This is a genomic window from Pseudomonas sp. PK-RTE-24, from assembly GCF_054052265.1.
Map to the genome: position 1 here is coordinate 3,171,720 of NZ_CM133224.1, position 54,732 is coordinate 3,226,451.

The following is a 54,732-nucleotide window of genomic DNA, read 5'->3' on the forward strand; positions in this document are numbered from 1 at the left end:
GTGGCGCTCGGAGCCGAAATCGACAAAGGCAGCCTCAAGGCTTGGTTCGATGCGAGTGATACGGCCTTTATAGATGTTGGCCTTCTTCTGCTCGCGTGCACCGGATTCGATGTCCAGGTCGTAGAGGCGTTGGCCATCTACCAGTGCAACACGCAACTCTTCGGGTTGAGTTGCGTTAATCAGCATTCTTTTCATGTAGTACCGTCGGTTTCCGGGCTGCCGGAAACGGCGTTCGGCACACACGACTTCTCACGGTCGGTGTCAGGTGCGTCGGGAGTGGTTGGCCATTCCCGTGTCCAGCGATGTGCGGCCAATTGGGCCGATACCGCGACGTACGCGTCCTGCTTGCTGTGGCTACTTAAGCACTCAGTCAGGAGGAGGAATCAACCAGCGGCTGTGGACGAGATGAAGCGTCTTGATCAAAGCTTGTTGCTACACAGTCCGGCGGTTGTGCATCTCCACCCTACACGTATCCCTGATAATTCGGGTGCTGCCGCGCGCAGAATCCGCAGCGGGTTGGCATTTACCGTGAGCTCCGAAAGGGGAGGTCACGCATCATGGCTAATTCAGGCGATGTTTCCGAAGCAATCGCTCGGGGTCATTCGCAGTCGACTGCACTTTGTGAACTGGCCTCGAATGTCGCCTGCCTGGCGAGTCAGAACTCTGCCCGGCGGTGTAATTCAGGCCTCATGTCACCTGCGCTCGTTACAACCGCAAACTCCACCGTTACGTAGCGAAAGCCCCGTAGGACGGCCTCGCGCCCTGGTGAATTGCGTTGGTCAGGGCCGGTCTTTGACCGTGGTTCCGCTGTCCAGGCCGCTTTTGGCGGCGTTCGCGACTATAGCAGCAATGATTAAGTGCTTCAATTCCATAAAAATTGTTATCATCCGCGGCATGACAACTACTGCCCCTTCGACTCCAGGCGTTCAACTGCTTGAAGTCTCGCCGGAGTATGCCGGCCAACGAATCGACAACTTTCTCCTCGCCCGGCTCAAAGGCGTGCCCAAGACCTTGATTTACCGCATTTTGCGCAAAGGCGAAGTGCGCGTGAACAAAGGTCGGATCAAGCCCGAATACAAGCTGCAGGCCGGCGATATCGTGCGCGTGCCGCCGGTTCGCGTGCCTGAGCGCGACGAACCGGTGCCGCTGGCCCAGGGGCTGTTGCAGCGCCTGGAAGCCTCGATCGTCTTCGAAGACAAAGCCCTGATCGTGATCAACAAGCCCGCCGGCATTGCGGTGCATGGCGGCAGCGGGCTGAATTTCGGCGTGATCGAAGCCTTTCGTCAGTTGCGTCCCGACGCCAAGGAACTGGAGCTGGTTCACCGTCTCGACCGTGACACCTCCGGCCTGCTGATGATCGCCAAAAAACGCAGCATGTTGCGCCACCTGCACGAGCAGTTGCGCGGCGATGGCGTCGACAAGCGCTACATGGCGCTGGTCCGTGGCAACTGGGCAACCTCGATCAAGCAGGTTCGCGCTCCGCTGCTCAAGAGCAATCTGCGTTCCGGCGAGCGCATGGTCGAAGTCAATGACGAGGGCAAAGAAGCCCTGACGCTGTTCAAGGTGCTGCGCCGCTTCGGTGATTTTGCCACCATGGTCGAAGCTAAACCGGTTACCGGTCGTACCCACCAGATTCGCGTGCACACCTTGCATGCTGGCCATTGCATTGCCGGTGACAGTAAGTATGGCGACGAGGATTTCACCAAGGAAATCCGCGATCTGGGCGGTAAGCGTCTGTTCCTGCACGCTTACATGCTGACGGTGCCGCTGCCCGACGGCGGCAAGCTGAATCTGCAAGCGCCCGTCGATGAAATGTGGGCCAAGACCGTGGAGCGATTGAGTGCGCCCATCTGATTACAAGCTGCTGATTTTCGACTGGGACGGCACCCTCGCCGATTCCATCCATCGGATCGTCGAGGCCATGCACTCGGCGTCCGGGCGTTCCGGTTTCGAGCTGCGCGATGACTTCGCTGTCAAAGGCATCATCGGTCTCGGCTTGCCGGAGGCGATTCGCACGCTGTACCCCGAAATCAGCGACGCAGAAATGCTCGCGTTTCGCGAATATTACGCCGATCACTACATCGCTGCCGAAGCCGTGCCGTCGCCGCTGTTCGAGGGCGTGGTCGAGTCGATGGCATCGTTTCGCGAGCAGGGTTATCACCTGGCGGTAGCGACGGGCAAGAACCGTCGCGGACTGGATCGGGTGCTCAAGGCCAATGGCTGGGAAGATTATTTCGATATCACCCGCGCCGCCGATGAAACTGCCAGCAAGCCACACCCTCTGATGCTTGAGCAGATCGTCAGGCACTGCGGCGTACGTCCGGAGCAGGCGTTGATGGTCGGCGATTCGTCGTTCGATCTGCTGATGGCACGCAACGCGGGGATGGATTCGGTGGCGGTCAGTTACGGCGCGCAATCGATCGAGTCCCTGCAACAGTTCGAGCCGCGCCTGTCGATCGACCGTTTTTCTGAATTGCACGCCTGGCTGGGTCAGCAGGCTTAATACGTTTTTGCTGGGGTAGATGGCATGACCGACGAATGGAAAGCACCGGCCAAGGCAAGTGCCGACGACGGTGACGCGAAAAGCTGGAAGCTGTTGGAAAAGACTTTGCTGGCCGGCGTCCAGGAACAACGCCGTTCGCGGCGCTGGGGGATTTTCTTCAAGCTGCTGACGTTTGTTTATCTGTTTGTTGCGCTGCTGCTGTTCACGCCGCTGATGGACATGGAAAAAACCGCCACCCGCGGCCCGAACTATACGGCGTTGATCGAGATCGACGGCGTAATCGCCGACAAGGAGCCGGCCAGCGCCGACAATATCGTTGGCAGCCTGCGTGCGGCGTTCGAAGACAAGAAGGTCAAGGGCGTGGTCCTGCGCATCAATAGCCCGGGTGGCAGTCCGGTGCAGTCTGGCTATGTCTATGACGAGATCAAGCGTCTGCGTGGGTTGCATCCGGAGATCAAGCTCTACGCAGTGATTTCCGATCTTGGTGCTTCGGGCGCCTATTACATCGCCAGCGCGGCGGATCAGATCTATGCCGACAAGGCCAGTCTGGTCGGCTCGATCGGCGTGACGGCGGCGGGTTACGGTTTCGTTGGCACCATGGAAAAACTCGGGGTTGAGCGCCGCACCTATACCTCGGGCGAGCACAAGGCATTCCTGGATCCGTTCCAGCCGCAAAAGCCTGAAGAAACCGCATTCTGGCAAAGCGTGCTGGACACCACGCACAAGCAGTTCATCAACAGCGTCAAGCAGGGCCGTGGCGATCGTCTGAAGGACAAAGAGCATCCGGAGCTGTTTTCCGGGCTGGTCTGGTCGGGTGAGCAGGCGCTGCCGCTAGGCCTGATCGATGGCTTGGGCAATGCCAGTTCGGTGGCGCGTGATGTGATTGGCGAGAAGGAGCTGGTGGACTTCACCGTGCAGGAATCGCCGTTCGATCGCTTCTCGAAAAAGCTCGGCGCCAGCGTGGCCGAGCAGTTGGCGATGTGGATGGGTTTCCACGGGCCTTCGTTGCGGTAAATCGTTTCAAGGTCAGAAGATCGCAGGTCAACGGCAGCTCTTGCACAATCGGTGTAGGAGCTGCCGAAGGCTGCGATCTTTTGCTTTCAAGGGATTTGCACACCCTCGACCAACAACATATCGATCAGGCGAATCAGCGGCAGGCCGATCAGGCTGGTGGCATCCGGGCCTTCGGTCGATTGAAACAGGCTTACGCCCAGTCCTTCGGCCTTGAAGCTGCCGGCGCAGTCGTACGGTTGCTCGATGCGCAGATAGCGCTCGATGCGTGCCTGATCCAGCTGGCGCATGTGCACGGTAAACGGTACGCAGTCGACCTGGCATTGCCCGGTCTGGCTGTTGAGCAGCGCCAGGCCGGTCAGGAAGGTCACGCTCGCGCCGCTCGCCGCCATCAATTGCTCGCGAGCCTTCTCGAAGGTGTGCGGCTTGCCGATGATCTGTTCGCCGAGGACGGCAACCTGATCCGAGCCAATGATCAGATGAGCAGGGTGGCTGTCCGCCAAGGCCCGGGCCTTTTCTTCGGCGAGACGTTTGACCAGATCGATTGCGGACTCGCCCGGGCGGTGGCTTTCTTCGATGTCCGGCGAGCTGCAGACGAACGGCAGGTGCAGGCGGGCGAGCAATTCGCGGCGATAAGTCGAGCTTGAAGCGAGTAATAAAGGCAGCATGGACGTCTCCTGAGGCAGGTGCGGATTCTAGCGGAGGCGCGCAAGTGACGGACAGGGCACAATTTCCTTTGACATGGGTGGGTGCATCCCTATAATGCTGCGCCTATGTTGAATGACCCGATTCCACCTCACGTTGACCCGCGCAAATTGGCTGACCGTGGCACCACCCTTCAAGGTGAACTGCTGCTGGCCGATTTGAAGAGACTCTGCGACCCGCTTTCCGACGATGTCGGTACGGTGCAGGCCAAATTCGTTTTTGAACGAGATGAACGTAAGTCTGTGGTCATCCACAGCTTTATCGACACCGAAGTCAAAATGGTTTGCCAGCGTTGTCTTGAGCTGGTCACCCTGCCGATCCACAGCGAATGCAGTTACGCGGTGGTGAAGGAGGGTGCGAATACCCAGTCGTTGCCGAAAGGTTATGACGTGCTGGAACTGGGCGAAGATCCATTGGATCTGCAGTCACTGATCGAGGAGGAGCTTCTGCTCGCCTTGCCCATTGTGCCTGCTCATCATCCGGAAGAATGCCAGCAGCCGGCGGGAGCAGATGAGCCCGAACCGAGCGAGGACGAGGTAACGCGGTCCAACCCGTTCAGTGTATTGGCGCAGTTAAAGCGTGACCCAAACGTTTAGGAGTTAATCAATTATGGCTGTTCAGCAGAACAAAAAATCCCGCTCTGCCCGTGACATGCGCCGTTCGCACGACGCTCTCGAGGCTAGCACCCTGTCTGTAGAAAAAACCACTGGTGAAGTTCACCTGCGTCACCACGTATCGCCAGAAGGCGTTTACCGTGGCCGTAAAGTGATCGACAAGGGCGCTGACGAGTAATCACTTGTCTGCTCAAGTCATCGCGATTGACGCAATGGGCGGGGACTTCGGTCCCCGCAGCATTGTTCAGGCCAGTCTCGCTTGCCTGTCTGCTACACCCTCGCTGCACCTGACCCTCGTCGGTCAACCCTCCCTTCTTGAAGAACTGATCCACGGCCAGTCGGCTGCCGATCGCGCGCGCCTGACGATTGTCGCGGCGAGCGAAGTCATCACCATGGACGAAAAACCCGCCCAAGCCCTGCGTGGCAAGCCGGATTCGTCGATGCGTGTAGCCCTTGAACTGCTGCGCGATGGCAAGGTGCAGGCCTGTGTCAGCGCCGGCAATACCGGTGCGTTGATGGCCTTGTCACGATTCGTGCTGAAGACATTGCCCGGCATTGATCGTCCGGCCATGGTCGCGGCGATTCCGACGCAGACCGGTTATTGCCAGCTGCTCGATCTGGGCGCCAACGTCGATTGCAGTGCCGAGCACCTGTTGCAGTTCGCGGTCATGGGTTCGGTGGCCGCGCAGACTTTGGGCATTGCCCGTCCACGTGTTGCGTTGCTGAACATCGGCACCGAAGACATCAAGGGCAATCAGCAGGTCAAACTGGCCGCCACGTTGTTGCAGGCTGCGCGCGGGATCAACTACATCGGTTTTATCGAGGGCGACGGCTTGTATCGCGGCGAGGCCGATGTGGTGGTGTGTGACGGCTTCGTCGGCAACATCCTGCTCAAGTCCAGCGAAGGTCTGGCGACGATGATTGCTGCGCGGATCGAGGCTTTGTTCAAGAAAAACTTCGCTTCGCGCGCTGTCGGCGTTCTCGCGCTGCCGTTGATGAAGCGTCTGCAGGCCGACCTGGCCCCGGCGCGGCATAATGGCGCAAGCTTTCTCGGCTTGCAGGGCATCGTCGTGAAAAGCCACGGATCGGCCGGGGTACAGGGCTTTCAGAGTGCCATTCAACGGGCGCTGATCGAGATTCAAGAGAACCTCCCCGAGCGTCTCCACGGTCGTCTGGAGGAGCTGTTGTCTTAGGCGTTTTCGTCGGACAATGCTTAAATGTGACCGCCCGGTTCAAAGGGCCATCCAAACTGTCAGTTTCTGGCGTCCCCAACGGGGCGTTATTTTCCGACGACAAGATCATTAGGGGCTTGTTACATGTCTGCTTCCCTCGCATTCGTCTTTCCAGGACAGGGTTCGCAGTCCCTCGGCATGCTGGCCGAGCTGGGCGCGCAACATCCGCTGATCCTCGAAACCTTTCAAGAAGCCTCTGCTGCGCTGGGCTACGACCTGTGGGCACTGACCCAACAGGGTCCGGAAGAGCTGCTCAATCAAACCGACAAAACCCAACCAGCCATTCTGACCGCTTCGATCGCCCTGTGGCGTCTGTGGCTGGCCGAAGGCGGCGCGCGTCCGGCGTTTGTCGCCGGCCACAGCCTGGGTGAATACAGCGCGCTGGTTGCCGCCGGCAGCCTGACCCTGGCTGACGCGGTCAGGCTCGTCGAGCGCCGTGGCCAGTTGATGCAGGAAGCGGTGCCGGCCGGGCAAGGCGGCATGGCCGCGATCCTCGGCCTGGAAGATGCCGACGTGCTGGCTGCCTGCGCCGAAGCGGCGCAAGGCGAAGTCGTCAGCGCAGTGAATTTCAACTCGCCGGGCCAAGTGGTGATCGCCGGTGCCAAGGCGGCCGTCGAGCGCGCCATCGAGGGTTGCAAGGCCCGTGGTGCCAAGCGCGCCATGCCATTGCCGGTGAGCGTGCCGTCGCACTGCGAGCTGATGCGTCCGGCTGCCGAGCGTTTCGCCGAATCCATCGCCGCCATCGACTGGCAGGCGCCGCAGATCCCGGTGGTGCAGAACGTCAGCGCACAAGTGCCAGCCGATCTGGAAACCCTCAAGCGCGATCTGCTCGAACAGCTCTACAAGCCAGTGCGCTGGGTTGAATCGGTGCAGACTTTGGCCGCCAAGGGCGCGACCAATCTGGTTGAATGCGGCCCGGGCAAAGTCCTCGCTGGCCTGAACAAACGTTGCGCCGAAGGCGTTTCGACTTCCAATCTCAATACCCCAGACGCCTTCGCTGCCGCTCGCGCAGCGCAGGCCTGAATCAGGAGAAACTTGCATGAGTCTGCAAGGTAAAGTTGCACTGGTTACCGGTGCAAGCCGCGGCATCGGCCAGGCCATCGCGCTGGAACTGGGTCGTCAGGGCGCCATCGTTGTCGGCACCGCGACCTCCGCGTCGGGCGCCGAGCGCATTGCCGCGACCCTGAAGGAAAACGGTATCCAGGGCGCCGGTTTCGAACTCAATGTCACCAGCGACGAATCGGTCAGCGCCGTGCTGGCAGGCATTCAGGAGCAGTTCGGTGCGCCGGTGGCGATTCTGGTCAATAATGCCGGTATCACCCGCGATAACCTGATGATGCGCATGAAAGACGACGAGTGGTACGACGTGATCGATACCAACTTGAACAGTCTGTATCGCCTGTCCAAGGGAGTTTTGCGTGGCATGACCAAGGCGCGCTGGGGTCGAATTATCAGTATTGGCTCGGTAGTGGGTGCCATGGGCAACGCCGGCCAAGTAAACTATGCAGCCGCCAAGGCCGGTCTGGAAGGTTTCAGCCGGGCGATGGCGCGTGAAGTCGGTTCGCGTTCGATTACGGTCAACTCGGTAACCCCAGGGTTCATCGACACCGATATGACCCGCGAGCTGCCTGAAGCACAGCGTGAAGCCTTGCAGACGCAGATTCCGCTGGGTCGTCTGGGGCAAGCTCAAGAGATCGCGTCCGTGGTCGCTTTTCTTGCATCCGACGGTGCGGCATACGTTACCGGGGCTACAATCCCGGTGAACGGTGGGATGTACATGTAAGTAAAATGTGACGGATTGCTTCAAAAAAATGTCATACGAGCTGTCTAAAATCCGTTATAAAGCTGCAATCTATTTATAGGCAGAGGGCCGCAGGGTTTGAGGAGTGAAGCTTTCAGTTGAAAAACTGAAAAGGCTTTCTATACACTTACCCACTGGCCAGCTGCCTGAATTTGTCCATTAGGAGTGAAAACAAGGTATGAGCACCATCGAAGAGCGCGTCAAGAAAATCGTTGCCGAGCAACTGGGTGTTAAAGAAGAAGAAGTGGTCAACACCGCTTCCTTCGTAGAAGACCTGGGTGCCGACTCCCTTGACACCGTTGAGCTGGTGATGGCTCTGGAAGAGGAATTCGAGACCGAAATCCCTGACGAAGAAGCTGAAAAGATCACTACTGTACAAGCTGCAATCGACTACGTTACCAGCCACCAGGCGTAATAGTTTGTAATCGTTGCTTGCTGTCATGGAAAAACCGCACTGCCATCATGGCGTGCGGTTTTTTCTTTAGGCCTGATGCAAAGTCGTCATTTGAAAAAGGAGAGTGCTGTGTCGCGTAGACGCGTCGTAGTCACCGGTATGGGTATGTTGTCGCCACTGGGCACGGATGTGCCGAGCAGTTGGCAGGGCATTCTGGCTGGCCGCAGTGGCATTGGTCTGATCGAACACACCGACCTTTCTGCCTATTCGACCCGCTTCGGCGGTTCGGTCAAGGGCTTCAATGTCGAGGAATACCTGTCGGTCAAGGAAGCGCGCAAGCTCGACCTGTTCATTCAGTACGGCCTCGCCGCAGGCTTTCAAGCCGTGCGCAACGCCGGTCTGGAAGTCACCGATGCCAACCGTGAACGCATTGGCGTGGCCATGGGTTCGGGGATTGGCGGTCTGACCAACATCGAAGAGACCAGCCGCACCCTGCACGAGACCGGTCCGCGACGGATCTCGCCGTTCTTTGTGCCTGGCTCGATCATCAATATGATTTCCGGCTTCCTGTCGATCCATCTGGGCGCACAGGGACCCAACTACGCCATCGCCACCGCGTGCACCACCGGTACGCACTGCATCGGCATGGCGGCGCGCAACATCATGTACGACGAAGCTGACGTGATGATTGCCGGCGGCGCGGAAATGGCCGCTTGCGGTCTGGGCATGGGCGGCTTCGGCGCGTCCCGTGCGCTGTCGACCCGTAACGACGAGCCGACCCGTGCCAGCCGTCCATGGGACAAGGGCCGTGACGGCTTTGTCCTGTCCGACGGCGCCGGTGCGCTGGTCCTTGAAGAGCTGGAGCACGCCAAGGCCCGTGGCGCGACGATCTACGCCGAGCTGATCGGTTTCGGCACCAGTGGCGATGCGTTCCACATGACCTCGCCACCCGCCGATGGCGCCGGTGCCGCGCGCTGCATCACCAATGCCCTGCGTGATGCGAAAATCAACGTCGATCAAGTGCAGTACATCAACGCCCACGGCACCTCGACCCCGGCCGGCGACCTTGCCGAAGCCAATGCGATCAAGTCTGTGTTCGGCGATCACGCCTACAAGCTGGCCGTCAGCTCGACCAAGTCGATGACTGGCCACCTGTTGGGTGCGGCGGGCGCGGTCGAAGCGATTTTCAGCGTGCTGGCGATCAACAGCCAGGTGGCACCGCCGACCATCAACCTTGATGAACCGGACGAAGGCTGCGATCTCGATTTCGTTGCGCACACCGCGCGTAACATGGACATCGATGTCGTGCTGTCCAACTCCTTCGGTTTTGGCGGCACCAACGGCACTCTGGCGTTTCGCCGGTTCGCCAGCTGATGGACAGCTGGGTCGACGGTCAACCGGCTGACGCGCTGTCGCTGAAAGATCGCGGCCTGGCTTACGGCGATGGTCTGTTCGAGACCATTGCCGTGCGCAGCGGTCAGCCGGTCCTGCTGGATCGGCACCTGACGCGCCTGGCCGATGGCTGTGCGCGTCTGGCCATTGCGACCGATCTTGAGCTGGTTCGCCATGAACTGCTCAGCTATGCAGCAGCGATGGGCGAGGGCGTGCTCAAGCTCATCCTCACGCGTGGCGACGGCTTGCGCGGTTATGCGCCCGATCCTGCGGCGCAGGGCCGACGTATTCTGCAAGGCAATCCGCCGGCGGCTTATCCCGCTACCCATGCCGAGCACGGCATCCGCCTGTTTCCCTGCAACACGCGTTTATCTACGCAGCCGTTGTTGGCCGGGCTCAAACATCTGAATCGACTGGAGCAGGTACTCGCCCGCGCCGAATGGCAGGACAGCGAGCATGCCGAAGGCTTGATGCTCGATCAGGCCGGGCGCGTCGTCGAAGGTGTGTACAGCAATATTTTCCTGGTGCGCGACGGTGGTCTGATTACGCCCGACTTGAAGCGCTGCGGGGTCGCTGGGGTGATGCGCGCGGAAATATTGTTTCAGGCCGAGTCGCTGGCCATCCCCACGCAAATCGCCGATATCAGCCTCGAACAGCTGCAATGGGCTGATGAAGTGTTTGTCTGCAACAGCGTTTATGGCGTCTGGCCGGTACGCGCCTGTGCTGCACTGAGCTGGCCGGTTGGCCCGCTCACCCGTAAACTGCAAACCATTGCCCGCGCGCTACTGGATGCTTGATTCGTGAGACGTAAACTTTTGCTGCTGCTGGAAACCGGACTGGTTCTGGCAGGGCTGCTGTTGGGCGCCAGCGCCTGGAAAATTCATTCGGCGCTGGAACAGCCCCTGAACATCCCGCAGGAACAACTGCTGGATGTGCCGAAAGGCTCTACACCGACCCGTACCTTCCTTGAACTCGAAACCGATGGCGTCATCAAGGACGCGTTCTGGCTGCGCGTCTACTGGCGCTTCAATCTCGCCGGCACACCGATTCACAGCGGCGAATACCGCATGCAGCCGGGCATGACCGTCAACGGTCTGATCGACTCGTGGAAGCGTGGCGACGTGGTTCAGTACAGCCTGACCCTGGTCGAAGGCTGGACTTTTCATCAAGTGCGCGCCGCCCTGGCCAAGGACGACAAGCTCGAGCAGACCCTCAATGGCCTGAGCGACAGCGACGTGATGGCGAAGATCGGCCACAAAGGCTTGTTCCCGGAAGGTCGGTTTTTCCCGGATACCTATCGCTTCGTGCGTGGCATGTCCGATGCCGAGCTGCTGAAAAAGGCCTTTGATCGTCTCGATGAAGTGCTCGCCAAAGAATGGGCGCAGCGTTCTGCCGATGTGCCTTACAGCGAACCTTATCAAGCTCTGATCATGGCCTCGCTGGTCGAGAAAGAGACCGGCGTTCCGCAGGAGCGCGGGCAGATTGCCGGAGTGTTCGTACGGCGCATGGCGCTGGGCATGCAGTTGCAGACCGATCCGACAGTGATATATGGCCTCGGCGATCGCTACACCGGCAAGCTGACCCGCGCGCATCTGAAAGAACCGACACCCTATAACACCTACGTGATTCCCGGTTTGCCGCCGACGCCGATTGCGATGGTCGGGCGCGAGGCGATTCATGCTGCGCTCAACCCGGTGGAGGGCAGCAGCCTGTATTTCGTCGCCCGTGGCGATGGCAGCCATGTGTTCTCCGATGATCTGGATGCGCACAACAACGCAGTGCGTGAATACCAGCTCAAGCGCCGTGCCGATTACCGTTCCAGCCCGGCACCAGTAACCGCGCCGGCCACCGATGAGGCCGTTCCGGCGGCCTCGCCGAACACCGCGCCCGAGGCGCTGCCGCAAGTGCCGCCGCAAGAACCTGCGCCAGCCCCGGAACCGGACGCCGCTGCACCGCAGAACGCGCAATGACTTTGATGAAGGACTGCCTGTGACTGGCTTGTTTATTACCCTGGAAGGCCCGGAAGGCGCGGGCAAGAGCACCAATCGCGAATACCTTGCCGAGCGCCTGCGCGCCGCCGGTATCGAAGTGCTGCTCACCCGTGAGCCTGGCGGTACACCGCTGGCCGAACGGATTCGTGATGTCCTGCTGACCCCGGCCGACGAAGTGATGCACCCGGACGCCGAGCTGTTGCTGGTGTTCGCCGCGCGCGCCCAGCATCTGGCAGAGGTGATTCGCCCGGCGCTGGCCCGTGGCGCTGTGGTGCTGTGTGATCGTTTCACCGATTCAACATACGCCTATCAGGGCGGCGGTCGTGGTTTGTCACTCGAGCGCATCGCCACCCTGGAAACTTTCGTGCAGGGCGACTTGCGGCCCGATCTGACCTTGATTTTCGACCTGCCCGTTGAAATCGGTTTGGCCCGCGCCAGTGCCCGTGGTCGACTGGATCGTTTCGAACTCGAAGGCCGGGCGTTTTTCGAGAACGTGCGCAATGCGTTCCTGAAACGCGCCGAAGCCGACCCGTCGCGCTACGTGCGCATCGATGCCGGTCAGCCATTGGCCAAGGTCCAGCAATCGCTGGACACCTTGCTACCGAATTTGCTGGAGCTGGCCCGTGGCTGAGGCCTATCCATGGCAGGACAGCCTCTGGCAGCAACTGGCCGGCCGCAGTCAGCATGCTCACGCGTACCTGCTCCACGGTCCGGCCGGGATCGGCAAGCGTGCGCTGGCCGAGCGCTTGATGGCCAGCCTGCTGTGTCAGCGCCCTACGCCTGAGGCGTGCGGCGAGTGCAAATCCTGCTTGCTGCTCAAGGCCGGCAGTCATCCGGACAATTACATCCTGGAGCCGGAAGAGGCGGACAAGGCGATCAAGGTCGATCAGGTTCGTGATCTGGTCAGTTTCATCGTGCAGACCGCGCAGCTCGGCGGGCGCAAAGTGGTGTTGATCGAGCCGGTCGAGTCGATGAACATCAACGCTGCCAACGCCTTGCTCAAAAGCCTTGAAGAGCCGTCCGGCGATACCGTGCTGCTATTGGTCAGCCATCAGCCGAGCCGTTTGTTGCCAACCATCAAGAGCCGTTGCGTGCAGCAGGCCTGCCCGCTGCCGGGCGAGGCGATGAGCCTGCAATGGCTGGCCCAGGCGCTGCCGGATTGCGCGGAGGAAGAGCGCGTCGAACTGCTGACCCTCGCCGCCGGGTCGCCGCTGATGGCGGTCAGCCTGCAATCGCAAGGTGTGCGTGAACAACGTGCACAAGTGGTCGAAGGCGTGAAGAAGCTGCTCAAGGGACAACAATCGCCGACGCAACTGGCGGAAGAGTGGAAAAGCATTCCGATGCTGCGTCTGTTCGACTGGTTCTGCGACTGGTCGAGCCTGATCCTGCGCTATCAACTGACTCAGGACGAAGCCGGCCTCGGCCTGGCCGATATGCGCAAGGTTGTGCAGTACCTGGCGCAGAAAAGCCCGCAGGGTAAAGTGCTGGATATTCAGGATTGGATTCTCGCCCAACGGCAGAAAGTGTTGAGCAAGGCCAACCTCAATCCGGCCCTGTTGCTGGAAGCATTGTTGGTGCAATGGGTGGGATTGCCTGGTCAAAGATAAGAATGTGTACCTAGACTCTGAAGATCAGCAGTGGAGGTGAACATGATTGAACCTGTCAGCCCGGGGCCGCGTAACGGCATCTTGTCCCTGACCATCAAGGACAAGTCGGTGCTCTACGCCGCCTACATGCCGTTCATCAAGAATGGCGGACTGTTCATCCCGACCAACAAAAGCTACCGGTTGGGCGACGAGGTGTTCATGCTGTTGCACCTAATGGATGAAGCGGAAAAAATTCCGGTCGCCGGCAAAGTCGCCTGGATCACCCCCAAAGGCGCACAAGGCAATCGCGCCGCCGGTGTCGGCGTGCAGTTCAACGACGGCGACGACACCGCGCGCAGTCGCATCGAAACTCATCTGGCCGGAGCACTGAAATCCGACCGTCCCACTCATACGATGTAAGTTGCAGTCCTTTTTATGCTCGTAGATTCCCATTGTCACCTTGACCGTCTCGACCTCGCCGCCCATGACGGCTCGCTGGATGCCGCACTCGCTGCGGCCCGCGAGCGTGGGGTTGGACATTTTCTGTGCATCGGCGTCAGCGCTGACAACGCCGCCGACGTCAAAGCCCTCGCCGAGCGTTATGACGACGTCGATTGCTCGGTCGGCGTGCATCCGCTGGATGTGCAGCCGGGCGCCGCACCGGCGCTGGACTGGCTGCTGCACGAACTCGATCACCCGAAAGTGGTGGCGATCGGCGAAACCGGTCTCGACTATCACTACGAGCCGGAAGCTGCCGAGTTGCAGCAGGAGTCGTTTCGCCTGCATCTGCAAGCGGCGCAGCAGACCGGCAAGCCGGTGATCATCCACACTCGCGGCGCCCGTGCCGACACCCTCCAACTGCTGCGCGAAGCGGCGCTGCCCCAGGCCGGTGTGTTGCATTGCTTCACCGAGGACTGGGAAATGGCCAAAGCGGCGCTGGACATGGGTTATTACATTTCCCTGTCGGGCATCGTCACGTTCCGCAATGCCGACGCTCTGCGCGATGTGGCGAGCAAAGTGCCGGCCGATCGCCTGCTGGTGGAAACCGATTCGCCGTATCTGGCGCCGATTCCGTATCGCGGCAAGCCGAACCTGCCGCAGTACGTGCGCGAAGTCGCGGAGTTTCTGGCGATGCTGCGTGGTGAGAACTACGAGCGCTTTGCCGAGCAGACCACGGAAAACTTCAAGCGCTTGTTCCCGCTGGCGAGTGTTAAATCTGCCGTATGACCGCAGGCCAAATCGCAGGCAAAAAAAACCCGGGTTCTGGGGGGTGAATCCGGGTTAAGACCATTAGGAGTAAAACAAAGGCACGCGGTCCGTTGGTACCTTTACCGGCACGACACTTGGGGGAGATGTCGCCCGACAGTTCAAGTATTGATCAGTCTGGCGTGCAGTCCAGTGAGCGGGTCGGGGTTTTTAAACAAATTTGGAATACGTTTGCTTCAGTTGAGTTCTCATTGCACCCGATTCGTTCTCGAAATGAACAAGAAACACAGATTTGGTCGATGAACCGTGCTTTTTTGCGCAAGTTAGGCATAATACGCGGCTTCGAATTTTGACCCTTCAGACCTTTTTCTTATGCATAAAGAACCTCGTAAGGTCCGTGAATTTCGTCGCCGCGAGCAGGAAATTCTCGATACCGCGCTCAAGCTGTTCCTCGACCAGGGTGAAGACAGTGTCACCGTCGAGATGATTGCTGATGCCGTGGGTATCGGCAAAGGCACGATCTACAAGCACTTCAAATCCAAGGCCGAGATCTACTTGCGCCTGATGCTCGATTACGAGCGCGATCTGAACGAGCTGCTGCATTCGGCCGATGTCGACAAGGACAAGGAAGCGCTGTCCCGCGCCTACTTCGAATTCCGCATGCGCGACCCGCAGCGCTATCGCCTGTTCGACCGTCTCGAAGAGAAAGTGGTCAAGGGCAATCAGGTGCCGGAGATGGTCGAGGAACTGCACAAGATCCGTGCCTCGAACTTCGAACGCCTGACCCTGCTGATCAAGGGGCGCATCAGCGAAGGCAAGCTCGAAGACGTGCCGCCGTACTTCCACTACTGCGCATCCTGGGCGTTGGTGCACGGCGCGGTGGCGCTGTATCACTCGCCGTTCTGGAGCAACGTGCTGGAAGATCAGGAAGGCTTCTTCCAGTTCCTGATGGACATCGGCGTGCGCATGGGCAACAAGCGCAAGCGCGACCCGGAAACCCCGAGCACATAAGTCATTCAGCGGGCTGATTGCGCCGTGTTTTCACAACATGGCGCAATAGCACAGGAATATACTCAGGCATAGGGCTTGCTAAAACCTGATTTCTCAGTCAAGTTTTGCTCGCTCGATTTTCTTTCGCCGGAGTGTTTCATGATCGTTGACCGTCAAGGCAGGCGTTTTCGCAATCTGCGCATCAGCCTGACCTCTGCCTGCAATTACGCCTGTACCTACTGCGTGCCCAACGGCAAGCGGTTGGTCGCTGCGCAGGATGAGCTGTCGGCCGAAGCCATGGCGCGCGGCGTCGAATACCTGATCGAAGCGGCCGGCATCGAGCGCCTGCGCATCACTGGCGGCGAGCCACTGGTCAGCCCCAAACTCGAATCGTTCATGACTGCCGTCGGCCAGATGGGCCTCGACGACATCAGCCTGACCACCAATGGTCAACTCCTCGCGAAAAAACTGCCGCTGCTGGTCGATGCCGGTCTGCGTCGAATCAACGTTTCCCTCGATACTCTTGATGCCGCTGCTTTTCGCAGCATCGCTCGTGGCGGCGATCTGGCCAGCGTGCTCGATGGCATGGATCAGGCTGCCGCCGCCGGGATGAAGATCAAGGTCAACATGGTGCCGTTGCGCGGGCAGAACCTCGATCAGGTCATGCCGCTGCTTGATTACTGTCTGGAGCGCGGCATCGAACTGCGCTTCATCGAGCTGATGCGCATGGGCCACCTGGCCAAGGATTCCAATGCCTTCCTGCAGCAGTTCGTCAGCCTTGAGCAGTTGCTCGGCCTGATCGGCGAACGTTATGAATACGCCCAGACCGACGCACCGGTGGACGCCACGGCCGTTCGCTATGCGATTCCCGGTCGCGGCAATTTCGGGGTGATCGCCAACGAAAGTGTGCCGTTCTGCCGCACTTGTTCGCGGTTGCGCCTTTCGTCGACCGGTTGGCTGCATGGCTGCCTGTCGTCGAGCAACCGCCACTATGTCGGCGATCTGCTCGACAAGCCGCGTCATCAGGCGTTGCCGGCGCTGCAACGTTTGCTGGTCAAGGCGTTGGGTGACAAACAGGAGGTGGCGTTCTCTGGCGGTGCTACTGTCATGAAGATTATTGGCGGTTGAAGAACCGCTTTCGCGAGCAGGCTCGCTCCCACAAGTGGAATGCATTTCCCTGTGGGAGCGAGCCTGCTCGCGAATGCCTCTATCACTGAATTTGTCGAGCTGGCGCAAAAGCTGCATCCAACGGCCATTCGCCGGTTTTCCGACACCGGCTTCTGGAGGAATAGGATGCGTAGCCTGGTTTTGCTGCTGGCCGTTTTGGCGCTTGGCGGCTGCATGAATGTCAGCGATATGGCCGAAGGCACTCGCTATCACATGAGCGATGCGGGGCTTCTGGACCATAGCGACAGCCGCCGGGTGAACAATCTCCGCATTCAGCCGGACTCGTTCATCTTTATCGCCCAGGGCGCGTTCGCGCCACCGGGTGGTTCCTATCCACGGCCGAACGTGGTCGCCGAAGAAGCCTTCAAGGGCTTTGTCGAATACTTCCCGATGGTCCGCCGCGCCCGTGCGCCGGAAGGCCTCGACCAAGCCATGGGCGAAGCCCGTGATGCCGGGGCGCATTACCTGCTCTACACACGTTTCGCCAAGGCTGATGACCGCATCGGCAACTCCGACGAGTGGCTGGACCAGGAAGCCGTGGATCGCCTCGGTATCGATGGCGGCGTGATTCAGATCATGTTGATCGAGACCAGCACCCAGTATTTGATTGATACTGCACGGATCAAGAGTCGTGGCGGTTTACTGACGTTCCATGATTCCAAACCCGAAGACCTCATCGGTCCGCCGCTGGCGCAATACGCACGCAGCCTGCTGGGGATCGGCGACCAGTAATCAAGGAGTACGCCATGAGTGACCCGCAAACAGCCAATGACCTGCTGGGGCAGATCCCCAAGACCAAAGGCCTGCCACCGGTGCATTTGTGGAACCCGGATTTCTGCGGCGACATCGACATGCGCATTGCCCGTGACGGCACCTGGTACTACCTGGGTACGCCGATCGGGCGCAAGCCGATGGTCAAACTGTTCTCCACCATCATCCGCCGCGACGGCGATGATTATTTCCTGATCACCCCGGTCGAGAAGGTCGGGATCAAGGTCGATGACGCGCCGTTCGTGGCGGTTGCCGTTGACGTGCAAGGCGAGGGCGAGGCGCAGGTTTTGCGCTTTACCACCAATGTCGAGGAAACCACCGAAGCGGGGACTGAGCATCCGCTGCGTGTCGAGATCGATCCTGAGACCCAGGAGCCTGCGCCCTATGTGCATGTGCGCAGCAACCTTGAAGCGCTGATTCACCGCAATGTGTTTTACCAGTTGGTGGAACTGGCGGTGAGCCGCGAGATCGATGGTCAGCGCTGGTTGGGCGTGTGGAGCGGCGGCGAGTTCTTTCGCTTCGGCCTGGAACCCTGACACAACATCAAAATGTGGGAGCGAGCCTGCTCGCGAATGCGCTGTATAAGTCGCCAGCAATGTTGACTGACACGACGCTTTCGCGAGCAGGCTCGCTCCCACAATGGTTTGCGCAAGCTGAAAAAATCCGATTGACTGTTATTCGTATGATGATTAGCGTAGGTACCCATCGCGATTCGCCTTGAGGTGTACATGTCCAGCAGCTTTCATGCGTCGACCGTTGACTGGCTGGGCAGCTGGATTGCAGCCGGTCAGGTCAAGCCGGGGCAGACCATCAAGGTCGAGGCGGATCTGGGCGAGCAGCTTGGTGTCAGCCGCACGGTGATTCGCGAAGCCATCAAAACCCTCGTCGCCAAAGGCATGCTCGAAGTCGGACCGAAGGTCGGCACGCGGGTGTTGCCAGTACGGCGCTGGAATCTGTTCGATCCGCAGGTGGTGGGTTGGCTATCGCGCAATGGGTTGCCGGAAAACTTCGTCGATGACCTGCTGGATTTGCGCCGCACCATTGAACCGATGGCGGTGCGCTGGGCCTGTGAGCGGGCGACACCGGAGCAGATCGAAGCGGTGCAACTGGCTTTCAATGCGCTGGAACGTGCAGTCGACAGCGGCATTGATTACAACCGTGCCGACCAGGCTTTCCACGAATGCATTCTTGCCGCCAGCCATAATCAGTTCATCGAACAAATGGTCCCGGCCCTCGGTGCGTTACTGGCGGTGTCGTTCGAAGTCTCCGCCGCCGACCCCGATGAACTGCGCCGCACCTTGCCGATCCATAAAGACATGGCCGATGCCATCGCCGCGCGCGATTCGACCCGTGGCGTGTGGGCGTGCATGACCTTGATCGACAATGCCGATCTGGCGATAAAACGCTTTTACCCGAAAGTCATGGCGGACCGCAAAGCCAGCTAAGACCGAAAATCCCCTGTGGGAGCGAGCCTGCTCGCGAATGCGTCAGGTCAGATACATCATCATTGACTGACACGCCGCCTTCGCGAGCAGGCTCGCTCCCACATTGGAAACAACAAGAACATGAAGGATTCCAGATGACCTGCACCGCCCTGACCCAACACCGCGCGCAACTCGGCGAAGGCCCGTTCTGGGATGCGCCGACCCAAGCGCTTTACTGGGTCGATATCGCCGGTAAACAAGCGTTGCGCCTGATTGGTCAGAACGTGCAGATCTGGCAGATGCCCGAGCACATCTCCGCCTTCATTCCCTGCGCCAGCGGCGATGCGCTGGTGACATTGAGCAGTGGTGTCTACCGCCTCGATCTCGATTCGCCCGGCCTCGAGCCACGTTTGACGCTGTTCTGTGTCGCCGACCCGCAACCGGGCAACCGCCCCAACGAAGCCCGTTGCGATGCCTTGGGCCGGTTGTGGTTGGGCACCATGCAGAACAACATCGGCGAGCACGGCGAGGATCTGCCGCTGGCGCGCCGTTCCGGCGGCCTGTTCCGTATCGATCCCGATCAACGCGTCACACCGCTGCTGCTCGGCCTGGGCATCCCCAACACCCTGCTGTGGAGTGACGACGGCACCACGCTGCTGTTTGGTGAAAGTCTCGACAGCACGCTCAATCGATATTTCATCCGCACCGACGGCAGTCTCGATGCTCCGCAGGTGTTCTACTCGTCCGATCAACACGGTGGTCCCGATGGCTCGGCGATGGACGCCGAAGGCTACGTGTGGAATGCACGCTGGGACGGCAGTTGCCTGTTGCGCCTGACGCCGGACGGGCAGGTCGAGCGCAAAATCGATTTGCCGGTCAGTCGCCCGACCAGTTGCGTTTTCGGTGGCGAAGACTTGAAAACCTTATTCATCACCAGCGCCAAGAGTCCACTGAATCATCCATTGGATGGCGCGGTGCTGAGCATGCGCGTCGACGTTTCAGGAAAACTCTGTACGCGTTTTGCTGGCTAGATCCCAAAATATGGGATGCAAAATTATATATTGAGATTATTTGGCGGTCGGGTTTATAGTCGGCTCCAGCAGTAACACGCACTCACACTTAAAAAGAACAAAACAGGTGAAGTGATGCAGCGAATTCTTGTTGCCCGCGCAAGCGGGATCCGCCTTTCGTCACGGCTCAATGCCGTTGACGACGCTTGCCTGTCTGTTTTCCCCAGCCGTCAAAACCGGACATCGACCGATGGCCGGTTTTTTTGCGCCTGCGTGCAGGAGGCCTGAGCCATGGCTGAAGCGCTGACATTGCCGCAAGTGTCGGCCCCGCCGAAAGGCGAGCGCCTGAAAAACAAGGTCGTGCTGCTGACCGGGGCCGCTCAGGGCATCGGCGAAGCGATTGTCGCCGCCTTCGCCGCGCAGCAAGCCAGATTACTCATCAGCGACATTCAGGCCGACAAGGTCGAGCAGGTCGCCGCTTACTGGCGCGATCAGGGCCATGACGTGCAGGCGCTCAAGGTCGACGTATCGAATCAGCAGGATCTGCATGCCCTGGCCCGACGCGCCGTGGAATTGCATGGCCGCATCGATGTGCTGGTCAACTGCGCCGGGGTCAATGTGTTCCGCGATCCTTTGCAGATGACCGAAGAAGACTGGCGCCGCTGCTTCGCCATCGATCTGGACGGCGCCTGGTATGGCTGCAAAGCGGTGCTGCCGCAGATGCTCGAGCAGGGCGTGGGCAGCATCATCAACATCGCCTCGACCCATTCCAGCCACATCATTCCCGGCTGCTTTCCGTACCCGGTGGCCAAGCACGGCTTGCTCGGCCTGACCCGTGCACTCGGCATCGAATACGCGGCCAAAGGCATTCGCGTCAACGCCATCGCACCGGGCTACATCGAAACGCAGCTGAACGTCGATTACTGGAATGGCTTTGCCGATCCGCACGCCGAGCGGCAGCGCGCCTTTGACCTGCACCCGCCCAAGCGCATCGGCCAGCCGATCGAAGTGGCGATGACGGCGGTGTTTCTGGCCAGCGATGAGGCACCGTTTATCAATGCTTCGTGCATCACCATCGATGGCGGCCGCTCGGTGATGTACCACGACTGAATAAAACGGATTTCCAGCGCTGAACTACGCTTGAAATCCAATCATCATACGATATGACTATTTTCAAACAGCTTCACTGAGAACACGCTTCAACGCTTTTCAAACCTTGCTCAAAAAAAATAACAAGGAGTCATCTGATGAAACGTCGTTTCGGGATTCGTACCCTGTGCAGCACTGCCCTGGCGGTCACTGCGTTCAGCCTGAGCAGTGCGCTGCTCGCCGCCGACGCGGTGAAGATCGGTTTTCTGGTCAAGCAGGCCGAAGAACCGTGGTTCCAGACCGAATGGGCTTTTGCCGAAAAAGCCGCCAAGGACAAAGGCTTTGAACTGATCAAGATCGCGGTGCCGGATGGCGAGAAGACCCTCTCGGCCATCGACAGCCTGGCCGCGAACGGCGCCAAGGGTTTTGTGATCTGCCCGCCTGACGTGTCCCTCGGCCCTGCCATCATGGCCAAAGCCAAGATCAACGACTTGAAAGTGATTGCCGTCGACGACCGTTTTGTCGACGCCAACGGCAAATTCATGGAAGACGTGCCGTACCTGGGCATGGCCGCGTTTGAAGTGGGCCAGAAGCAGGGCGCCGCGATGGCCGCCGAAGCGAAAAAGCGTAACTGGGACTGGAAAGACACCTACGCGGTGGTCAACACCTACAACGAACTCGACACCGGCAAGAAGCGCACCGACGGTTCGGTCGATGCCCTGAAGAAGGCCGGCATGCCGGAGGACCACATCCTCTTCGCCGCGCTGAAAACCCTCGACGTACCGGGCAGCATGGACGCCACCAACTCGGCGCTGGTGAAACTGCCGAGCGCGGCGAAAAACCTGATCATCGGCGGCATGAACGACAACACCGTGCTCGGCGGCGTGCGCGCCACCGAAGCGGCCGGGTTTGCCGCGAGCAACGTGATCGGCATCGGCATCAACGGCACCGACGCCATCGGCGAGTTGAAAAAGCCTAACAGCGGCTTCTTCGGTTCGATGCTGCCAAGCCCGCACATCGAAGGCTACAAGACTGCCGAGATGATGTACGAGTGGATCACCGCCGGCAAAGAGCCGCCGAAGTACACCGCCATGGATGACGTCACCCTGATCACCCGCGAAAACTTCAAGCAAGAGCTGGAAAAAATCGGCTTGTGGAACTGAGGCAGCGACGGCCCGGGCAGCCGGGCCGTTTTTCGGTGTGAAGAGGTGGCTTTATGCACGCGCAAGTACAGACACAAGAACAACACGGCGCCAACGGCAGCCTGCGCTTCAACGGGATCGGCAAGACCTTTCCCGGCGTGAAAGCGCTCGACGGCATCAGCTTCGTCGCCCACCCCGGCCAGGTTCATGCCCTGATGGGCGAGAACGGCGCGGGCAAATCGACCCTGCTGAAGATTCTCGGTGGTGCTTACATTCCGAGCAGCGGCGAGCTGCAGATCGGCGAGCAGGCGATGGCGTTCAAGTCCACCGCTGACAGCATCGGCAGCGGCGTCGCGGTGATTCACCAGGAACTGCATCTGGTCCCGGAAATGACCGTGGCCGAAAACCTGTTTCTTGGCCATCTGCCGGCCAGTTTCGGCCTGATCAATCGCAGTGAGCTGCGCCAGAAAGCCTTGAATTGCCTGAAGGGGCTGGCGGACGAAATCGATCCGCAAACCAAGGTCGGACGCTTGTCGCTGGGTCAGCGGCAACTGGTGGAAATCGCCAAAGCGCTGTCGCGCGGCGCTCACGTCATCGCTTTCGACGAACCGACCAGCAGCCTCTCGGCGCGCGAGATCGATCGCTTGATGGCGATCATCGGGCGCCTGCGCGACGAAGGCAAAGTGGTGCTCTACGTTTCCCATCGCATGGAAGAAGTCTTCCGCATTTGCGACGCCGTCACTGTGTTCAAGGACGGCCGCTACGTACGTACATTCGACGACATGAGCCAGTTGACCCACGATCAACTGGTGACCTGCATGGTCGGTCGCGACATTCAGGACATCTACGATTACCGTCATCGCCCGCGTGGCGCCGTGGCGTTGAAGGTCGATGGTTTGCTCGGCCCGGGCCTGCGTGAGCCGATCAGTTTCGAAGCGCACAAGGGCGAAATCCTTGGCTTGTTCGGGCTGGTCGGGGCAGGGCGCACCGAGCTGTTTCGCCTGCTCAGCGGCCTGGAGCGCAACACCGCTGGCCGTCTCGAACTGCGCGGCCATGAGCTGAAACTGCGCTCGCCCCGTGACGCGATCGCCGCCGGCATTTTGCTCTGCCCGGAAGACCGCAAGAAGGAAGGCATCATCCCGTTGGCCAGCGTTGCCGAGAACATCAACATCAGTGCCCGCGGTGCGCATTCCGGGCTCGGCTGCCTGATTCGCGGCCTGTGGGAAAAGGGCAACGCTGACAAGCAGATCAAGGCCCTGAAAGTGAAAACCCCGCACGCCGGCCAGCAGATCAAGTTCCTTTCCGGCGGCAATCAGCAGAAGGCCATTCTCGGCCGCTGGCTATCGATGCCGATGAAAGTCCTGCTGCTCGACGAACCGACCCGTGGCATCGACATCGGCGCCAAGGCCGAAATCTACCAGATCATTCATAACCTCGCTGCCGACGGTATTTCGGTGATCGTGGTGTCCAGCGATCTGATGGAAGTGATGGGCATTTCCGACCGCATCCTGGTGCTGTGCGAAGGCGCTCTGCGCGGCGAAGTCAGCCGCGACCAGGCCAATGAATCCAACCTGCTGCAACTGGCTTTGCCGCGCCACCGCGCTGACGGCGTGGCGAACTGAGAGGTGACTATGATGACTACGCAAAACGAAACTCTGCCGACCGAGCGCAAACCGCTGGACATGCGGCGCTTCCTCGATGACTGGGTCATGCTGCTGGCGGCGATCGGCATCTTTGTCGCCTGCACACTGCTGATCGACAACTTCCTCTCGCCGCTGAACATGCGTGGCCTGGGTCTGGCGATTTCCACCACCGGCATCGCCGCGTGCACCATGCTTTATTGCCTGGCATCCGGACACTTCGACCTCTCGGTCGGCTCAGTGATCGCCTGTGCAGGCGTGGTCGCGGCAGTGGTAATGCGTGACACCAACAGTGTATTTCTCGGGGTCAGCGCGGCGTTGGCGATGGGCCTGATCGTCGGGCTGATCAACGGCATCGTGATTGCCAAGTTGCGCGTCAATGCCTTGATCACGACGCTGGCGACCATGCAGATCGTTCGCGGTCTGGCCTATATCTTTGCCAACGGCAAAGCGGTCGGTGTGTCGCAGGAATCGTTCTTCGTCTTCGGTAACGGCCAGCTGTTCGGTGTGCCGGTGCCGATCCTGATCACCATTGTCTGCTTCCTGTTTTTCGGCTGGCTGCTGAACTACACCACCTACGGGCGCAACACCATGGCCATCGGTGGCAACCAGGAAGCGGCGCTGCTGGCGGGCGTCAACGTCGACCGCACCAAGATCATCATCTTCGCCGTGCACGGTGTGATCGGTGCGCTGGCGGGTGTGATTCTGGCCTCGCGGATGACTTCCGGGCAGCCGATGATTGGTCAGGGTTTTGAACTGACAGTGATCTCGGCTTGCGTGCTGGGCGGAGTTTCGTTGAGTGGCGGCATCGGCATGATTCGCCACGTGATTGCCGGGGTGTTGATTCTGGCGATCATCGAGAATGCGATGAACCTGAAGAACATCGATACGTTTTATCAGTATGTGATTCGTGGTTCGATTCTGTTGCTGGCCGTGGTCATTGACCGCTTGAAACAACGGTAACGTCAAAAGCTACCCCTCACCCCAGCCCTCTCCCAAAGGGAGAGGGGGTCGACCGAGGTGTCTTGCGTTCTACATCGACCTGAAATATCGGGTCGATTGTGGATTCTCTAAAGCAACATCATTTCGGCGCATTTCCTGAGCACTCCCCAATCAGTTCCCTCTCCCAAAGGGAGTGGGGGCCGACCGAGGTGTCTTGCGTTCTACATCGACCTGAAATATCGGGTCGATTGTGGATTCGCTAAAGCAACATCATTTCGGCGCATTTCCTGAGCACTCCCCAATCAGTTCCCTCTCCCTCCGGGAGAGGGCTAGGGTGAGGGGCTCTTGATTTTGCTCTCTCCACCGGTCACCTCCCTCAAATTTTTGTTGCCCGCCACGCCCCGTTTCGGTTATCAATTTGTACATGATTAGACAGGTACGATTCGACAAGAAACAACGGGTGGTCGACGAGCTCGTCCGACGCATCGAAAGCGGCCTCATGGAGGACGGCTTTCTGTTGCCTGGCGAACATCAGTTGGCTCAAGAATTCCAGGTCAGCCGTGGCACCTTGCGTGAGGCGCTGGCCGAATTGAAGCGGCGTAATTACATCGCCACGCAGAGCGGTGTCGGCTCCATCGTCACTTTCGACGGTGTAGCGCTGGATCAGCGCAGCGGCTGGGCGCAGGCGCTGGCCGACAGCGGGGCGCTGATCAATACCGAAGTGTTGCGCCTCGAGGCGGTGACTCGCCCGGATCTGCTGGTGCGTTTCGGCACCGATCAATTCATCACCCTCGACCGTCGCCGGCGCGCCACCGACGGTACACTGGTGTCTCTCGAACGATCCTTGATGCCGGCCAACGGCGGCCTGGAAAGCCTGCCCCGCGTCGGCCTGATCGACAATTCCCTGACCATCACCCTGGCCGCCTACGGCTATATCGGCGAGCGCGGCGATCAGTGGATCGGCGCCGAGCCGCTGAATGCCGAAGACGCCGAGCTGCTCGGTCGCCCGGTCGGCACGGTGTTTCTCAAAGCCCTGCGCACCACCTACGACCGGCAGAACCGTTTCATGGAGCAGGTCGAAAGCCTGCTCGACCCGGTGCACTTTCGTCTGCACCTGCAATTCGGAGAATCGAAATGACCGCGCTCAACCGTGCGCTTGGCGCTTTCTATGGTCTGGCCCTGGGTGACGCGCTGGGCATGCCGACACAGTCGCTCGATCGTGAAACGATCAAGGCGCGCTTCGGCCAGATCACTGATTTGCAGGACGCAGGTCCCTTGCAACCGATCGCCGCGAACATGCCCAAAGGCTCGATCACCGATGACACCGAGCAGGCGATCCTGGTCGGCGAATTATTGGTCGAAGGTCACGGCCGTATCGAGCCGGCGGTTCTCGCCCAGCGCTTGATCGAATGGGAAGCCGAGATGCAGGCCAAAGGCTCGCAGGACTTGCTCGGCCCCTCGACCAAACGCGCTATTGAAATGATCCTCGCCGGGCATTCCCCGGAAGAAGCCGGGCGCTACGGCACCACCAATGGCGCGGCGATGCGCATCACCCCGGTGGGCATTGCCGCGAACGTGGCCGATCCGCAGCGCTTCATTGCGGCGGTCGTGCAGGCTTGCCAGGTGACGCATAACACCACGCTGGGGATTTCCAGTGCAGCAGCGGTGGCGGCGGTGGTCTCGGCCGGGATCAACGGCGTCGATCTGGGCGAGGCGCTGAATCTTGGCCAGCAGATTGCCCAGCAAGCCGAAGCCCACGGGCATTGGGTCGCCGGTGGGCGCATGGCCTCGCGCATCAGTTGGGCGCGCAGTATCAGCGTCGACAGTGACAAAGCACTGCTCGCCGATCTGCTCTACGACGTGATCGGTACATCGGTGGCGTCGCAGGAGTCGGTGGTGGTCTCATTCGCCCTGGCCCAGCAAGTGGCCATCGGCGAGATGACGGCATTCGAGGCGTTGTGCATGGCCGCCAGTCTCGGCGGCGACACGGATACCATCGCGGCGATTCTCGGCGCCATGCTCGGCGCTTGCCTGGGTCTTGAGTGCTGGCCGCAGCCGATGATCGAAACGGTGAAAGTCGTTAATCAACTTGAGCTGGAACCGTTGGTGCAGGGGCTGTTGGCCTTGCGTTGACTGGCTGGCCTCTTCGCGAGCAGGCTCGCTCCCACAATTGGAATGTATTCCCTTGTGGGAGCGAGCCTGCTCGCGAAAGGGGCGGCGCATTTCTAAAGAATTCACACAGCAATGGATCGCACAGACAGGCCTCGGAAGGCCGGTTGTCTTGTCGTTTTGCATCATTGCCACAACCACAAAAAAGGCAAACAGGAGCATCTTCATGAGTTCATCAACCGCCGGGCAAAGCGTCGGGCAACTGGAAACCCGGGGCATCGAGCCGGTGCCGGAAGCCGAGTGCAACGGCCATCCGCTGCAACTGTTCTGGGTCTGGTTTGCGGCCAATATTTCCATCCTTGGCCTGCCGCTGGGAGCCACGCTGGTGGCGTTTCGCGGGCTGGCGATCTGGCAGGCGATCATCGTCGCCATCCTCGGTGCCGCCGGTTCGTTTGCCGTGGTCGGGATCATCTCGATTGCCGGGCGCCGTGGCCGCGCGCCGAGCCTGACGCTGTCCCGGGCAATTTTCGGCGTGCGCGGCAACATCGGCCCGACGCTGGTTTCGCTGATGTCGCGTCTGGGTTGGGAAACCGTCAACACCACCACTGCGGCGTTTGTCCTGCTGTCGCTGTGCTCGATCCTGTTCGGCTCGCCGGTCGAGGCGAAAAGTGCGCCGGTACTGACGCTGATCTTTATCGCCATCTTCGTCCTGCTGACCTTGTCAGTGTCCGGCCTCGGCCACGCGACTTTGCTGGTGATCCAGAAGTGGGCGACCTATGTGTTCGGTGCGCTGAACATTCTCGTCGGTGGCTTCCTCTGCGCGACGATCGACTGGAGTGCGGTGTTCAACGCCACGCCAGCACCGCTGAGCGCAATGATCATCGGCATCGGCACCATGGCCGCCGGCACTGGTATCGGTTGGGCCAACGCTGGTGCCGACATGTCGCGCTATCAGCATCGCAGCGTCAAGGCAGTGCGCCTGGTGGCGTCGGCGGCGTTCGGCGCAGGGATTCCGCTGGTGCTGCTGATCACCCTCGGCGGCTTGTTGTCGGTGGGCAACAATGACCTGGCGTCGGCGACTGACCCGATCGTGGCGATTCGCGACATGCTGCCGACCTGGATGGCCGTGCCGTACTTGATCACCGCGTTCGGCGGCCTGCTGCTGTCGAACAACCTGTCGGTATATTCCGCCGGCCTGACCACGCTGACCCTGGGCCTCAAGGTCAAACGCGTCTACGCGGTAGTGGTCGACATCGTCGCGATCTTCGCCGGCTCGATCTACTTCATGCTGATCGCCGACAGTTTCTACGGCCCGTTCATTACCTTCATTTCCCTGCTGGCAGTGCCGATCACCGCATGGGTGGGGATTTTCGTCGTCGATCTGATTCACCGTCACTACTACAGCCCCAAAGACCTGCTCGATGTCAGCCCGAGCAGCGCCTACTGGTATCGCGGCGGCATCGAGTGGCGCGCGTTTGGTGCCTGGGCGATCGCCATCGTCCTTGGTTTCAGCTTCACCACCATCGGCACCACGGCAGAAAACGTCTGGTTCAAGGGCTTTCTGTCCGACTCCTGGCTGGGCCACAACGGCCTCGGCTGGATCGTGACCTTCGTCGTCGCCGGTGGCATTTACCTGATACTTGGCGGTGCGAAAGATCGCCGCGCCGCGCAAACCGAGAATGCTCATGCCTAAGATGTTGCACACCGGCCAGGTCATCATCGACCTGGTCATGGCCGTGGATAAACTGCCGCAGATTGGCGGTGATGTGCTGGCGCAGTCGGCCGGTTTCGAAGCGGGCGGCGGTTTCAACGTGATGGCCGCTGCGGTGCGTAACGGTCTGCCGGTGGTTTACCTCGGTCGCCATGGCACGGGGCGTTTCGGTGACCTGGCGCGCCAAGCGATGCAGGCGGAAGGTATCTGCATCGGCATCCGCGAACCGGCCGAGCGCGATACCGGTCTGTGCGTGGCGCTGACCGATGCGTCGGCTGAACGCAGTTTCATTTCCTACATCGGCGCTGAAGGTGAGGTGACCGAAGACGATTTGAACAGTGTGGCTGCCGAGCCCGGCGATTACGTTTATCTCAGCGGTTACAGTCTGCTGCACGAGGGCAAGGCGCAGGCGTTGCTCGACTGGACGCTGGCGCTGCCGGCGTCGGTCAATGTGGTGTTCGACCCGGGACCGTTGGTGGAGTCACCTGACGCGCCTATGATGCAGACGTTGCTGCCGCGCATCGATGTGTGGACCAGCAACAGTGTTGAGGCGCTGCGATTTACCGTGGCTGATGAAATTGGCGCGGCAATGGATCGGCTCGCGAAGCTCCTGCCGGAAAATGTGCTGATGGTGGTGCGCGACGGGCCGCAGGGTTGCTGGATTCAGCAGCGGGGCGAGCGTCGACAAGTGCCGGGGTTTGTTGTCAAAGCGGTGGACAGCAATGGCGCCGGTGATGCGCATGCCGGGGTGTTTGTTGCTGGATTGGCGCAGGGGTTGGATGCACCGGAAGCGGCGCGGCGGGCGAATGCTGCGGCGGCGCTGGCGGTGACTCGCTGGGGGCCGGCGACTTCACCTGGGGCGACTGAGGTAGATGCGTTTATCTATCAGTCCTGCGGCGATTGAGCCGAAGCCTTCGCGAGCAGGCTCGCTCCCACATTGGATCTACGTCGTACACAAATCTTCTGTAGGAGCTGCCGAAGGCTGCGATCTTTTGATCTTGAAAAGCAAAAGATCGCAGCCTTCGGCAGCTCCTACAGTGGGCGTCGTTCTAGCTCGCCTTGCGCAACGCCTCGATCAGCTCCTGCTTGCGCATCGAAGAGCGCCCCGAAATATTCTTCGCTCGGGCTTCCTTCATCAGGCTATCGACGGTCTGCGCATTCTTCGAAGTCTCGCTATTACGCGAATGGCCCTTGCGGCTAGCCACCGCACGGCGCGATGACTCTTTGCGCTCTTTCGACTTGGCACTTGCAGGCTTCTTGCGCCCTGAGCCGCCGGACTTTTCGCCCCCGCCGGATTGTTTGTTCACCGTCGCCCAGGCACGCGCCTCAGCCTCATCTTTCGACACGCCCTTTTTCTCGTAGCTGTCTTCGATGTGCTCGGCTTTGCGCTTCTGTTCGCTGGTGTATTTGTCTTTGCTTCCACGAGGCATGGGATTTCTCCTTGCGTCAGGATGTGCTGCGTTACGCCGAAGGCTGCGAATCACTCGAGACGAATCACCCGTTCGAAGTCGAAGATCCGCAGCCCCAACCAGCGTCAGCTATCGAGTTTCTTCGCCGCTTCAACGCCGGCTGAACTGAGCTTGATCGGCAGGTTCAGCGAGTGCTCACCGGCTTCGCTGCAGGTCACATGACCATGGTGAATCAGCCCGCGATCCTGCAGGGCGGCGAGGGCGCTGGCCACGACTTTCTCGCCCCGGTAATTGTCCAGCACCTCCTTGCCCAAGCCGTTGGGATGCGCGTGCAGCAGGCGGGTGAGAACTTCTTTTTCCAGGTCTTTGTCGACGTTCATGGTTACCTCTTCATGGGAGTGAATAGGGCGCTCGCGTCGGCGAACTACTGACCGGCACCTTCGGAACCGGAGCCACCGGTGGTGGTTTTCGAGCCGACACCGGGGCCGGCATTGTCAGGCGGAGTGGCAGGAGAGTCAGGCGTGTTCATGCCACCCTGACGGCCCGGATCGCTGCCTTGTGTGCGCGGGTCGGTGCCGGTGGCGGGTGGCTGATTGATCAGCGGCACGCCGGAACCATCGGTATTCATTCCGGGGGCACTGTTGATAGCAGGCGCGCGTGGCGGGGTCGGATCGGTAGGGCCAGTGCCCGCTGCCGTGGACGAGGCGGCGAATACCGCAGGGCAGAGCAGGGCGCTGAAGACTAAAGCGGTCAACCTTGACGGGATCATAGGGCTTCTCCAGTGATTGGAATCCTTACACTGGGTTGGTCAGCCCTGGTGACGGATTGGTGCCTGATGATCGACGAACGGTCTTCACCGGGGTCGCATGTCTGCCGTTCAGACGATGCCGAACTTTAGTGTTTCCATCGGTGCAAAACAGTTAACGGTCATAAGCATCCTTTCAGAGTGTGCGGTATCAACTGTGGGAGCGAGCCTGCTCGCGAAGGCATTCTGTCAGTTGACTCGAGGCTGACTGGAAGGACGCATTCGCGAGCAGGCTCGCTCCCACAGGGGCAACGGCGTTCGCCCGATCGGGCAGGTCAGTATGTTTGCCATGTGACGAGCGCCGCTGCGCGCCTTAGTATGGCGCTTTAATTTGCAGACAAGGCCCGTCCATGACGATCGAAATCCGCCCGGCGACCCCCAGCGATGCGCCGCAAATCCTCGCCTTCATCACCGAACTGGCAGATTTCGAAAAGGCCCGTCACGAAGTCATCGCCAGCGTCGCCGACATCGAACGCAGCCTGTTCGGCGAAGGCGCGACCGCCCATGGCCTGATCTGCCTGCGCGACGGCTTGCCGATCGGCTTCGCGGTGTTCTTCTTCAGTTATTCAACGTGGCTGGGCAGCAATTGCCTGTACCTCGAAGACCTCTACATCACCCCCGAACAACGCGGTGGCGGCGCCGGCAAAACCCTGCTGCGCCACTTGGCAAAAATCGCCTGCGCCAACGACTGCGGCCGCTTCGAATGGAGCGTGCTGGAATGGAACACCCCGGCCATCGAATTCTACAAATCCCTCGGTGCACAACCGCAGGAGGAATGGGTGCGGTATCGCATGGATGGCAAGGTGTTGCGAGAGTTTGCCGAGGGCTGAGCACAATGATGGCAATCTACTGCTGATTCAGTTGTCGCCACCGCTCTAGTCCGGCATTCTGTGCGCCATTTTTGCGCGCTCACGGACGACACCTGCAATGCATCTGGCAAAATTTCTCCGCGCCTGTGGAGCCCTCGCTGCGTCAATGAGTGACCAGCTATGAGCGGACTGCAGGCGTCTATGCGTCTGTATGGTCTGGTGAAAACTACCGGCTCTTCTGACGACCCGAATCGACAGGCTGTCGAAATTCTCTGCATGGCCCAGCGCCCCGGCGGCCTGGCTATTCGGGCTTTCGTGTCGCGGCTCGACGCCGAGTTGATGTCGCGCAGCGCCGGCCTCGGCGAATACCGTGTGGTAGCGCTGAGAACCTTTGATCCAACTGCGATTATCGACGCTCATTAAGGCTGGCTGATGCTGCACATCTGTTGCGGCTTCGTCGCTCTCGCCGGCCATTCTCTGTTGAAAAACGGTGCGTTGATCCCGATGGGCTGGCACGTCTACTCCGAAGTAGGGCGTTGGACCAATGGGCATCATCTGGATTTCGGCGTGCAAATGGGCGACTTGCTGCAATCGACTTTCGAGCGCAATCACCTGCGCAACTACAACGCCTGGCTCAACGAACTTGATGATGCAACGCCTGCCGAGTTGAGTTGGCAAGCCAACGAAGCCTGGCGTGCCATACAAACCGCGACATCACCTGAAAGCCGTGAGCATTGTCATGCTCTGTTCGACCCGGTCGATAATCGCTGGCGCTTTGCCGCGACCGACATCGACATCTATCAGCCATCCCCGGCACCCCTTAAGCAAGGAGCTTTGAATTGAGTGGTAAACCCGCAGCTCGCGTCACCGACCCAACCGCCTGCCCACTGCCAGGTCACGGCACCAACCCGATTGTCTCCGGCTCGCCGGACGTATTCTTCGACGGCCTCGCTGCTGCACGCATGACCGATAAATCAGCGTGTGGCAGCCCTATCACCGGAGCGGTCTCCGGCACTGTTTTCATTAACGGCCTGAACGCCGCGATGCTCGATAGCACTGGTGGGCATGGCAATGTCGTGATCGGTGGCTCGGGCACGGTGATCATCGGCCAAGGTGGGGGAGGGGCCGCATTTAGTGGGCTGTTGCCGATGCCGGTGCATTTCACTGACAGGTTGCAAGTGACGAATGAAGCGACTGGACAGCCAGTGCCTTATCACGCCTACACCATTCAACGAGGCGACGGAAGTGAGGAACACGGTGTTACTGATGCGAACGGATTCACTCATATGGTCAGTTCGCACGTGGCAGAAACCATCAAACTATTCGTGGAATGATTGCTTATGTCCGAAGTCAATGCACCTACTGAAGTACCTCATGCGAAAAGGGAAGTCAAAGCACATACACTTACATGCAAGACCGATCAGACCAATAAGCAGGTGGCCATATCTCTGCGGAATTTTGTGGTTTTTTTTATTGGTGGTGCTGGAGACCAGGAAAGTTATTACTTCAGCGGGCCAAATAATAATGTCGACGCGGTGCGCGAAATCTTTATCAGAGATGCCAAGGCGTTGAAATTTCCTGTGGGAAAATTTGAGTCGTGGCCTCTTGGCTATAATGATTTCATTAGCGATAAAGACCTATCTGAAAAGGTACTGGCGAAGATCCCTGACTGCTCAACCGCTGTGTACATTGTGGGTCATAGTCTGGGAGGCTGGAATGGCGCCCACCTTTCAGCCACTCTCACGGAGAAGGGCTATACAGTGAGAATGTTATTGACCATCGATCCGGTTGGCGAAGGTGTAATGGTCTGGGGTATTTCCAATATCTACCGGTTGCCACCCAAGCCCAAGGCTCAGTACTGGGTTAATATTCGCGCTGCGCCGAAGATAACGAACGTATCAGATACGGTTGCTAGTTTTGGTGAACAATGGGAGGTTTCTACCGGGCCTAATGTAATGGGGCGCGTAGATGTGAATCATGCGGATGCAAATATTATGTATTTGCGGCCGTTGGATAACGGCAAGACTGCTCGTCAGATTTTTAACGAGTCGGTCTTGAGTTTTTTCAAGGAATGAACATCGTGTCTCGATTTTTTTTGATGGGTTTATTGGTCATATGTTCTGGATGTTCAATGAATCACGAAAAGCCGGCTGCGAAGCTGTTTTATTCCGGTGTTGATGAGTTGGAAGACACCGGAATCTATCAGGTTCACTTTCTCGCCGATGTGGAATTACTCGAGTTGTTCACATCACATATAAGCCAAGGGTTGGTATGTACTGTGGATGATGATGTGGACTTTTCTGTTGGGCACCAGATAAAACGCTCCGGTTTTGGCCTTGTTGAGCGCGATGAGAGTGGCGCTGCAAACGAGTACAAAGCCGACGTGATTTTCAGAGAGTCGACTGGCGAAAAGGGCGCGGAAATCTTTCCGGAGGGGCCGGTGCTCAATCGTTGGTTTACGAACAGACGTTTTATTTCCTGCGTGTTCCGCGTTCATACGACTCCTTACAAAACGTATTTTTCCCAAATCATGCGTGTGCCAACTGCCGACCTGGCGCGAGCTATCAACAGGGAGTGAATCCTTCATTCATCCAGGCTCCTTTTCTGGCGGGAGGGAGCCTGATCTCGATTGCTCCTCTGCCGCCTTTCAATGTCCGCTGAGCAGATGCATGCAGCGCCTTTCGCAGAGAATCCTTAATACCTTGGCTTTTTCTCCGTGGATCCTTACGGAGCACGATTTGTACCCGCGACAAGACAAGCTCGCCACTTGCGCTAATCCCAAAATATGGGATTGATATTTATATATTGAGATTTTAGTCCGCCCGGGTTTATAGTCCATCGCACTCACTGCCAAAAACAAAACAGGTGAAGCGATGCAGGCGCAATTGATCGCGCTCGATTGGGGGACGACCTCATTACGTGCTTACAAACTCGCGGCCGACGGTGTGGTGCTGGAGCAGCGTGCGCTGTCGTCCGGGATCATGCAGTTGCCCAAGACCCCGCGAATCATCCACGGCCGTGAATGCGCCGATGGTTTTGAACTGGCCTTCGACGAGGCCTGTGGTGACTGGCTCGATGCGCAGCCGGATCTGCCGGTGATCGCTTGCGGCATGGTCGGCAGTGCGCAGGGCTGGCGCGAAGCGCCTTACTGCGAAACGCCAGCCGACGTCGCCCATCTCGGAAATTCCCTACAAACCGTTGTCAGTCTGCGCGGTACGCCGGTGCATATCGTCCCGGGCGTGATCCAGCGTTCGCGTCTGCCGAATGTAATGCGCGGCGAAGAAACCCAAGTCCTCGGCGTGCTGCAAAGTCTGCCGGTCGAGGCGGGTGATGATCTGCTGATCGGCCTGCCTGGCAGCCACTCGAAGTGGGTGGAGGTGGTCGATGGCCGCATCACCCATTTCGACACGTTCATGACCGGCGAAGTGTTTGCCGTGCTCAGCGAGCACAGCATTCTCGGCCGTACCCAACAACCGAGCGCGACCTTCGATGCGCAGGCGTTCGATCGCGGCGTGCAAATCGCGCTGTCGACAGATGCCGAGCTCGGTGTGCTCTCGACCTTGTTCAGCGCCCGCACCCTCGGCCTGACCGGTGAACTGAGCCCGACTGCTCAGGCGGATTATCTCTCCGGTCTGATGATCGGCCATGAGCTGGCCGCGCTCGCCAATGTGCAGCGGCGCCGGCGCAATCAAGCGAATCTTCCAGCAATCGTGCTCATCGGCAATGCGCAACTGTGCACGCGATATCGCCGTGCTCTCGATGCCTGCGGCTTTGCTCAGGTAACGCTGGCCGAGCAGGCGACCGAGCGTGGCCTGTGGCAACTGGCGCGCGCCGCCGGACTGATCGATTCCTCATCCCGTTAACCCTGACTGGAGGCCTGACATGCTCAAGCAAGCACTGGCGCAAAACGGTCTGATCGCGATTCTGCGTGGCCTGCAACCGCAGGAAGCGGCGGCTGTCGGAGAAGTCCTGTATTCCGCCGGATTTCGTGTTATCGAAGTACCGCTCAATTCCCCATCGCCGTACGAAAGCATCCGCATTCTGCGTGATGCGCTGCCCGCCGATTGCCTGATCGGTGCCGGCACGGTGCTCAGCCCCGAGCAGGTCGAGCAGGTCAAAGCGGCTGGCGGCCAAGTGATCGTCATGCCGCACAGCGATGCCAAGGTGTTGCGCGCGGCGAAAGCGGCGGGGCTGTACCTGTCGCCTGGCGTGGCTACGCCGACCGAAGCCTTCGCCGCACTGGCTGAGGGCGCGGACATTCTCAAGCTGTTTCCGGCCGAACAAATGAACCCGACGGTCGTCAAGGCCTGGCTGGCGGTGTTGCCAGCCGGCACGGTGCTGGCGCCGGTCGGCGGGATCACACCGGACAACATGCAGGCCTTTATCGATGCCGGTGTGAAAGGTTTCGGCCTCGGTTCCGGTCTGTTCAAACCGGGCATGACGCCCGAGCAGGTGGCGGTCAATGCCAAGGCCTACGTGGCTGCCTGGAAAGCCCTGCGTTAAGACTTTTTGGCGCTGTGTGCGCTGCATCTAATAAAAGCTGCATTTACAAAAGAGAGCAGAGATGAAAATCACCAAACTCACGACCTTCATCGTTCCGCCGCGCTGGTGCTTCCTCAAGGTCGAAACCGACGAGGGCGTGACCGGTTGGGGCGAGCCTGTGGTCGAAGGGCGCGCGCATACCGTAGCTGCTGCGGTGGAAGAATTGTCCGACTACCTGATCGGCAAAGACCCACGCAATATCGAAGACATCTGGACCGTGCTCTATCGCGGTGGCTTCTACCGTGGCGGCGCGATTCACATGAGCGCGCTGGCCGGTATCGACCAAGCGCTGTGGGACATCAAGGGCAAGGCCCTCGGCGTGTCGGTCAGCGATCTGCTCGGTGGCCAGGTGCGCGACAAGATTCGTGTGTATTCGTGGATCGGCGGCGACCGTCCGGCCGACACCGCGCGTGCGGCGAAAGAAGCAGTGAGCCGTGGTTTCACTGCGGTAAAAATGAACGGCACCGAAGAACTGCAGTTCCTCGACACCTTCGAGAAAGTCGACCTCGCCCTGGCCAACGTTGCCGCCGTGCGTGATGCGGTGGGGCCGAACGTCGGTATCGGCGTCGACTTCCACGGCCGCGTGCACAAGCCGATGGCCAAGGTGCTGATGAAGGAGCTCGACCCGTACAAACTGATGTTCATCGAAGAACCGGTGCTCAGCGAAAACTACGAAGCATTGAAAGAACTGGCGCCGCTGACCAGCACGCCGATTGCCCTCGGCGAGCGTCTGTTCTCGCGCTGGGACTTTAAACGGGTGTTGAGCGAAGGCTACGTCGACATTATCCAGCCGGATGCCTCCCACGCTGGCGGCATCACCGAAACCCGCAAGATCGCCAACATGGCCGAAGCTTACGACGTCGCGCTGGCGCTGCATTGCCCGCTGGGACCGATCGCCCTGGCTGCCTGTTTGCAACTCGACGCGGCTTGTTACAACGCGTTTATCCAGGAGCAGAGCCTGGGCATCCATTACAACGAGAGCAACGACTTGCTCGACTATGTGAAGGATCCGCGCGTGTTCGACTACGACCAAGGCTTCGTGAAGATTCCGAACGGCCCGGGGCTGGGCATCGAGATCAACGAGGAGTACGTGATCGAGCGTGCCGCCGTCGGCCATCGCTGGCGCAACCCGATCTGGCGTCATGCCGATGGCAGCTTTGCCGAGTGGTGAGTCTCTGACTCGCTAGCATCAGATCGTTCCCACGCTCTGCGTGGGAATGCCTCAATGGACGCTCTGCGTCCGCTGCTGGGACGCGGAGCGTCCCGGGCTGCATTCCCACGCCGAGCGTGGGAACGATCAGTTCTCCGAGGGAGAGGAGATCTGCGTCATGACCTCAACAAACATAAAAAGAGGCATCTCTCATGCAAACGCATACCCTCTCCGGGCAGGCGTCTTTAGTCACGCCTAGCCGCAAGCGGTTTTTCATCATGGTGTTGCTGTTCATCACCGTGGTCATCAACTACCTGGACCGCAGCAACCTGTCGATTGCCGCGCCGGCGCTGACCAGTGAGCTGGGCATCGATCCGGTTCATGTCGGTCTGATCTTCTCCGCGTTCGGCTGGACCTACGCTGCCATGCAGATCCCCGGCGGCTGGCTGGTCGATCGCGTGCCGCCGCGCATCCTTTACAGTGTCGCGCTGCTGCTGTGGTCGCTGGCCACGGTGATGCTCGGTTTCGTCAGCAGCTTCATCGCCCTGTTCGTGCTGCGCATGGCCGTCGGTGCGCTGGAAGCGCCGGCCTATCCGATCAACAGTCGCGTGGTTACGACCTGGTTTCCCGAGCGCGAGCGCGCCACGGCGATCGGTTTCTACACTTCCGGACAGTTTGTCGGTCTGGCTTTCCTGACCCCGGTGCTGGCGTGGCTGCAACATGAATTCGGCTGGCACATGGTGTTCGTCGCCACCGGCGCGGTGGGCATTCTCTGGGCGCTGATCTGGTACGCGGTGTATCGCGAGCCGCGCGATTTCAAAGGCACCAATCAGGCGGAAATCGACCTGATCCGCGAAGGCGGCGGGCTGGTGGATATTCAGGCCGAGGCGGCCAAGGTCAAAGCCAAATTCAGCTGGACCGATCTCGGCATCGTCCTCAGCAAACGCAAGTTGTGGGGTATCTACCTCGGCCAGTTCTGTCTGAACTCGACGCTGTGGTTTTTCCTCACCTGGTTTCCGACCTATCTGGTGAAATATCGCGGCATGGACTTCATCAAGTCTGGCCTGCTTGCATCGCTGCCGTTTCTCGCTGCGTTCGTCGGTGTTCTGTGCTCGGGATTCTTTTCCGACTTCCTGATCCGTCGTGGCTACACCGTGGGCTTCGCGCGCAAGTTGCCGATCATTGGCGGGCTGCTGATTTCGACTTCGATCATCGGCGCCAACTTTGTCGAGTCGACGCCGCTGGTGATTGCCTTCCTCGCCCTGGCATTTTTCGGCAACGGTCTGGCGTCGATCACCTGGTCGCTGGTCTCGACGCTGGCGCCGGCGCGTTTGCTCGGCCTGACCGGTGGCGTGTTCAACTTCATCGGCAACCTGTCGGCGATTGCTACGCCGATCGTGATCGGCTTCCTCGCCAGCGGCGATTCGTTCGCTCCGGCGATCACCTACATCGCCGTGCTCGCACTGGTCGGTGCCTTGTCCTACGTGCTGCTGGTGGGCAAGGTCGAGCGTATCGAGTTGTAGTGCTCAGTCTCGGGCGACCATAATGCCGCCCGTTCCTTCGCTCAACGGTAAAAGGCTGGATATGCAGGAAGACGCCCCGGAAAAAACCAAGGACGCCGCGCCCACCGGCACCCAGACGCTGCTGCGCGGCCTCGGTGTGGTGCAGGCAGTGGCCAGTGGCGCGCGCGATCTCAAGGAGATCGCCCGGCTGATCGGCACCACGCGCAGCACTACCCATCGTCTGGCCAGCTGTCTGGTCGACGAGCGTTATCTTCGCGTGGTGCCGCAAATCGGTTATCTGCTCGGGCCGAAACTGATCGAACTGGGCTTCCAGGCCCGCGAAGAGTTGCCACTGGTGACCCTGGCCGGGCCGTATCTGGACGAGCTTTCGGCGCTGACCGGCGACACGGTGCATTTGGGGATCAGGGAAGGCGACGAAGTGCTGTACCTGCTGAAGAATCCAGGGCGCAACGGGCCGGAAATGCGCTCGCGGGTTGGCCATCGCATGCCGCTGGTACGCACCGGGATCGGCAAGGCCTTGATGCTCGATGATTCGCCGCAGGACTGGCGGCGGCTGTACGACATCAGCCTGCCGGCGGGTGGGAAAAGTCAGTTCTGGCCGCAGCATCCCCAGCAGTCTTGGGAACAGCTTGAGCAGCGCATGGGCGAATACGTTGCCGGTGGCTACGCGTTCGATCTGGAAGACAACGAACCGTCGATCCGCTGTGTGGCGGCGCCAATTCGTGATGCGAGCAAGGGCATAGTCGCGGCGATCAGTATCGCCAGCACCGTGCCGTACATGCCGCTGGAAAAAATGGCCGAGTTGATCCCCCTGCTCAAAGGGGTCACAACCCGGCTGTCGGCGGAGCTTGGTTTGAAGGTATAGCCCTAAGGTTTAGGCCTTCAGCGTCGCCATGTCGATGACGAAGCGGTACTTCACATCACCGGCAATCATCCGCGCATAGGCTTCATTGATATTGCGGATGTCGAGCATTTCGATGTCGCAGGTGATGTTGTGTTCGGCGCAGAAATCCAGCACTTCCTGGGTCTCGGCGATACCGCCGATCAGGGAGCCGGCCAGAACGCGGCGGCTCATCACCAGTTTGCCGGCGTGCACGGGCGGGTTCACCGGCTCGATCAGGCCGACCAGAATGTGCACACCGTCGAAACGCAAGGTGTCGAGGTACGGGTTCAAATCGTGTTGCACCGGAATGGTATCGAGCAGGAAGTCGAAGTAGCCGGCCGCGGCCTTCATCTGCTCGGCATCGGTGGAGACGATGACGTGATCAGCGCCCTGACGGCGACCTTCTTCAGCCTTGCTCGCCGAGCGGGTGAACAGCGTGACTTCCGCGCCCATGGCCTTGGCGAACTTGATGCCCATGTGGCCGAGGCCACCCATGCCGAGAATGCCGACCTTGTCACCGGCCTTGACGCCGTAGTGCTTGAGCGGCGAGTAAGTGGTGATGCCGGCGCAGAGAATCGGTGCGGCGCTGGCCAGTGCCAGTTTCTCAGGGATGCGCACAACGAAGTGTTCGCTGACCACGATGCTGTCGGAGTAACCGCCCATGGTGTTGCTGCCATCGACCCGGTCCGGGGTGGCGTAAGTCATGGTCGGGCCTTCGAGGCAATATTGCTCGAGGTTCGCCTGGCAGGCTTCGCAGCTGCGGCAGGAATCGACCATGCAGCCGACGCCAACCAGGTCGCCTACCTTGTGACGGGTGACATTCGCACCGACTGCGGTGACTTTTCCGACAATCTCATGGCCAGGCATCAGCGGATAAACGGCGATGCCCCATTCGTTGCGTGCCTGATGGATGTCGGAATGGCAGACGCCGCAGTAGAGAATTTCGATCGCCACGTCGTCGGCGCGCGGGCTGCGGCGTTCGAATTTCATCGGGGCGAGGGGCGTGGTGGCCGATTGGGCGGCATAGCCGATGGCGGTGTACATGGAGGACCTCGCAAAAACAGTGACAAGTGAGGCGGTGAATTCTGGCCGTCAGACGCGGGTGCGGCCATGACGATTTCTCCGGGTCTCATGCCTAATCCTCCGGCATGCGGGTCGCAGCGGTCGCATTGGCCGGCGGATCTGCGATGATGTTTTCATCCCCTTTTCCGTGAATTTTACGAAGACCTATTCGATGCAGTTGACCCGTCATCTTGATGCCAATGCCCGGCTGGTTTCGCTGATCGAACCGCTGGCGCTGCGCGATGGCTACAGCCAGACCGGCCTGCCCGGTGTGCAGATCCTGCGCGCCAGTTGCGACGTCGCCCGTGGCCCGCACATTTACGAGCCGAGCCTGATGATCATCGCCCAGGGCAGCAAACTGGCGTTCCTCGGCCCACGGACCATGGAATATGGCGCCGGGCATTACCTGATCCAGGCGCTGCCGGTGCCGTTCGAATGTGAAACTTTTGCCTTGCCCGATGCGCCATTGCTCGGTGTGTCGGTGGCGATTGATCGCGTCCTGCTCGGCGAATTGGTGCTGGCCATGGGGCTGGCGCCGGGTCGGCATATTCCGGCGCAGACGCCGGAGTCGATGACCTCGGTGGTGCTTGACGATGGCATGCGCGGTTGTGTCGAACGGCTGCTCAGCTGTCTGCACGATCCGCTGGAATGCCAGATTCTCGGCCCGGCGCGGGTCCGCGAGTTGTTGTTCGTTGCGTTGCGCGGGCCGCAGGCGGATGTATTGCGTGCGTTGGTCGAGCAACAAGGGCAATTCGCCCGGGTGGCGGCGTCGATCAGCCATCTGCATGCGCATTACACCGAGCCGCTGAATGTCGAGACCCTGGCTGGTTGCGCGAACATGAGCGTGTCGACGTTTCATGAGCATTTCAAACGCAGCACACTGTTGTCGCCAGTGCAGTATCTCAAGCGTTTGCGCTTGTTGAAGGCGCAGACGCTGCTGGTGGCGGAGGGGCTGGGTGTCGCGCAGGTGGCGCATCGGGTGGGGTATCAGAGCACGTCGCAGTTCAGTCGCGAGTACAAGCGTTACTTCGAACGCAGCCCGGGGGATGAGCGCGCTGCCTGATCCGCCGATATTCCCTGTGGGAGCGAGCCTGCTCGCGAAGGCGCTGGATCAGTCGACATCATCTTCATATGACACACCGCTTTCGCAAGCAGGCTCGCTCCCACAGTTGTTTTGTGGTGTCAGGGGAATTTTGGGCAACAAAAAGGCCCCCATTTCGGGAGCCTTGTTGTTCAGCGTTTCGACTTACATGTTCGGGTAAGTCGGGCCGCCGGCACCTTCCGGTGCCACCCATGTGATGTTCTGCGCAGGGTCCTTGATGTCACAGGTCTTGCAGTGCACGCAGTTCTGGGCGTTGATCTGGAAGCGCTTCTCGCCGTCTTCCTTGGTGATCACTTCGTATACGCCGGCCGGGCAGTAACGCTGTGCCGGTTCGTCGTACAACGGCAGGTTTTTGCTGATCGGGATGCTCGGATCAGTCAGCTTCAAGTGGCATGGCTGCTCTTCTTCGTGGTTGGTACCGGAGATGAACACCGAGCTGAGTTTGTCGAAACTCAGTTTGCCGTCGGGTTTCGGATAGTCGATCTTCTTGCAGTCGGCCGCGAGCTTGAGGCAGGCGTAATCCGGCTTGGTGTCGCGCAGGGTGAACGGCAGTTTGCCGCCGAAGATGTTCTGGTCCAGCCAGTTGAAACCACCGCCGATGATCGCGCCGTACTTGTGGATCGCCGGGCCGAAGTTACGGCTGGCGAACAGTTCTTCATGCAGCCAGCTGTTCTTGAATGCGTCGACGTAAGTGGTCAGTTCGACGGTGCAATCCTGCTCGGCGAACAACGCATCGGCCACCGATTCCGCCGCGAGCATGCCGGACTTCATCGCGGTGTGGCTGCCTTTGATCTTGGCGAAGTTCAGGGTGCCGAGGTCGCAACCGATCAGCGCGCCGCCCTTGAAGACCATTTTCGGCAGCGAGTTCAGGCCGCCCTTGGCGATGGCGCGGGCGCCGTAGCTGACGCGCTTGCCGCCTTCCAGATATTGCTTGAGCACCGGGTGATGCTTGAGGCGCTGGAACTCATCGAACGGCGACAGGTAAGTGTTGCTGTAGGACAGGTCGACGATCAGACCGACCACCACCTGATTGTTTTCCAGGTGATAGAGGAACGAGCCGCCGGTGTTCTCGGTGCCCATGATGTCCAGCGGCCAACCGGCGGTGTGCACCACGAGGCCCGGCTGATGCTTGGCCGGGTCGATTTCCCAGATCTCTTTCAGACCAATGCCGTAATGCTGCACGTCGGCATCGCTGTCGAGGTTGTAGCGCTTGATCAGTTGCTTGCCGATGTGGCCACGGCAGCCTTCGGCGAACAGCGTGTATTTGCCACGCAGTTCCATGCCAGGGGTGTACAGGCCTTCTTTCGGGTTGCCTTCACGGTCGACGCCCAGATCACCGGTGATGATCCCGCGCACTACGCCGTTTTCATCGATCAGCGCTTCCTGAGCGGCGAAGCCCGGGTAGATTTCCACACCCAGATTCTCGGCCTGCTGAGCCAGCCAGCGGCACAGGTTGCCCAGGGAGATAATGTAGTTGCCTTCGTTGTGCATGGTCTTGGGCACAAAGAAGTCGGGAATCTTCTGCGCGCTGTCGGCGTTTTTCAGTACGAAAATGTCATCGCGCGTGACTGGCGTGTTCAGCGGTGCGCCGAGTTCTTTCCAGTCCGGGAACAGTTCGTTCAGGGCGCGGGGTTCGAACACCGCACCGGAGAGGATGTGTGCGCCGACTTCGGAGCCTTTTTCGACCACGCAGACGCTGATTTCCTTACCGGCGTCAGCGGCCTTCTGCTTCAAGCGGCAGGCGGCGGACAGACCAGCGGGGCCGGCACCGACGATGACGACGTCGAATTCCATGTATTCGCGTTCCACAGGCTATCTCCTACTCAAGGCTCAACAGTTTTTTTTCTAATATGGAGGTTTGATCTCGCATCCGTATTGCCTTTACGTTAACGTCAAAGGGAATATTGGCGAATCCACCTTTCTCTCTAGGCGGCGCATTATATCTACACCACTCCTAGCGTCCAATACAAACGTTTGTTTGAATCGCCTCCAGCCCTGATAAATCAAAGAAGCGCGGCTTATGACAGGGCATTTTGGCGTATTGACCAGAATGGGCGTTCCGGTCAAGATACGGGCGGTTTTGCGCTCGCCGTAGGCAGACTGGCGGTTTCAAGAGCACCTCTAAAGACAGGGCACAGGCAGTAGACGGTGATGCGCAGCGCAAGTCCGGCGCGCAGTTTACACAGCGTGAGAATGAATGACCCGACAGTCACCCCTGACGAACGGTCACCGCTCTTCGCGAAGTGAATCACCTCACATTCAAGCCGGCGTTTTTAGAGGTGCCCTTGTCGCCCGATGAGCATCATCCGCCAGGTTCGCCTAGGCGACTTTCTTTTCACCGGAGAGTAACGAGGAATCCATGAAGGTTCTTGTAGCTGTCAAACGCGTTGTGGATTACAACGTCAAGGTCCGCGTCAAGGCGGACAATTCCGGCGTCGACCTCGCCAACGTCAAGATGTCGATGAACCCGTTCTGCGAAATCGCCGTGGAAGAAGCCGTACGCCTGAAAGAGAAGGGCGTTGCGACTGAAATCGTCGTCGTCTCGATCGGCCCGACCACCGCTCAGGAGCAGCTGCGTACCGCACTGGCTCTGGGTGCCGACCGCGCCATCCTCGTCGAATCCGCTGAAGACCTGACCTCGCTGGCCGTGGCCAAGCTGCTCAAGGCCGTTGTCGACAAGGAACAGCCGCAGCTGGTGATCCTTGGCAAACAGGCGATCGACAGCGACAACAACCAGACCGGCCAGATGCTCGCGGCACTGAGCGGCTACGGTCAGGGCACCTTCGCTTCGAAAGTCGAAGTCTCCGGCGACAGCGTTGCCGTGACTCGCGAAATCGACGGCGGCGCGCAGACCGTTTCGCTGAAACTGCCGGCCATCGTCACCACCGACCTGCGTTTGAACGAGCCGCGCTATGCGTCCCTGCCAAACATCATGAAAGCCAAGAAGAAGCCTCTCGAAGTGCTGACTCCGGACGCTTTGGGCGTTTCCACCGCCTCCACCAACAAGACCCTGAAAGTCGAAGCGCCGGCTGCACGCAGCGCGGGCATCAAGGTCAAGTCGGTGGCTGAACTGGTTGAAAAACTCAAGAACGAAGCGAAGGTAATCTAAATGACTATCTTGGTTATTGCTGAACACGACAACAAAGTGTTGGCCCCGGCCACACTGAACACCGTGGCTGCTGCGGCCAAAATCGGCGGCGACATCCACGTTCTGGTAGCAGGTCAGGGCGCAGGCCCGGTGGCCGAAGCCGCAGCGAAAATTGCTGGCGTGAGCAAAGTCCTGAATGCTGACAACCCCGCTTACGCGCATCAGCTGCCAGAGAACGTAGCTCCGCTGGTTGCTGCTCTTGCCCATGAAGGCGGGGGCGCTGGCTACAGCCACATCCTCGCTGCCGCGACCTCCAACGGCAAAAACATCCTGCCGCGCGTTGCTGCTGCGCTGGACGTTGACCAGATCTCCGAGATCATCTCGGTAGAAAGCGCTGACACTTTCAAGCGTCCGATCTACGCCGGTAACGCCATCGCCACCGTGCAATCGACCGCCGCGATCAAAGTGATCACCGTGCGTGCCACCGGTTTCGATCCGGTTGCTGCTGAAGGTGGTTCGGCTGCCGTTGAAGCCGTTGGCGCTGCCCACGACGCCGGTACCTCGAGCTTCGTCAGCGAAGAGCTGGCCAAGTCCGATCGTCCTGAGCTGACCGCTGCCAAGATCGTCGTCTCTGGCGGCCGCGGCATGCAGAACGGTGACAACTTCAAACACCTGTACGCGCTGGCCGACAAGCTCGGCGCTGCTGTTGGCGCTTCGCGCGCTGCGGTCGACGCAGGTTTCGTACCGAACGACATGCAGGTCGGTCAGACCGGCAAGATCGTTGCGCCACAGCTGTACATCGCCGTCGGTATCTCCGGCGCGATCCAGCATCTGGCCGGTATGAAAGACTCCAAAGTGATCGTTGCGATCAACAAGGACGAAGAAGCGCCGATCTTCCAGGTGGCCGATTACGGCCTCGTGGCGGATCTGTTCGAAGCAGTACCTGAGCTGGAGAAGCTGGTCTAATCCGGCGGCTTCACTTATAAAGAGCCCGGCCTGTTGGTCGGGCTTTTTTTTGTCTCGAATTTCAAGCGGGAGCGTTTTGCCATGGATCTGCGCTGCGGATGGTTGTTGGGATGGGTGCTGTTGCCAGGTCTGGCCACGGCCGCTGGCAAGTGCGAACGCCTGGTTGTCACCGGCAGCCCGGATGCGCCGCCCTATCTGTGGCAGGACCCGCAAAACCCCAAGCGCCTGATCGGCGCCAGTGCCGATCTGTTGCAGCAAGTGGCCAAGGATCTGGGCATCAAAGTCGACCTGCTCTACGCCGGCAAACGCTCGCAGGCCCTCGATGAAGTGCGCAGCGGGCGCATGGACATGCTGGCCGACGCGCCGTTGACCGTGAATGAGCTGGAAAACCTCGACTACATCCATCCGCCACTGCTGGAAAACGACTACCTGGTGTGGACGCGCAAAGGCTCGACGCTGACCTATGCCGAGGCCAGCGACCTGAAAGGCCATGCCGGGGCGGTGTCGGAAAAGTCGCGGATGACCCAGGCATTCGGCACTTTCGCCGAACAGAATCTGACCCTGACCCGCACAGCAAACCTTACCGAGGCATTACAGAAACTGCTGTTGGGCGAGGTGGAATATGTCCTCGCCGGACGTTACTCAGGCCTGGCCGCCGCGCAGACATTGGGCATGACCAGCGATCTGTTGGCGTTCGAACAACCCATCGACCGGCCGGGTCTGTTCCTCGCGGTTTCGCATAACTCGGCCTGCAACGATCCGTGGTTGCGCGGACAGCTCGCCAAAAAGATGACAGAATTGCCCGCGTCCGGACTGACGGAAGCCGCGCTGCAACGCAACATCGAGCGCTGGAAGGCGCAACAGCAACAGTCGCCACAACCTGTCAGTGCCCCAAAACAGTAGGGATTCTTAGTGAGTATTCGACCTCTTTTCGCGGCTGTGGCCGTTCTGGCCCTGGCCGGGTGCGCATCCGATCCGGCACCCAGTGAACAAATGCGTTTGACCGAACAAGCCATCGTGCAGGCCAAGGCAGTCGGCGCCACCGCTGACGAAGTGCCGGAAATGCAACTGGCCGAAACAAAATACAACCGCGCCAAAGGCAGCATGGCCGACGAGTCCTATCGCAACGCGCGCATGCGTGCCGAGCAGGCCGAGCTGGATGCACGTCTGGCCGAGGCCAAGGTGCTGACGAAAAAAAGTGAAGAGCAACTCAATGTGCTCAATACCCGCATTGTCCGCCTGCGCAAGCAGCTGCAACTGGGGGAAGCGCAATGAGCCTCAAGTCCAACGCTTTGGGCATTCTGCTCCTCGCCGGTTGCGCCAGCCTGTACGGCTGCGCTGGCCAGCACAGCGAGGCGGCGCTGCAACAGGCCGGCGCTGATTTCCAGAAGGTCAAGGAAGATTCCAACGTCCTGCGCATTGCGCCGAAAGACGTGATCCGCGCCGGCGAATCCCTGGCCCGTGCCGATCGGCTGTCGACCTATTGGGGCAGCGGTGCGGACGTGGTGCATTACGCCTACTTGAGCCAGCGCTACAGCGAAATCGCCCGCGAGCACACCAACCAGGCGCTCAACGAGGAACGCGCAGCCAAGCTCGAGCTTGAGCGTCAGCGTCTGCAACTGGCTCTGCGCGAGTCGAAGCTGCTCAGTGTGCAGCAGCAGGGCAAGTGGCTGGAGGAACAGATCGAGGCGCTGGCCACCACACAGACCGACCGGGGGCTGGTCATGACCCTCGGCGACGTGTTGTTCGACACCGGCCAGGCGGAACTGAAAAACTCGGCCAACCGTGTCGTGCTGAAGATCGTCCAGTTCCTGCAACTCAACCCCAAGCGCGTGGTGCGCATCGAGGGCTACACCGACAGCACCGGTGGCAAACAGGAAAACCTCAAACTGTCCCGCGATCGTGCGCAGTCGGTAGCTGACGTGCTGGTCGATCTGGGCATCGATGAAAAACGCATTCAGGTCGAAGGTTATGGCGACCAGTTCCCGGTTGACGCCAACGCCTCCGAGCGCGGCAGGGCGCAGAACCGCCGGGTGGAAATCGTGTTCTCCGACGAAAAAGGCCAGCTCGGCGCCGCCCGCTGAGGGCTGCGTCTCTGGAAAGCCCGGACTGTCATGCAGTGCCGGGCTTTTTTATGTCTGTCGATTGCTGCGCAAAACCGTACAGATGGGGCAGACACCCCACTGTACGGTCGAGTAATCTGGCAACTGTCCCAGTACACTTCTAAACTGTTCCGGTATTGTTTCACACAAGAATAAAACGCCCGTGAAATCGAGTGCTGCGTCATGACCAATCTCTTGCTCTACCAACGTATTGCTCAGCAACTGGCCGAAGACATCCGCCGTGGTGTCTATCAACCGGGGGAGCGTGTGCCTTCGGTGCGCAAGATGAGTTCGCAGCTCAACGTCAGCCATGCGACGGTGTTGCAGGCTTACGCCAACCTTGAAGATCAGGGCCTGATCCGCGCCCGACCGCAGTCGGGTTACTACGTACACCAGACCCCAGCGCTGACCGCGCCGACGCCGGATATTGCCCGGGTCGAACGGCCGGGGCTGGTGACGCGCAGCAGCATCATTCAGCAGGTATTGGTCGAATCCCGCCGCGAAGGCGTGTTTCCGCTGGGCGCTGCGGTGCCGAGCGTCGATTATCTGCCGGTGCGCGCGCTGCATCAGCAACTGGCCAAAGTCACCCGGTTTCACAGCCCACGGGCGTTCAGCTACATGTTCAGCCCCGGCTTCGAACCGCTGCGTCGGCAAGTGGCGATCCGCATGCGTGACGCCGGCGTGGTGGTCGATCCATCGGAAGTGGTGATTACCCACGGCTGTGTCGACGCCTTGCAGATGTCGTTGCGCGTGCTGACCCGGCCGGGCGATCTGATCGCTGCCGAATCACCGACCTATTATGGCCTGCTGCAACTGGCCGATCTGCTCGGCCTGAAAGTCATCGAAATCCCCAGCGACCCCGCCACCGGCATGAGCCTGGAAGCCTTGCAACTGGCCGCCAACCAGTGGTCGATCAAGGCGCTGGTGCTGACCACGCGCCTGAGCAATCCCCTCGGCGGAACCATGCCGGAAGAGCGGCAGAAACAGTTGTTGCGTCTGGCCTCGGATTTCGACATTCAGATTGTCGAAGACGATATCTACGGCGAACTGATGTTCGAGCAGGGCCGTACCAAGGCGCTGAAGGCTTACGACAGGCTGGGTCGGGTGATCTACTGCTCGAGCTTCTCCAAAACCTTGTCGCCAGGTGTGCGTATCGGCTGGATGATCGCCGGCAAATACCAACAGGAAATCCAGCGCCTGCAAACCTTCAGCACCCATTCGGCGTGCAGCGTCACGCAGATGGCGATTGCCGCCTATCTGGAAAACGGCGGTTATGACCGGCATTTACGCTACATCCGCCAGGAGTACCGGAAAAACCTCAGCGCGTTCCAGCTGGCGGTTCAACAGCATTTCCCTGAAGGCACGCAGATGTCCCGGCCAACGGGCGGTTTCATCCTTTGGGTGAGCTTGCCGGGGCGGGTCAACACCCAGGAATTGCATGTCCGCGCACTGCAACAAGGCATCAGCATCGCGCCGGGTCTGATCTTCAGCAACACCGAGCAGTTCAACCACTGTATCCGCCTCAACTGCGGCATTCCGTGGAACCGCGAAGCGGAGCGCGCGCTGATGACGCTGGGTCTGTTGGCGACCCAACTGTGTCAGGAAATGGCTGGCGGATTCTGAACGAGGAGGGCGGTGGTGCTTGTCATGTGACGCACAACAAGCGAGCATGTGGCCCTCTGCCGTTAGTTCGTTGGGTCCATGAAAGCCATTGTTCCTGCCGCGTGGGTATTGCTGGGTTTGTTGATGATCGGTCAGGCACCGGGTGTCATGGCGGCCGCAGCCCAGGAAAAACCGGCAGCGACCAGTACGACGAAGAAAGCCGTCAAAACCGTGGCTCCGGCAAAAAAAGCCCAGGCCAAAAAAAACGCCACGGTGAAGAAGCGTCGCCCGGTTGCCTCGAAGTCGAAATCCGCGAGCGAAGTGGCCAAGACCAAATTGCCGCCGGCAAAACTCGATCTCAGCCTGCCCAAGGATATGGTTGAAGACCTGAAGCCACAGGGCACCGTAGAACTGCCCAAACGCGAGGCGATCCTGCCGCAGATGTTTGGCGAAAAAGATAACGGCTTCCAGCTCAACGGCCGCTTGCTCAGCAATGAAATGGAGTTGCAATTGCGCAACGAAGCGCGACGCGATGTGGAAGGCGCGGCGCTGGATTTCGAATTCAAGCAATAGATGCAGGCCTCTGCGACGCGCAGAGCAGACGCTTCGTCGGAGACTGCCCGGTCACTTTTACTTATCGTTGAAAAGCCGCTTGTAGCAATTTGAAACAGCTGTTTTAGCGGTTACTATGTTCCCCGTCTCTTTACACATCGCCCGTCGCGAGGATCTGTTCGTCATGAAATGCCGTGAAGGCTGTGGCGCTTGCTGCATTGCCCCCTCCATCAGTTCGCCGATCCCCGGCATGCCCGATGGCAAACCCGCCGGCGAACGTTGCGTGCAACTGTCGGTCGATAACCTGTGCAGCATTTTCGGCCGTCCGGAACGTCCGGCTGTGTGCTCGGGTTTCGCTGCGGATGTCGAGGTTTGCGGCAGCAGTTCGCAAGAAGCGATCAGATTGATCGGCTGGTGGGAGCAGATGACGGCGGCGTGATGTGTTCACCAACGGAACTTCAACAATAAGGAATAAAACTATGGGTTCGCTGCACCGTATCGCTGTGTTGTGTGGTCTGACTGCCGTACTTGCCACCTCGGTCGTCCACGCGGAAGACTGGAAAGTTGCCAAGAACGAAGACGGCATCAAGGTTTCCCTGAGCGAAATACCCGGTTCGGATTACAAGTCCTACCAAGGCGTTGCGCTGATGAAAACAACCGTTGCCAAACTGCGCGCCTTGCAGGAAGACGTCTCCGGCGCCTGCGCGTGGATTCACGAATGCAAGAGCCAGAAACTGCTCAAGCACGAAGGCGATCTGAGCTGGACCTATTCGCAATTCAATACGCCGTGGCCGGTGACCCCGCGTGATTCGGTGTTGAAAATCACCACTGTTGAGGGCGCCGATGGCAGCCTGACCCGTAATCTTGAGGGCGTGCCGACCTATCTGCCGGAAGAAAAAGGCTTCGTGCGGGTCCAGCAAGTCAAAGGCTTCTGGAAGTTCGTGCCTAAAGGCGATCAGGTTGAAGTGACTTACCAGGTGCACACCGAGCCGGGCGGTAGCGTGCCGGCCATGGTCGCCAACAAGTTTGTGGTGGATGCGCCATTCAATACCCTGAAAGCGCTGAAAGAACGCGCCGAGAAATAATCAATTGGCTGTAAGCAAAACGCCCCGATCGCTTCGGGGCGTTTTGTTTTGTCTCTAAATTGTATTTCCAGATATGCGTTGCACGAAATTTTCACAAAGTCTCCAAGACAATTCGCCCGCACTTGTTGACTGCCATTGCGTTGCCAGCCTTCGAATGAAAGTCTCGAAGGGCTGGGCAGTAATCAATGGCAATGGTGTGAACGATCGTGCAACATTTGCGCACCGCGCACGCCCCGGGGTCTGGATTGACCAATAGAGGGCATGGCGCCGCTGTATTTTTGCAACTTCAACTTCCAATGGGTCCTAAAACGACATGGCAAACCCGGACGCCCTGAGTCAGCAGCGATCTTCTGCTCGTCTGCTGCAACCGACCGTCAAATCGCATCTGGCCTACACGCTGCTGTGCGCGCTGATCATGATGGTGATGTTTTCCGCGCTGCGCCTCGCGCTGCTGGTCTACAACCGCGAGATGATCCTCGACACCCCGGCCGCGACCTTCCTTGAAGCGTTCGTCAACGGTCTGCGTTTCGACCTGCGCCTGGTGGTCTACCTGTGCATTCCGCTGGTGCTGGCGCTGTTCAGTGCCAGGGCCATGGCCGCGCGCGGTTTCTTCCGTCTGTGGCTGACCGTCGCCTCGAGCATCGCGCTGTTCCTCGGCCTGATGGAAATGGACTTCTACCGCGAGTTTCACCAGCGCCTCAATGGTCTGGTGTTCCAGTACGTGAAGGAAGACCCGAAAACCGTAATGAGCATGCTCTGGTACGGTTTCCCGGTGGTGCGCTACGTGCTGGCGTGGGTAATCGGCACGGTCATTCTGACCCTGGCGTTCAAAGGTGCCGACCGCGCCACCCGCCCGCGCGGACCGTTCAGCGGCGGCAGCGTCAGCTCCCGTCAGGTTGCGCCGTGGTACACCCGCCTGGCGGTGTTCGTGGTCTGCCTGCTGATCTGCGTAGTCGCCGCTCGCGGCACCTTGCGTCAAGGCCCGCCGATGCGCTGGGGTGACGTCTACACCACCGATTCCAACTTCGCCAACCAGCTCGGCCTCAATGGCACGCTGTCGCTGGTCGCCGCAGCCAAGGCGCGCATGGGCGAAGACCGCGACAATATCTGGAAAGCCACGCTGCCTCAGGAACAGGCGCAGCAAGTGGTGCGCGACATGCTGCTGATGCCGGACGACAAACTGGTCGATGCCGACATCGCCGCTGTTCGCCGCGACTACATGCCGCCGGCTGACAAGACCCTGCCGATCAAGAACGTTGTGGTGATCCTGATGGAAAGCATGGCCGGTCACTCGGTCGGTGCTTTGGGCGCGCCGGGCAATATCACCCCGTACCTGGACAAGCTGTCGAAGGAAGGTCTGCTGTTCGACCGTTTCTTCTCCAACGGCACCCACACCCATCAGGGCATGTTCGCGACCATGGCCTGCTTCCCCAACCTGCCAGGTTTCGAATACCTGATGCAGACCCCGGAAGGCAGCCACAAACTGTCCGGCCTGCCGCAGCTGCTCAGCGCCCGCGACTATGACGACGTCTACGTCTATAACGGCGACTTCGCCTGGGACAACCAGTCGGGCTTCTTCAGCAACCAGGGCATGACCAACTTCGTTGGCCGCAATGACTTCGTCAACCCGGTGTTCTCCGATCCGACCTGGGGCGTGTCCGACCAGGACATGTTCGATCGTGGCCTGCAAGAACTGAAGGCGCGGGAAAACGGCAAGCCGTTCTACGCGCTGCTGCAAACCCTGTCCAACCACACACCGTACGCCTTGCCGACGCCATTGCCGGTCGAGCGCGTGACTGACCGTGGCAGCCTCAACGAACACCTGACCGCCATGCGCTACTCCGATTGGGCGCTCGGCCAGTTCTTCGAGAAGGCGCGCAAAGAGAAGTACTTCAACGAAACCCTGTTCGTCATTGTCGGCGACCATGGCTTCGGCAACGAGCGCCAGATCACTGAAATGGACCTGGGCCGCTTCAACGTGCCGATGCTGATGATTGCCCCGGGCATTCAGCAGAAGTTCGGTACCCGCGACCACACCGTGGGCACGCAGATCGACATCGTGCCGACCATCATGGGCCGTCTCGGTGGCGAAGTGCGTCACCAGTGCTGGGGCCGTGACCTGCTCAACCTGCCGCAGGGCGATACCGGTTTCGGTGTGATCAAGCCATCGGGCAGCGAACAGACCACCGCCATCGTCACCGCCGACCAGATTCTGGTGCTGCCGCGTGACAAGGACATGGGCCCGAAAATCTGGCAATACCAGCTCGGCGCCAACCCGCACGCCGAAGTAGTGCCGGACGCGCCGCGCACTGCCGAACTCAAACTCAAACTTGAGGCGTTCCTGCAAACCGCGACCAAGAGCCTGCTCGATAACACCGCCGGTGTTATTCATGGCAAGCCGGACTGATCACTTCTTAAAGTCCACGCAATAAAAAAGAGGCCCTGAACAAGGGCCTCTTTTTTTACCGCTTCAAATCGTCATATCTTGCCGAGTAACAACAGCACCAGCAGCACGACCAACACCACGCCGATAATGCCCGACGGGCCATAACCCCAACTTCTTGAGTGCGGGAAGACCGGCAGACCACCGATCAGCAACAGGATCAGGATGATGATTAGAATTGTGCCCATGGGTGATTTCCTTGTTCAGAGTCTGGAAGAGTCTTGATGCTCAGTGGGCAGCTGGAGAGCAACTAAATTCCAGCCGGCTTACATGTTCCGACTTGCGCCGATGAAAAAAAATTCAATGTTTTTTTAATGTATTTGGATTGCTCGGTTATTTCCTTTCCAGCAAAAAGATCGCAGCCTCGTTGCACTCGTCAGCTCCTGCATGAGACCAACCGGAAAACAATGACGGCTGGAATCTTTTGATCCTCCATTCAGCAACTGGATGGAGCGTGGGCGAACGAAGTTCCTTCGCTACACTCGGCGCATCTCTCCCGGAACAACAAGGCTGTCCGCTATGCAAAATCGCATGATGATCACTGGTGCAGGCTCAGGCCTGGGTCGCGAAATCGCGCTGCGCTGGGCCCGTGAAGGCTGGCGGCTGGCCTTGTCCGATGTCAGTGAGCCCGGCCTGCAGGAAACCCTGAAGCTGGTGCGCGAGGCGGGCGGTGACGGTTTCATCCAGCGCTGCGACGTGCGCGATTACAGCCAGCTCACCGCCTTCGCCCAGGCCTGCGAAGAGAAGCTCGGCGGCATCGACATCATCGTCAACAATGCCGGCGTCGCCTCGGGCGGGTTTTTCAGCGAGTTGTCGCTGGAAGACTGGGACTGGCAGATCGCGATCAACCTGATGGGCGTGGTCAAAGGCTGCAAGGCGTTCCTGCCGCTGCTGGAACAGAGCAAGGGCAAGATCATCAACATCGCCTCCATGGCCGCGTTGATGCAAGGCCCGGCAATGAGTAACTACAACGTGGCCAAGGCCGGCGTAGTGGCGTTGTCGGAAAGTCTGCTGATCGAACTGGCGCAGCAGGAGGTGGCGGTGCATGTGGTTTGCCCGTCGTTCTTCCAGACCAACTTGCTCGATTCTTTCCGTGGCCCGACCCCGGCGATGAAAGCCCAGGTCGGCAAGTTGCTGGAAAGTTCGCCGATCAGTGCCGCCGACATCGCTGACTACATC

Annotated in this window: 61 protein-coding genes (2 of these 61 running past the window's edge); 53 read left to right on the forward strand and 8 right to left on the reverse strand. The window is 59.7% G+C overall.

Translation table 11 applies throughout. The features are described 5' to 3' along the window. Nucleotides 1-195, reverse strand: the beginning of a protein-coding gene (rne, locus tag ACV8MC_RS14245; protein ID WP_457262346.1) for a ribonuclease E. The gene continues 3,072 nt to the left of window position 1, outside the view; only the first 195 of its 3,267 coding nucleotides appear in the window; its start codon is at nt 193-195; its stop codon lies off the left edge, out of view. Nucleotides 196-894: 699 nt separating this feature from the next. On the opposite strand from rne, the gene rluC reads away from it, so the two are divergent. The 3 genes from rluC to sppA are packed head-to-tail and all read left to right on the forward strand — an operon-like array spanning nt 895 to nt 3,517. Beyond that, nucleotides 895-1,854, forward strand: coding sequence for a 23S rRNA pseudouridine(955/2504/2580) synthase RluC (rluC, locus tag ACV8MC_RS14250; RefSeq protein WP_016770994.1), 960 nt, complete (start codon nt 895-897; stop codon nt 1,852-1,854). Then, entirely contained in the window at nt 1,841-2,503 is a 663-nt protein-coding gene (locus ACV8MC_RS14255; RefSeq protein WP_095181622.1) for an HAD-IA family hydrolase, read from the forward strand. The genes rluC and ACV8MC_RS14255 overlap by 14 nt, the downstream gene beginning before the upstream one ends. 24 nt (nt 2,504-2,527) lie before the next feature. Further along, nucleotides 2,528-3,517, forward strand: coding sequence for a signal peptide peptidase SppA (gene sppA / locus ACV8MC_RS14260; protein WP_056788236.1), 990 nt, complete (start codon nt 2,528-2,530; stop codon nt 3,515-3,517). An 86-nt stretch (nt 3,518-3,603) separates the two neighbouring features. On the opposite strand, the gene ACV8MC_RS14265 is transcribed toward sppA, so the two are convergent. Then, entirely contained in the window at nt 3,604-4,182 is a 579-nt protein-coding gene (locus ACV8MC_RS14265; protein ID WP_457262348.1) for a Maf family protein, read from the reverse strand. A 105-nt stretch (nt 4,183-4,287) separates the two neighbouring features. Here ACV8MC_RS14265 and ACV8MC_RS14270 point away from each other — a divergent pair, with 105 nt between their 5' ends. The 27 genes from ACV8MC_RS14270 to ACV8MC_RS14400 all read left to right on the forward strand — a co-directional run bounded on the left by ACV8MC_RS14270 (nt 4,288) and on the right by ACV8MC_RS14400 (nt 29,334). Beyond that, entirely contained in the window at nt 4,288-4,815 is a 528-nt protein-coding gene (locus tag ACV8MC_RS14270) for a YceD family protein (protein WP_003204262.1), read from the forward strand. Nucleotides 4,816-4,828: 13 nt separating this feature from the next. Next, nucleotides 4,829-5,011: a 50S ribosomal protein L32 gene (gene rpmF, locus ACV8MC_RS14275; protein WP_003179396.1), complete on the forward strand. Its 183-nt coding sequence runs from the start codon at nt 4,829-4,831 to the stop codon at nt 5,009-5,011. Between the two features lie 4 nt (nt 5,012-5,015). Further along, entirely contained in the window at nt 5,016-6,026 is a 1,011-nt protein-coding gene (plsX, locus tag ACV8MC_RS14280; protein WP_082530305.1) for a phosphate acyltransferase PlsX, read from the forward strand. A gap of 123 nt (nt 6,027-6,149) precedes the next feature. Further along, nucleotides 6,150-7,088 (forward strand): ACP S-malonyltransferase, encoded by a 939-nt coding sequence (fabD, locus tag ACV8MC_RS14285; protein ID WP_457262351.1) that lies wholly within the window; start codon nt 6,150-6,152, stop codon nt 7,086-7,088. Between the two features lie 16 nt (nt 7,089-7,104). After that, nucleotides 7,105-7,848, forward strand: coding sequence for a 3-oxoacyl-ACP reductase FabG (gene fabG, locus ACV8MC_RS14290; protein ID WP_016770989.1), 744 nt, complete (start codon nt 7,105-7,107; stop codon nt 7,846-7,848). 196 nt (nt 7,849-8,044) lie between these two features. Further along, entirely contained in the window at nt 8,045-8,281 is a 237-nt protein-coding gene (gene acpP, locus ACV8MC_RS14295) for an acyl carrier protein (RefSeq protein ID WP_003175607.1), read from the forward strand. Between the two features lie 108 nt (nt 8,282-8,389). Continuing rightward, on the forward strand, nt 8,390-9,634 hold the full coding sequence (gene fabF / locus ACV8MC_RS14300) for a beta-ketoacyl-ACP synthase II (RefSeq protein ID WP_252868088.1): 1,245 nt from the start codon (nt 8,390-8,392) through the stop codon (nt 9,632-9,634). Then, nucleotides 9,634-10,449, forward strand: coding sequence for an aminodeoxychorismate lyase (pabC, locus tag ACV8MC_RS14305; RefSeq protein WP_457262353.1), 816 nt, complete (start codon nt 9,634-9,636; stop codon nt 10,447-10,449). Before fabF ends, pabC begins: the two co-directional genes overlap by 1 nt. A 3-nt stretch (nt 10,450-10,452) precedes the next feature. Then, complete coding sequence (gene mltG, locus ACV8MC_RS14310) at nt 10,453-11,622, forward strand: endolytic transglycosylase MltG (protein WP_457262354.1); 1,170 nt, start codon at nt 10,453-10,455, stop codon at nt 11,620-11,622. Nucleotides 11,623-11,641: 19 nt separating this feature from the next. Next, nucleotides 11,642-12,274 (forward strand): dTMP kinase, encoded by a 633-nt coding sequence (gene tmk, locus ACV8MC_RS14315; protein ID WP_016770985.1) that lies wholly within the window; start codon nt 11,642-11,644, stop codon nt 12,272-12,274. Beyond that, entirely contained in the window at nt 12,267-13,250 is a 984-nt protein-coding gene (locus ACV8MC_RS14320; RefSeq protein ID WP_236168403.1) for a DNA polymerase III subunit delta', read from the forward strand. Before tmk ends, ACV8MC_RS14320 begins: the two co-directional genes overlap by 8 nt. A gap of 42 nt (nt 13,251-13,292) precedes the next feature. Continuing rightward, entirely contained in the window at nt 13,293-13,649 is a 357-nt protein-coding gene (locus ACV8MC_RS14325; protein WP_016770983.1) for a PilZ domain-containing protein, read from the forward strand. Between the two features lie 15 nt (nt 13,650-13,664). After that, nucleotides 13,665-14,456, forward strand: a complete 792-nt coding sequence (locus tag ACV8MC_RS14330; RefSeq protein ID WP_258707061.1) for a TatD family hydrolase — start codon at nt 13,665-13,667, stop codon at nt 14,454-14,456. 351 nt (nt 14,457-14,807) lie between these two features. Continuing rightward, nucleotides 14,808-15,446 carry a TetR/AcrR family transcriptional regulator gene (locus ACV8MC_RS14335; RefSeq protein WP_016770981.1) on the forward strand — a complete coding sequence of 213 codons (639 nt, stop codon included), beginning with the start codon at nt 14,808-14,810 and terminating at the stop codon, nt 15,444-15,446. Between the two features lie 138 nt (nt 15,447-15,584). Then, nucleotides 15,585-16,553, forward strand: a complete 969-nt coding sequence (locus ACV8MC_RS14340; RefSeq protein ID WP_457262356.1) for a GTP 3',8-cyclase MoaA — start codon at nt 15,585-15,587, stop codon at nt 16,551-16,553. Between the two features lie 165 nt (nt 16,554-16,718). Then, on the forward strand, nt 16,719-17,324 hold the full coding sequence (locus ACV8MC_RS14345) for a DUF4823 domain-containing protein (protein ID WP_016770979.1): 606 nt from the start codon (nt 16,719-16,721) through the stop codon (nt 17,322-17,324). A gap of 14 nt (nt 17,325-17,338) precedes the next feature. Next, nucleotides 17,339-17,899, forward strand: a complete 561-nt coding sequence (locus ACV8MC_RS14350; protein ID WP_375122519.1) for a DUF1285 domain-containing protein — start codon at nt 17,339-17,341, stop codon at nt 17,897-17,899. Between the two features lie 192 nt (nt 17,900-18,091). Further along, on the forward strand, nt 18,092-18,808 hold the full coding sequence (locus ACV8MC_RS14355; RefSeq protein ID WP_039760144.1) for a FadR/GntR family transcriptional regulator: 717 nt from the start codon (nt 18,092-18,094) through the stop codon (nt 18,806-18,808). 134 nt (nt 18,809-18,942) lie between these two features. Then, complete coding sequence (locus ACV8MC_RS14360) at nt 18,943-19,818, forward strand: SMP-30/gluconolactonase/LRE family protein (protein WP_457262359.1); 876 nt, start codon at nt 18,943-18,945, stop codon at nt 19,816-19,818. A gap of 270 nt (nt 19,819-20,088) precedes the next feature. Beyond that, nucleotides 20,089-20,907, forward strand: a complete 819-nt coding sequence (locus ACV8MC_RS14365; RefSeq protein ID WP_457262361.1) for an SDR family oxidoreductase — start codon at nt 20,089-20,091, stop codon at nt 20,905-20,907. 137 nt (nt 20,908-21,044) lie between these two features. Further along, on the forward strand, nt 21,045-22,049 hold the full coding sequence (locus ACV8MC_RS14370) for a substrate-binding domain-containing protein (RefSeq protein ID WP_016770973.1): 1,005 nt from the start codon (nt 21,045-21,047) through the stop codon (nt 22,047-22,049). A gap of 53 nt (nt 22,050-22,102) precedes the next feature. Next, nucleotides 22,103-23,650: an L-arabinose ABC transporter ATP-binding protein AraG gene (araG, locus tag ACV8MC_RS14375; protein WP_310217675.1), complete on the forward strand. Its 1,548-nt coding sequence runs from the start codon at nt 22,103-22,105 to the stop codon at nt 23,648-23,650. A 12-nt stretch (nt 23,651-23,662) separates the two neighbouring features. After that, nucleotides 23,663-24,631, forward strand: a complete 969-nt coding sequence (gene araH / locus ACV8MC_RS14380; RefSeq protein WP_056788625.1) for an L-arabinose ABC transporter permease AraH — start codon at nt 23,663-23,665, stop codon at nt 24,629-24,631. A 403-nt stretch (nt 24,632-25,034) separates the two neighbouring features. Beyond that, nucleotides 25,035-25,748, forward strand: coding sequence for a GntR family transcriptional regulator (locus ACV8MC_RS14385; RefSeq protein ID WP_016770970.1), 714 nt, complete (start codon nt 25,035-25,037; stop codon nt 25,746-25,748). Then, nucleotides 25,745-26,743 carry an ADP-ribosylglycohydrolase family protein gene (locus ACV8MC_RS14390; protein WP_056788274.1) on the forward strand — a complete coding sequence of 333 codons (999 nt, stop codon included), beginning with the start codon at nt 25,745-25,747 and terminating at the stop codon, nt 26,741-26,743. Before ACV8MC_RS14385 ends, ACV8MC_RS14390 begins: the two co-directional genes overlap by 4 nt. A gap of 202 nt (nt 26,744-26,945) precedes the next feature. Beyond that, a complete protein-coding gene (locus ACV8MC_RS14395) occupies nt 26,946-28,412 on the forward strand; it encodes a purine-cytosine permease family protein (protein ID WP_457262363.1) in 1,467 nt (488 codons plus the stop codon). Further along, a complete protein-coding gene (locus ACV8MC_RS14400; protein ID WP_457262365.1) occupies nt 28,405-29,334 on the forward strand; it encodes a PfkB family carbohydrate kinase in 930 nt (309 codons plus the stop codon). The genes ACV8MC_RS14395 and ACV8MC_RS14400 overlap by 8 nt, the downstream gene beginning before the upstream one ends. A gap of 145 nt (nt 29,335-29,479) precedes the next feature. On the opposite strand, the gene ACV8MC_RS14405 is transcribed toward ACV8MC_RS14400, so the two are convergent. The 3 genes from ACV8MC_RS14405 to ACV8MC_RS14415 form a co-directional block, all read right to left on the reverse strand. Continuing rightward, entirely contained in the window at nt 29,480-29,860 is a 381-nt protein-coding gene (locus tag ACV8MC_RS14405; protein WP_457262367.1) for a Rho termination factor N-terminal domain-containing protein, read from the reverse strand. 104 nt (nt 29,861-29,964) lie between these two features. Next, nucleotides 29,965-30,219, reverse strand: a complete 255-nt coding sequence (locus ACV8MC_RS14410; RefSeq protein ID WP_041479421.1) for a hypothetical protein — start codon at nt 30,217-30,219, stop codon at nt 29,965-29,967. 44 nt (nt 30,220-30,263) lie between these two features. Then, entirely contained in the window at nt 30,264-30,608 is a 345-nt protein-coding gene (locus ACV8MC_RS14415; RefSeq protein WP_076563793.1) for a hypothetical protein, read from the reverse strand. A 386-nt stretch (nt 30,609-30,994) separates the two neighbouring features. Between ACV8MC_RS14415 and ACV8MC_RS14420 the strand changes: the two genes are divergently transcribed. From ACV8MC_RS14420 to ACV8MC_RS14470, 11 genes are all read left to right on the forward strand, one after another. Next, nucleotides 30,995-31,474 (forward strand): GNAT family N-acetyltransferase, encoded by a 480-nt coding sequence (locus tag ACV8MC_RS14420; protein ID WP_041479417.1) that lies wholly within the window; start codon nt 30,995-30,997, stop codon nt 31,472-31,474. Between the two features lie 159 nt (nt 31,475-31,633). After that, a complete protein-coding gene (locus ACV8MC_RS14425; RefSeq protein WP_457262369.1) occupies nt 31,634-31,876 on the forward strand; it encodes a hypothetical protein in 243 nt (80 codons plus the stop codon). Between the two features lie 9 nt (nt 31,877-31,885). Beyond that, a complete protein-coding gene (locus tag ACV8MC_RS14430; RefSeq protein WP_457262371.1) occupies nt 31,886-32,296 on the forward strand; it encodes a hypothetical protein in 411 nt (136 codons plus the stop codon). Further along, nucleotides 32,293-32,787, forward strand: coding sequence for a PAAR domain-containing protein (locus tag ACV8MC_RS14435; RefSeq protein WP_457262372.1), 495 nt, complete (start codon nt 32,293-32,295; stop codon nt 32,785-32,787). Before ACV8MC_RS14430 ends, ACV8MC_RS14435 begins: the two co-directional genes overlap by 4 nt. A gap of 6 nt (nt 32,788-32,793) precedes the next feature. After that, the gene (locus ACV8MC_RS14440) at nt 32,794-33,528 is read left to right on the forward strand and encodes an alpha/beta hydrolase (protein WP_252868078.1); all 735 of its coding nucleotides are present in this window, start codon (nt 32,794-32,796) and stop codon (nt 33,526-33,528) included. A gap of 56 nt (nt 33,529-33,584) precedes the next feature. Then, nucleotides 33,585-34,031, forward strand: a complete 447-nt coding sequence (locus ACV8MC_RS14445) for a hypothetical protein (RefSeq protein ID WP_236168413.1) — start codon at nt 33,585-33,587, stop codon at nt 34,029-34,031. A gap of 295 nt (nt 34,032-34,326) precedes the next feature. Continuing rightward, on the forward strand, nt 34,327-35,316 hold the full coding sequence (locus ACV8MC_RS14450) for a 2-dehydro-3-deoxygalactonokinase (RefSeq protein ID WP_457262374.1): 990 nt from the start codon (nt 34,327-34,329) through the stop codon (nt 35,314-35,316). A 19-nt stretch (nt 35,317-35,335) separates the two neighbouring features. Next, nucleotides 35,336-35,956: a 2-dehydro-3-deoxy-6-phosphogalactonate aldolase gene (locus ACV8MC_RS14455; protein ID WP_457262375.1), complete on the forward strand. Its 621-nt coding sequence runs from the start codon at nt 35,336-35,338 to the stop codon at nt 35,954-35,956. Nucleotides 35,957-36,017: 61 nt separating this feature from the next. Continuing rightward, nucleotides 36,018-37,166, forward strand: a complete 1,149-nt coding sequence (gene dgoD, locus ACV8MC_RS14460) for a galactonate dehydratase (RefSeq protein WP_016770960.1) — start codon at nt 36,018-36,020, stop codon at nt 37,164-37,166. A 191-nt stretch (nt 37,167-37,357) separates the two neighbouring features. After that, complete coding sequence (locus ACV8MC_RS14465; RefSeq protein ID WP_056788291.1) at nt 37,358-38,668, forward strand: MFS transporter; 1,311 nt, start codon at nt 37,358-37,360, stop codon at nt 38,666-38,668. 61 nt (nt 38,669-38,729) lie between these two features. After that, nucleotides 38,730-39,533 (forward strand): IclR family transcriptional regulator, encoded by an 804-nt coding sequence (locus tag ACV8MC_RS14470; protein WP_016770958.1) that lies wholly within the window; start codon nt 38,730-38,732, stop codon nt 39,531-39,533. Nucleotides 39,534-39,542: 9 nt separating this feature from the next. On the opposite strand, the gene ACV8MC_RS14475 is transcribed toward ACV8MC_RS14470, so the two are convergent. After that, a complete protein-coding gene (locus ACV8MC_RS14475; RefSeq protein WP_071173192.1) occupies nt 39,543-40,595 on the reverse strand; it encodes an NAD(P)-dependent alcohol dehydrogenase in 1,053 nt (350 codons plus the stop codon). Nucleotides 40,596-40,785: 190 nt separating this feature from the next. On the opposite strand from ACV8MC_RS14475, the gene ACV8MC_RS14480 reads away from it, so the two are divergent. Further along, complete coding sequence (locus ACV8MC_RS14480; RefSeq protein WP_016770956.1) at nt 40,786-41,676, forward strand: AraC family transcriptional regulator; 891 nt, start codon at nt 40,786-40,788, stop codon at nt 41,674-41,676. 183 nt (nt 41,677-41,859) lie between these two features. On the opposite strand, the gene ACV8MC_RS14485 is transcribed toward ACV8MC_RS14480, so the two are convergent. Beyond that, nucleotides 41,860-43,524, reverse strand: a complete 1,665-nt coding sequence (locus ACV8MC_RS14485) for an electron transfer flavoprotein-ubiquinone oxidoreductase (protein ID WP_016770955.1) — start codon at nt 43,522-43,524, stop codon at nt 41,860-41,862. Between the two features lie 550 nt (nt 43,525-44,074). Here ACV8MC_RS14485 and ACV8MC_RS14490 point away from each other — a divergent pair. The 10 genes from ACV8MC_RS14490 to ACV8MC_RS14535 all read left to right on the forward strand — a co-directional run bounded on the left by ACV8MC_RS14490 (nt 44,075) and on the right by ACV8MC_RS14535 (nt 53,517). Beyond that, complete coding sequence (locus tag ACV8MC_RS14490; RefSeq protein WP_007908338.1) at nt 44,075-44,824, forward strand: electron transfer flavoprotein subunit beta/FixA family protein; 750 nt, start codon at nt 44,075-44,077, stop codon at nt 44,822-44,824. Then, entirely contained in the window at nt 44,825-45,769 is a 945-nt protein-coding gene (locus tag ACV8MC_RS14495; protein WP_457262379.1) for an electron transfer flavoprotein subunit alpha/FixB family protein, read from the forward strand. Nucleotides 45,770-45,850: 81 nt separating this feature from the next. Next, nucleotides 45,851-46,672: a substrate-binding periplasmic protein gene (locus ACV8MC_RS14500; RefSeq protein WP_457262380.1), complete on the forward strand. Its 822-nt coding sequence runs from the start codon at nt 45,851-45,853 to the stop codon at nt 46,670-46,672. Nucleotides 46,673-46,681: 9 nt separating this feature from the next. Further along, on the forward strand, nt 46,682-47,044 hold the full coding sequence (locus tag ACV8MC_RS14505; RefSeq protein WP_038860459.1) for a DUF4398 domain-containing protein: 363 nt from the start codon (nt 46,682-46,684) through the stop codon (nt 47,042-47,044). Next, nucleotides 47,041-47,853: an OmpA family protein gene (locus ACV8MC_RS14510; RefSeq protein WP_056788304.1), complete on the forward strand. Its 813-nt coding sequence runs from the start codon at nt 47,041-47,043 to the stop codon at nt 47,851-47,853. Before ACV8MC_RS14505 ends, ACV8MC_RS14510 begins: the two co-directional genes overlap by 4 nt. Before the next feature lie 201 nt (nt 47,854-48,054). Then, nucleotides 48,055-49,494 carry an aminotransferase-like domain-containing protein gene (locus ACV8MC_RS14515; protein WP_457262383.1) on the forward strand — a complete coding sequence of 480 codons (1,440 nt, stop codon included), beginning with the start codon at nt 48,055-48,057 and terminating at the stop codon, nt 49,492-49,494. Between the two features lie 78 nt (nt 49,495-49,572). Then, on the forward strand, nt 49,573-50,046 hold the full coding sequence (locus ACV8MC_RS14520; protein ID WP_041478244.1) for a hypothetical protein: 474 nt from the start codon (nt 49,573-49,575) through the stop codon (nt 50,044-50,046). 163 nt (nt 50,047-50,209) lie between these two features. After that, a complete protein-coding gene (locus ACV8MC_RS14525) occupies nt 50,210-50,464 on the forward strand; it encodes a YkgJ family cysteine cluster protein (protein ID WP_071173185.1) in 255 nt (84 codons plus the stop codon). Between the two features lie 40 nt (nt 50,465-50,504). Then, a complete protein-coding gene (locus tag ACV8MC_RS14530; RefSeq protein ID WP_071173184.1) occupies nt 50,505-51,110 on the forward strand; it encodes an START domain-containing protein in 606 nt (201 codons plus the stop codon). A 313-nt stretch (nt 51,111-51,423) separates the two neighbouring features. Further along, the gene (locus ACV8MC_RS14535; RefSeq protein WP_457262385.1) at nt 51,424-53,517 is read left to right on the forward strand and encodes an LTA synthase family protein; all 2,094 of its coding nucleotides are present in this window, start codon (nt 51,424-51,426) and stop codon (nt 53,515-53,517) included. A gap of 71 nt (nt 53,518-53,588) precedes the next feature. Here the strand turns inward: ACV8MC_RS14535 and ACV8MC_RS14540 are convergent, their stop codons facing one another. Then, on the reverse strand, nt 53,589-53,741 hold the full coding sequence (locus ACV8MC_RS14540) for a DUF3309 family protein (protein WP_003183939.1): 153 nt from the start codon (nt 53,739-53,741) through the stop codon (nt 53,589-53,591). Nucleotides 53,742-54,072: 331 nt separating this feature from the next. Between ACV8MC_RS14540 and ACV8MC_RS14545 the strand changes: the two genes are divergently transcribed. After that, a protein-coding gene (locus ACV8MC_RS14545) for an SDR family oxidoreductase (protein ID WP_122880400.1) crosses the window boundary here: on the forward strand, nt 54,073-54,732 show its 5' portion. 156 nt of this gene lie beyond the right edge of the window; only the first 660 of its 816 coding nucleotides appear in the window; its start codon is at nt 54,073-54,075; its stop codon lies beyond the right edge, outside the window.

What these genes read in the sequence shown, in the direction of transcription:
- rluC (WP_016770994.1), top strand. Translation starts at nt 895, where the DNA reads ATGACAACTACTGCCCCTTCGACTCCAGGCGTTCAACTGCTTGAAGTC.
- sppA (WP_056788236.1), top strand. Translation starts at nt 2,528, where the DNA reads ATGACCGACGAATGGAAAGCACCGGCCAAGGCAAGTGCCGACGACGGT.
- ACV8MC_RS14265 (WP_457262348.1), bottom strand. Translation starts at nt 4,182, where the DNA reads ATGCTGCCTTTATTACTCGCTTCAAGCTCGACTTATCGCCGCGAATTG.
- ACV8MC_RS14270 (WP_003204262.1), top strand. Translation starts at nt 4,288, where the DNA reads ATGTTGAATGACCCGATTCCACCTCACGTTGACCCGCGCAAATTGGCT.
- rpmF (WP_003179396.1), top strand. Translation starts at nt 4,829, where the DNA reads ATGGCTGTTCAGCAGAACAAAAAATCCCGCTCTGCCCGTGACATGCGC.
- fabD (WP_457262351.1), top strand. Translation starts at nt 6,150, where the DNA reads ATGTCTGCTTCCCTCGCATTCGTCTTTCCAGGACAGGGTTCGCAGTCC.
- fabG (WP_016770989.1), top strand. Translation starts at nt 7,105, where the DNA reads ATGAGTCTGCAAGGTAAAGTTGCACTGGTTACCGGTGCAAGCCGCGGC.
- acpP (WP_003175607.1), top strand. Translation starts at nt 8,045, where the DNA reads ATGAGCACCATCGAAGAGCGCGTCAAGAAAATCGTTGCCGAGCAACTG.
- pabC (WP_457262353.1), top strand. Translation starts at nt 9,634, where the DNA reads ATGGACAGCTGGGTCGACGGTCAACCGGCTGACGCGCTGTCGCTGAAA.
- ACV8MC_RS14325 (WP_016770983.1), top strand. Translation starts at nt 13,293, where the DNA reads ATGATTGAACCTGTCAGCCCGGGGCCGCGTAACGGCATCTTGTCCCTG.
- ACV8MC_RS14330 (WP_258707061.1), top strand. Translation starts at nt 13,665, where the DNA reads ATGCTCGTAGATTCCCATTGTCACCTTGACCGTCTCGACCTCGCCGCC.
- ACV8MC_RS14335 (WP_016770981.1), top strand. Translation starts at nt 14,808, where the DNA reads ATGCATAAAGAACCTCGTAAGGTCCGTGAATTTCGTCGCCGCGAGCAG.
- ACV8MC_RS14340 (WP_457262356.1), top strand. Translation starts at nt 15,585, where the DNA reads ATGATCGTTGACCGTCAAGGCAGGCGTTTTCGCAATCTGCGCATCAGC.
- ACV8MC_RS14345 (WP_016770979.1), top strand. Translation starts at nt 16,719, where the DNA reads ATGCGTAGCCTGGTTTTGCTGCTGGCCGTTTTGGCGCTTGGCGGCTGC.
- ACV8MC_RS14350 (WP_375122519.1), top strand. Translation starts at nt 17,339, where the DNA reads ATGAGTGACCCGCAAACAGCCAATGACCTGCTGGGGCAGATCCCCAAG.
- ACV8MC_RS14355 (WP_039760144.1), top strand. Translation starts at nt 18,092, where the DNA reads ATGTCCAGCAGCTTTCATGCGTCGACCGTTGACTGGCTGGGCAGCTGG.
- ACV8MC_RS14360 (WP_457262359.1), top strand. Translation starts at nt 18,943, where the DNA reads ATGACCTGCACCGCCCTGACCCAACACCGCGCGCAACTCGGCGAAGGC.
- ACV8MC_RS14365 (WP_457262361.1), top strand. Translation starts at nt 20,089, where the DNA reads ATGGCTGAAGCGCTGACATTGCCGCAAGTGTCGGCCCCGCCGAAAGGC.
- ACV8MC_RS14370 (WP_016770973.1), top strand. Translation starts at nt 21,045, where the DNA reads ATGAAACGTCGTTTCGGGATTCGTACCCTGTGCAGCACTGCCCTGGCG.
- araG (WP_310217675.1), top strand. Translation starts at nt 22,103, where the DNA reads ATGCACGCGCAAGTACAGACACAAGAACAACACGGCGCCAACGGCAGC.
- araH (WP_056788625.1), top strand. Translation starts at nt 23,663, where the DNA reads ATGACTACGCAAAACGAAACTCTGCCGACCGAGCGCAAACCGCTGGAC.
- ACV8MC_RS14385 (WP_016770970.1), top strand. Translation starts at nt 25,035, where the DNA reads ATGATTAGACAGGTACGATTCGACAAGAAACAACGGGTGGTCGACGAG.
- ACV8MC_RS14390 (WP_056788274.1), top strand. Translation starts at nt 25,745, where the DNA reads ATGACCGCGCTCAACCGTGCGCTTGGCGCTTTCTATGGTCTGGCCCTG.
- ACV8MC_RS14395 (WP_457262363.1), top strand. Translation starts at nt 26,946, where the DNA reads ATGAGTTCATCAACCGCCGGGCAAAGCGTCGGGCAACTGGAAACCCGG.
- ACV8MC_RS14400 (WP_457262365.1), top strand. Translation starts at nt 28,405, where the DNA reads ATGCCTAAGATGTTGCACACCGGCCAGGTCATCATCGACCTGGTCATG.
- ACV8MC_RS14405 (WP_457262367.1), bottom strand. Translation starts at nt 29,860, where the DNA reads ATGCCTCGTGGAAGCAAAGACAAATACACCAGCGAACAGAAGCGCAAA.
- ACV8MC_RS14410 (WP_041479421.1), bottom strand. Translation starts at nt 30,219, where the DNA reads ATGAACGTCGACAAAGACCTGGAAAAAGAAGTTCTCACCCGCCTGCTG.
- ACV8MC_RS14415 (WP_076563793.1), bottom strand. Translation starts at nt 30,608, where the DNA reads ATGATCCCGTCAAGGTTGACCGCTTTAGTCTTCAGCGCCCTGCTCTGC.
- ACV8MC_RS14420 (WP_041479417.1), top strand. Translation starts at nt 30,995, where the DNA reads ATGACGATCGAAATCCGCCCGGCGACCCCCAGCGATGCGCCGCAAATC.
- ACV8MC_RS14425 (WP_457262369.1), top strand. Translation starts at nt 31,634, where the DNA reads ATGAGCGGACTGCAGGCGTCTATGCGTCTGTATGGTCTGGTGAAAACT.
- ACV8MC_RS14430 (WP_457262371.1), top strand. Translation starts at nt 31,886, where the DNA reads ATGCTGCACATCTGTTGCGGCTTCGTCGCTCTCGCCGGCCATTCTCTG.
- ACV8MC_RS14440 (WP_252868078.1), top strand. Translation starts at nt 32,794, where the DNA reads ATGTCCGAAGTCAATGCACCTACTGAAGTACCTCATGCGAAAAGGGAA.
- ACV8MC_RS14445 (WP_236168413.1), top strand. Translation starts at nt 33,585, where the DNA reads ATGAATCACGAAAAGCCGGCTGCGAAGCTGTTTTATTCCGGTGTTGAT.
- ACV8MC_RS14450 (WP_457262374.1), top strand. Translation starts at nt 34,327, where the DNA reads ATGCAGGCGCAATTGATCGCGCTCGATTGGGGGACGACCTCATTACGT.
- ACV8MC_RS14455 (WP_457262375.1), top strand. Translation starts at nt 35,336, where the DNA reads ATGCTCAAGCAAGCACTGGCGCAAAACGGTCTGATCGCGATTCTGCGT.
- dgoD (WP_016770960.1), top strand. Translation starts at nt 36,018, where the DNA reads ATGAAAATCACCAAACTCACGACCTTCATCGTTCCGCCGCGCTGGTGC.
- ACV8MC_RS14465 (WP_056788291.1), top strand. Translation starts at nt 37,358, where the DNA reads ATGCAAACGCATACCCTCTCCGGGCAGGCGTCTTTAGTCACGCCTAGC.
- ACV8MC_RS14470 (WP_016770958.1), top strand. Translation starts at nt 38,730, where the DNA reads ATGCAGGAAGACGCCCCGGAAAAAACCAAGGACGCCGCGCCCACCGGC.
- ACV8MC_RS14475 (WP_071173192.1), bottom strand. Translation starts at nt 40,595, where the DNA reads ATGTACACCGCCATCGGCTATGCCGCCCAATCGGCCACCACGCCCCTC.
- ACV8MC_RS14480 (WP_016770956.1), top strand. Translation starts at nt 40,786, where the DNA reads ATGCAGTTGACCCGTCATCTTGATGCCAATGCCCGGCTGGTTTCGCTG.
- ACV8MC_RS14490 (WP_007908338.1), top strand. Translation starts at nt 44,075, where the DNA reads ATGAAGGTTCTTGTAGCTGTCAAACGCGTTGTGGATTACAACGTCAAG.
- ACV8MC_RS14495 (WP_457262379.1), top strand. Translation starts at nt 44,825, where the DNA reads ATGACTATCTTGGTTATTGCTGAACACGACAACAAAGTGTTGGCCCCG.
- ACV8MC_RS14500 (WP_457262380.1), top strand. Translation starts at nt 45,851, where the DNA reads ATGGATCTGCGCTGCGGATGGTTGTTGGGATGGGTGCTGTTGCCAGGT.
- ACV8MC_RS14510 (WP_056788304.1), top strand. Translation starts at nt 47,041, where the DNA reads ATGAGCCTCAAGTCCAACGCTTTGGGCATTCTGCTCCTCGCCGGTTGC.
- ACV8MC_RS14515 (WP_457262383.1), top strand. Translation starts at nt 48,055, where the DNA reads ATGACCAATCTCTTGCTCTACCAACGTATTGCTCAGCAACTGGCCGAA.
- ACV8MC_RS14520 (WP_041478244.1), top strand. Translation starts at nt 49,573, where the DNA reads ATGAAAGCCATTGTTCCTGCCGCGTGGGTATTGCTGGGTTTGTTGATG.
- ACV8MC_RS14525 (WP_071173185.1), top strand. Translation starts at nt 50,210, where the DNA reads ATGAAATGCCGTGAAGGCTGTGGCGCTTGCTGCATTGCCCCCTCCATC.
- ACV8MC_RS14530 (WP_071173184.1), top strand. Translation starts at nt 50,505, where the DNA reads ATGGGTTCGCTGCACCGTATCGCTGTGTTGTGTGGTCTGACTGCCGTA.
- ACV8MC_RS14535 (WP_457262385.1), top strand. Translation starts at nt 51,424, where the DNA reads ATGGCAAACCCGGACGCCCTGAGTCAGCAGCGATCTTCTGCTCGTCTG.
- ACV8MC_RS14540 (WP_003183939.1), bottom strand. Translation starts at nt 53,741, where the DNA reads ATGGGCACAATTCTAATCATCATCCTGATCCTGTTGCTGATCGGTGGT.